Origin of the sequence: Leptolyngbya sp. Heron Island J, assembly GCF_000482245.1 — a bacterium.
Classification (GTDB): Bacteria; Cyanobacteriota; Cyanobacteriia; order Phormidesmidales; family Phormidesmidaceae; genus Leptothoe.
Genome location: NZ_AWNH01000097.1, coordinates 1 through 54,236, shown reverse-complemented (window position 1 = coordinate 54,236; position 54,236 = coordinate 1). Strand labels below are relative to the sequence as shown.

The 54,236-nt window shown below is 50.8% G+C and carries 32 protein-coding genes; 11 read left to right on the top strand and 21 right to left on the bottom strand.

Annotated elements, in window-relative coordinates; all coding sequences use genetic code 11:
* Together N836_RS77720 and N836_RS65160 are read left to right on the top strand one after the other, a co-directional pair.
* The coding region (locus tag N836_RS77720; RefSeq protein WP_235071012.1) for a hypothetical protein at positions 1 to 219 on the top strand (219 nt) is incomplete at its 5' end.
* Positions 201 to 1,178, top strand: a complete 978-nt coding sequence (locus tag N836_RS65160) for an IS110 family transposase (RefSeq protein ID WP_023070498.1) — start codon at positions 201 to 203, stop codon at positions 1,176 to 1,178. The genes N836_RS77720 and N836_RS65160, both read left to right, overlap by 19 nt.
* Before the next feature lie 287 nt (positions 1,179 to 1,465).
* Here the strand turns inward: N836_RS65160 and glgX are convergent, their stop codons facing one another.
* From glgX to pflB, 4 genes are all read right to left on the bottom strand, one after another.
* Positions 1,466 to 3,529 carry a glycogen debranching protein GlgX gene (gene glgX, locus N836_RS65155; protein WP_023075570.1) on the bottom strand — a complete coding sequence of 688 codons (2,064 nt, stop codon included), beginning with the start codon at positions 3,527 to 3,529 and terminating at the stop codon, positions 1,466 to 1,468.
* A 7-nt stretch (positions 3,530 to 3,536) separates the two neighbouring features.
* Positions 3,537 to 6,266 (bottom strand): bifunctional acetaldehyde-CoA/alcohol dehydrogenase, encoded by a 2,730-nt coding sequence (adhE, locus tag N836_RS65150; protein ID WP_023075569.1) that lies wholly within the window; start codon positions 6,264 to 6,266, stop codon positions 3,537 to 3,539.
* Positions 6,267 to 6,378: 112 nt separating this feature from the next.
* A complete protein-coding gene (gene pflA, locus N836_RS65145; protein WP_023075568.1) occupies positions 6,379 to 7,146 on the bottom strand; it encodes a pyruvate formate-lyase-activating protein in 768 nt (255 codons plus the stop codon).
* 204 nt (positions 7,147 to 7,350) lie between these two features.
* Positions 7,351 to 9,657, bottom strand: coding sequence for a formate C-acetyltransferase (pflB, locus tag N836_RS65140; RefSeq protein ID WP_023075567.1), 2,307 nt, complete (start codon positions 9,655 to 9,657; stop codon positions 7,351 to 7,353).
* 984 nt (positions 9,658 to 10,641) lie between these two features.
* On the opposite strand from pflB, the gene N836_RS65135 reads away from it, so the two are divergent.
* On the top strand, positions 10,642 to 13,434 hold the full coding sequence (locus N836_RS65135) for a bifunctional acetate--CoA ligase family protein/GNAT family N-acetyltransferase (protein ID WP_235071165.1): 2,793 nt from the start codon (positions 10,642 to 10,644) through the stop codon (positions 13,432 to 13,434).
* Positions 13,435 to 13,702: 268 nt separating this feature from the next.
* Here the strand turns inward: N836_RS65135 and hpf (N836_RS65130) are convergent, their stop codons facing one another.
* The 4 genes from hpf (N836_RS65130) to N836_RS65115 form a co-directional block, all read right to left on the bottom strand.
* Complete coding sequence (gene hpf, locus N836_RS65130; protein ID WP_023075564.1) at positions 13,703 to 14,332, bottom strand: ribosome hibernation-promoting factor, HPF/YfiA family; 630 nt, start codon at positions 14,330 to 14,332, stop codon at positions 13,703 to 13,705.
* A gap of 295 nt (positions 14,333 to 14,627) precedes the next feature.
* The gene (locus N836_RS65125; RefSeq protein ID WP_023075563.1) at positions 14,628 to 16,295 is read right to left on the bottom strand and encodes an ArnT family glycosyltransferase; all 1,668 of its coding nucleotides are present in this window, start codon (positions 16,293 to 16,295) and stop codon (positions 14,628 to 14,630) included.
* 38 nt (positions 16,296 to 16,333) lie between these two features.
* On the bottom strand, positions 16,334 to 16,978 hold the full coding sequence (locus N836_RS65120) for a YdcF family protein (protein ID WP_161635030.1): 645 nt from the start codon (positions 16,976 to 16,978) through the stop codon (positions 16,334 to 16,336).
* A gap of 266 nt (positions 16,979 to 17,244) precedes the next feature.
* On the bottom strand, positions 17,245 to 18,126 hold the full coding sequence (locus tag N836_RS65115) for an alpha/beta fold hydrolase (protein WP_023075561.1): 882 nt from the start codon (positions 18,124 to 18,126) through the stop codon (positions 17,245 to 17,247).
* Between the two features lie 349 nt (positions 18,127 to 18,475).
* On the opposite strand from N836_RS65115, the gene N836_RS73805 reads away from it, so the two are divergent.
* The 5 genes from N836_RS73805 (at position 18,476) to egtC (ending at position 33,011) form a co-directional block, all read left to right on the top strand.
* A complete protein-coding gene (locus tag N836_RS73805) occupies positions 18,476 to 29,659 on the top strand; it encodes a hybrid non-ribosomal peptide synthetase/type I polyketide synthase (RefSeq protein WP_023075560.1) in 11,184 nt (3,727 codons plus the stop codon).
* Positions 29,660 to 29,729: 70 nt separating this feature from the next.
* Complete coding sequence (locus tag N836_RS65110) at positions 29,730 to 30,371, top strand: class I SAM-dependent DNA methyltransferase (protein ID WP_023075559.1); 642 nt, start codon at positions 29,730 to 29,732, stop codon at positions 30,369 to 30,371.
* The gene (gene egtB, locus N836_RS65105) at positions 30,365 to 31,636 is read left to right on the top strand and encodes an ergothioneine biosynthesis protein EgtB (protein WP_023075558.1); all 1,272 of its coding nucleotides are present in this window, start codon (positions 30,365 to 30,367) and stop codon (positions 31,634 to 31,636) included. Before N836_RS65110 ends, egtB begins: the two co-directional genes overlap by 7 nt.
* A gap of 71 nt (positions 31,637 to 31,707) precedes the next feature.
* On the top strand, positions 31,708 to 32,205 hold the full coding sequence (locus N836_RS65100) for a DUF427 domain-containing protein (protein WP_031293905.1): 498 nt from the start codon (positions 31,708 to 31,710) through the stop codon (positions 32,203 to 32,205).
* A gap of 2 nt (positions 32,206 to 32,207) precedes the next feature.
* Entirely contained in the window at positions 32,208 to 33,011 is an 804-nt protein-coding gene (gene egtC / locus N836_RS65095; protein WP_023075556.1) for an ergothioneine biosynthesis protein EgtC, read from the top strand.
* 96 nt (positions 33,012 to 33,107) lie between these two features.
* On the opposite strand, the gene hpf (N836_RS65090) is transcribed toward egtC, so the two are convergent.
* Complete coding sequence (hpf, locus tag N836_RS65090) at positions 33,108 to 33,686, bottom strand: ribosome hibernation-promoting factor, HPF/YfiA family (protein WP_023075555.1); 579 nt, start codon at positions 33,684 to 33,686, stop codon at positions 33,108 to 33,110.
* Positions 33,687 to 34,112: 426 nt separating this feature from the next.
* Between hpf (N836_RS65090) and N836_RS65085 the strand changes: the two genes are divergently transcribed.
* Both N836_RS65085 and N836_RS65080 read left to right on the top strand, forming a co-directional pair.
* On the top strand, positions 34,113 to 34,442 hold the full coding sequence (locus N836_RS65085) for a hypothetical protein (protein WP_023075554.1): 330 nt from the start codon (positions 34,113 to 34,115) through the stop codon (positions 34,440 to 34,442).
* Between the two features lie 103 nt (positions 34,443 to 34,545).
* Positions 34,546 to 35,778: a PQQ-dependent sugar dehydrogenase gene (locus N836_RS65080; RefSeq protein WP_023075553.1), complete on the top strand. Its 1,233-nt coding sequence runs from the start codon at positions 34,546 to 34,548 to the stop codon at positions 35,776 to 35,778.
* 125 nt (positions 35,779 to 35,903) lie between these two features.
* Here the strand turns inward: N836_RS65080 and N836_RS77225 are convergent, their stop codons facing one another.
* Both N836_RS77225 and N836_RS65070 read right to left on the bottom strand, forming a co-directional pair.
* Positions 35,904 to 36,209: a hypothetical protein gene (locus N836_RS77225; protein ID WP_023075552.1), complete on the bottom strand. Its 306-nt coding sequence runs from the start codon at positions 36,207 to 36,209 to the stop codon at positions 35,904 to 35,906.
* A gap of 123 nt (positions 36,210 to 36,332) precedes the next feature.
* Positions 36,333 to 39,515, bottom strand: coding sequence for an efflux RND transporter permease subunit (locus tag N836_RS65070; RefSeq protein ID WP_023075551.1), 3,183 nt, complete (start codon positions 39,513 to 39,515; stop codon positions 36,333 to 36,335).
* A gap of 342 nt (positions 39,516 to 39,857) precedes the next feature.
* Here N836_RS65070 and N836_RS65065 point away from each other — a divergent pair, with 342 nt between their 5' ends.
* Positions 39,858 to 40,790, top strand: coding sequence for a LysR family transcriptional regulator (locus N836_RS65065; RefSeq protein WP_023075550.1), 933 nt, complete (start codon positions 39,858 to 39,860; stop codon positions 40,788 to 40,790).
* A 46-nt stretch (positions 40,791 to 40,836) separates the two neighbouring features.
* Here the strand turns inward: N836_RS65065 and N836_RS65060 are convergent, their stop codons facing one another.
* The 10 genes from N836_RS65060 to N836_RS65015 form a co-directional block, all read right to left on the bottom strand.
* Positions 40,837 to 41,520 carry a response regulator transcription factor gene (locus N836_RS65060; RefSeq protein ID WP_023075549.1) on the bottom strand — a complete coding sequence of 228 codons (684 nt, stop codon included), beginning with the start codon at positions 41,518 to 41,520 and terminating at the stop codon, positions 40,837 to 40,839.
* Complete coding sequence (locus tag N836_RS65055) at positions 41,477 to 42,949, bottom strand: sensor histidine kinase (RefSeq protein WP_023075548.1); 1,473 nt, start codon at positions 42,947 to 42,949, stop codon at positions 41,477 to 41,479. The genes N836_RS65060 and N836_RS65055 overlap by 44 nt, the downstream gene beginning before the upstream one ends.
* On the bottom strand, positions 42,946 to 43,374 hold the full coding sequence (locus tag N836_RS65050; protein ID WP_023075547.1) for a DoxX family protein: 429 nt from the start codon (positions 43,372 to 43,374) through the stop codon (positions 42,946 to 42,948). Before N836_RS65050 ends, N836_RS65055 begins: the two co-directional genes overlap by 4 nt.
* 160 nt (positions 43,375 to 43,534) lie before the next feature.
* Positions 43,535 to 44,839, bottom strand: coding sequence for an NAD(P)/FAD-dependent oxidoreductase (locus N836_RS65045; protein WP_023075546.1), 1,305 nt, complete (start codon positions 44,837 to 44,839; stop codon positions 43,535 to 43,537).
* A 295-nt stretch (positions 44,840 to 45,134) separates the two neighbouring features.
* Complete coding sequence (locus N836_RS65040) at positions 45,135 to 45,752, bottom strand: LysE family translocator (RefSeq protein WP_023075545.1); 618 nt, start codon at positions 45,750 to 45,752, stop codon at positions 45,135 to 45,137.
* Between the two features lie 174 nt (positions 45,753 to 45,926).
* Positions 45,927 to 46,796, bottom strand: coding sequence for an O-methyltransferase (locus N836_RS65035; RefSeq protein WP_023075544.1), 870 nt, complete (start codon positions 46,794 to 46,796; stop codon positions 45,927 to 45,929).
* Between the two features lie 443 nt (positions 46,797 to 47,239).
* Complete coding sequence (locus N836_RS65030; protein WP_023075543.1) at positions 47,240 to 48,700, bottom strand: TolC family protein; 1,461 nt, start codon at positions 48,698 to 48,700, stop codon at positions 47,240 to 47,242.
* A 101-nt stretch (positions 48,701 to 48,801) separates the two neighbouring features.
* Positions 48,802 to 52,068: an efflux RND transporter permease subunit gene (locus tag N836_RS65025; RefSeq protein ID WP_235071164.1), complete on the bottom strand. Its 3,267-nt coding sequence runs from the start codon at positions 52,066 to 52,068 to the stop codon at positions 48,802 to 48,804.
* Between the two features lie 3 nt (positions 52,069 to 52,071).
* Complete coding sequence (locus tag N836_RS65020; protein ID WP_063624705.1) at positions 52,072 to 53,424, bottom strand: efflux RND transporter periplasmic adaptor subunit; 1,353 nt, start codon at positions 53,422 to 53,424, stop codon at positions 52,072 to 52,074.
* Between the two features lie 236 nt (positions 53,425 to 53,660).
* Positions 53,661 to 54,236: transposase (locus N836_RS65015; protein ID WP_023073173.1), on the bottom strand; the 576-nt coding region annotated here is incomplete at its 5' end.

Here is a 54,236-nt window from a genome sequence, read left to right as displayed (position 1 = left end):
AATCCAAACTGGGGGGTCCCTAGAGCTAACCAAGCTCGGTCGGAGAACAGCGGATTGCGCCTGATGAGCTACCTGCCCCATCCAACGACTAGCCTCGACAGTATCAAAGGTGTTGCCATCGGTGCAACGCAACCTGAATTAACAAGGACAGAGTCGATAGTGGATGGAGTTGACGATTGTCCGATAGGAGCCTCTATCTCATGTCTCTTCCGTGCTTAGGAATCGATGTTGGCAAGCATAAACTGTATGCGGCCTTACTGCTGAGAGCTGATAAGAAGCCGAAACGAAAGACTGTGAGTAATGATGCCTCAGGGCACCAAGCGTTAGTAAACTGGCTGGCATACCATCAAGTGGAGCGTGTTCACGCCTGCGTGGAAGCGACCAGTACCTATGCTCATCCGGTGGCTCGCACTCTCCACGAGCAGGGGCATGTGGTCACCATCGCTAATCCTAAACAAATCAAAGCCTATGGCGAGAGCCTATTGGTGCGGACAAAAACGGACCGGGTGGATGCGAGCCTTATTGCGCAGTTCTGCTTCGAACGCAAGCCGCGAGCATGGACACCACCGGCTCCTGAGGTGGACGCATTGCAAGCGCTTGTTCGTCGTTTGGATGTGCTTGAGAAGATCATGAGTCAAGAACGAAATCGATTGGAAACCACCCCTGAGGAGCTGGTGGAGGCTATCAAGCGACATCTGGAATTTCTTAAGGGCGAGTACAAATTGCTGTTGGAAGAAATTAAACACCACATTGACCGTCACGACCATCTAAAAAAACAACGCGATCTGATTACCTCGATTCCCGGAATTGGCGACAAAACAGCGGCGATTATTCTGGCTGAGGTTGGCGATATCCGGTTCTTCAAAAGTGCTCGACAACTGGCGGCTCATGCTGGTTTAACGCCCAAAAACCATGATTCTGGTAGCTCTATCCACAAGAAACCTAGACTCTCAAAAATGGGTAATGCGCGATTGCGAAAAGCCTTATATATGCCAGCGTTAGCGTCCATTAATCACAATCTTGTGATTGCTCAGTTTCGGGACCGTTTACTGGCAGCCGGAAAGCTCAAAATGCAGGTGGTCGGTGCAATTATGCATAAATTGATTCGATGGGTCTTTGGGGTATTACACTCGGGGCACCCTTTTGATGCCAACAAAGCACTCGCTGCTCAGGCTTGACATTCACAAGAGCACACAGTATCTCCGAGTTCACGCTTGGTCTGAACTCATGTCGAAGCCCACCACCAAGAAAGGCTTATTTTCTTAAAGAAGAAAAGTCTAATAACAGGGGCTGTAGAGACATTCAAAACTTGTTCAGGCCCCCAGACTTGGGGATTTGGGGGCCTGAACAACCTGAAATCACTTGGACAGCCGACCTTACGACTCCGCTCAGTCCTCTAATACTCGCCTTGAGGACTATGGATTTTATTGATGTCTCGGTCCTTATCTTCATGCATACGCCTAACTTACTTGCAGGCTATCAACACCACTGATGACCGTTCATCTACTTTATACACCGACGAGTCCACTTTTGTCGCCTTTTCCACACAACAAAAATCATCCGGAGACTCCAACGCCGTATCAACCACCCGTCGCCAGTGACCCTTACCACCCAACGATGGCAGCTCAAACACCAAGGGTTGATAAAACGCATTCAGCATCACATGCAAACTCTCGTTAAACTTACCGTAGCGCAGCGTAAACGCCAGACTATGGGAATCATAGCTCCAGTCCGGCAGGCCCAATCGAGTCCCATGCCAGGTAATCGCCGGTTCCGTAATCGCCTGGGATGTCGCGACTAGATGATGATCGTGGCGAAAAACCTGCAGATTTTGAATAAACTCAATGAGACCCTGCACAAAGTGCAGAAAATCAGCCTGGGTAGTCACATTATCCCAATTAAACCAGCTGATCGGATTATTTTGGCAGTAAGCATTATTGTTGCCTAGCTGCGATCGCAACGTCTCATCCCCCATCAACAACATCGGTGTTCCTTGAGACATCGCCCACAGCACCAACAGATTTTTCGCCTGTTTTAGCCGCAGCTTTTGCACCGCCAGATCGTCCGTAGGGCCTTCTATACCACAATCCCAGCTCCAATTATCATTCGCCCCATCACGATTCTCTTCACCGTTCGCCAGATTGTGCTTATAGTTGTAGCTCACCATGTCATATAGGGTAAAACCATCATGACAGGTAACAAAATGAACGCTGTAGTTAGGACTTTTCCGATTGAGAGCATAGAGATCGGGACTACCCACAATCCGATCGGCTAATGCCCGGATCACTCCGCTATCTCCTTTTACAAACCGGCGAATATCATCGCGATAGGGACCATTCCATTCAGCAAAGCGCTCCCCAGCAAAATGACCCACCTGATATAAACCTGCTGCATCCCAGGCCTCAGCAATGATTTTGGTACTGGCCAACGCCGGATCGGTGTTAATCATCCACAAGAGGGGAGGATTCACCAACGGTTCTCCCGTCACCCCGCGAGAAAGCACCGAGGCTAAATCAAATCGAAAGCCATCGATATGCATCTCAGTCACCCAATAGCGGAGACAGTCGAGAATCAGGTAACCGCTAATGGCACTAGTTTTTAGCGTGTTACCACAGCCGCTATAGTCTTTGTAATAGCCTTTACAGGCTTGATCAAGGATATAGTAATCTTCGTTACCAAACCCCTTGAGCGATAATGTTGGCCCCTGATGATTGCCCTCAGCAGTATGGTTAAACACCACATCGAGAATTACTTCGATGCCAGCTCGGTGAAAGGCTTTTACCATGTCTCGAAACTCATTGACAGGCCCTAACTTGTCCTGACGAGAACTATAACCACGGTGGGGAGCAAAAAAAGCAACTGGGCTATAGCCCCAATAGTTAGTCAGTCCCGCTGGCGCATCGGTGGCATCAAACTCTTGCACCGGCATGAGCTCCACAGCCGTAATGCCCAAAGATTTAAGGTAGGGAATCTTCTCAATCAGTCCCGCATAGGTGCCCCGTTTCTCGACTGGTAGCCCTGATGATGCATGTTGGGTGAACCCACCCACATGCAGTTCATAGATAATAGTTTCAGCATAGGGGGTACGAGGATGCAGATCGCCTTCCCACTCATACTTGAGCGGGTCCACCACCACTGCCCTCAATGCCTGGGCACAGTTGTCGGAGTCGTCAGTGGCGGCCTGGCGAGAGTAATTTTGCCAACCGACCACTGAACGAGCATAGGGATCAAGCAGCACCTTATTAGGGTTAAATCTTGTCCCCTGGGATGGATTGCACGGTCCCGTCACCCGATACCCATAGACTTGTCCCGCTGACACACCAGCAATAAATACATGCCAGTAGTGGAAGGTCTGATTGATATCGGGTGACAGACGAATAGTCGTCTCAGGTTTGGGACTCTCAGGTGATTCAAACAGCAAGAGGTCTACTGCTGTGGCACCCCGAGCGTAAACACAGAAGTTTACACCGCCATCCCGCACCATTGCTCCTAGGGGAAAACAATCACCGGGTTGAATCACCAAATTCATTACTAAATCATCTAACCTCCTGTAGAGATTTAGCAGCTGGCTGCTCCTGAGGAGAATCCATAGGGGCTATGGACAACACGGTCCGACCCCGATAAGCGTCAATGAACAGCGATTTCAGATCCCGAATAAGCGGATAGCGGGGATTGGCCCCAGTACACTGATCATCAAAGGCCTGTTCTGACATCAGGTCTAAATTGGCAAAGAAGGTTTGTTCATCAGCCTCTAGCACATCACGCAGGTTGTCAGGAATATCCAGCTGCTGTTTGAGATTCTCGATGGTCTCAATCAAACGATCTACTTTGTCATCATCGCTATCGCCTGCTAGACCCAGGGTATCGGCAATAGTGGCATAACGAGCCTTGGCCTGGGGATACTCATACTGCGGGAAAATCGCCTGCTTAAAGGGAGCATCGGTGGCGTTATAGCGAATCACATGGGAAATCATCAGAGCATTGGCTAACCCATGGGGCACATGGAAGGTGGACCCTAGCTTATGGGCTAGGGAATGACAGATGCCCAAAAACGCATTGGCAAAGGCCAGACCGGCAATCGTTGCGGCATAGTGGACTTTCTCACGGGCTTCTGGATCATCGGCTCCATTGTGATAGGCCCTGGGTAAGTATTTCACCAATAGGGAAATCGCTTCGAGGGCTAACCCATCGGTAAACTCAGTGGCTAATACTGACACATAGGCTTCCAGGGCATGGGTGAGGGCATCCACGCCACCATAGGCCGTCAGCCTCTTGGGGGTATGGCGCACCAGTTCTGGGTCGATGATGGCCATGGTCGGGGTGAGGGCATAGTCCGCCAGGGGATACTTGATACCGACGCGATCATCGGTAACAACCGCAAAGGGAGTGACTTCAGACCCGGTACCCGAGGTGGTGGGAATCGCCACCAAAATGGCTTTGTTACCCAGGTCGGGCAGCTCATACACCCGCTTACGGATATCCATAAACCGCATGGCGAGACCGTCGAATTCGACTTCGGGGTGTTCATACATCAGCCACATGACCTTGGCGGCATCCATGGGAGAACCACCGCCGAGGGCGATGATCACGTCTGGCTGAAAATGTTTAATTACCGCTAACCCTCTTTGCACCGTAGAGAGACTGGGATCGGGCTCAACTTCGGAGAACACATGGTACTCAATATTGAGGGTATCGAGGGTCTGGGTGATCTCTTTGGTAAAGCCCATCTCGAATAGGGGCCGGTCGGTGACAATAAAGGCTCGTTTCTTGTTGGCTAAATCTCCTAGGGCAACAGGAATACATCCGGCTTTGAAATAGATTTTGGGTGGTACTCGGAACCACAGCATGTTCTCACGGCGCTCGGTGACTGTTTTGATATTGAGCAGATGCTGAACGCCAACATTTTCTGAAATGGAGTTGCCACCCCAGGTCCCACAGCCCAGGGTCAATGAGGGATCTAGCTTAAAGTTATAGAGATCGCCGATGGCACCTTGAGAAGATGGGGTGTTGATCAAGACCCGTGATGTGGCTAGTTCAAACTCAAAGTGGGTGATGCGATCGCTATTATCCGGATTGGTATACAGTACCGACGTATGACCACGTCCAGCAAAGTTGACCAATCGTTTTGCCTGGTCTACTGCATAGGTAAAATCATCCGCCCGGTAGAGGGCTAAGATCGGAGAGAGTTTCTCATAGGAGAACGGCTCTTCTGGACCAATATCATCCACCTCAGCAATTAATAATTTGGTGCCTTCCGGTACGCCGAGATTAGCGAGTTCTGCTAAACGCTCCGTGGACTGACCGACAATTGCTGGATTCAGGCGGCCCTCCTTGAGAATCAGCTGGGCCATCCGCTGCCGTTCTTCGGCATTGAGGAAATAGGCTCCTCGCTTTGTAAACTCTTGCTTGACAGCGTCATAAACATCACTCATAACGACGGCAGATTGTTCTGACGCACAAATCATGCCGTTATCAAACGTCTTACTCAGCAAAATGGAGCTAACCGCCATCTGAATGTCGGCTGTCTCATCAATCACCGCCGGAGTGTTGCCAGCCCCCACACCCAGGGAAGGATGACCAGAGGAATAGGCCGCCTTAACCATGCCGGGGCCGCCAGTGGCCAGAATCAGCTTAATTTCAGGATGCTGCATCAGCGCCTGGGACAGCTCCAGGGTCGGGGTATCAATCCAGCCAATCAGATCGGCAGGTGCTCCAGCCTGCACAGCCGCATCATGAATCACTTTGGCAGCGGCAATGGAACAGGCTTTAGCTCGTGGGTGGGGAGAGAAAATGATGGCGTTGCGGGTTTTGAGACACAGCAACGCCTTAAATAGGGTGGTGGAGGTGGGGTTGGTGGTGGGCACAATGCCAGCAATCAACCCAATCGGCTCAGCAATTTTTTGGATGCCATAGTGGGGATCGGAAAAGATGACATCACAGGTCTTTTCGTGTTTGTACTTGTTGTAAATATATTCAGAAGCAAAGTGATTTTTAATCACCTTATCTTCCAAAACGCCCATGCCGGTTTCTATGACAGCGTGCTTAGCTAGGGGAATACGGGCATTGTTGGCCGCAATAGCAGCTTGCTTAAAAATTTTATCTACCTGCGCCTGACTCAGGTGCGCATAGAACTCTTGGGCAGCTTTAACGCGACTAACGAGAGCTTCTAACGCTTCAATAGTATCTACCTGTGTCATTGTTGACCCATTAGTTGACCCATTATTAGAGGCGGGAACATTGTTAGCAGAAACAGAGGTTATATCCATGGTGAATCCATCCTTATACTGAATGCTCAGGGCCGTAACTCGAATTAAGGTATCTGTTTAATCCACTACACACGTGCATAGAAGACCTAAATACAAAACTGTTGAGTGGAGGTTAACTTTCGACCCGTAAGCCGTATCTGAGAAAAATATCTTTAACTTGCTGAACTTGATCCGCCGTGGGGGGCAACACATCTTTGAGTTTATAGTCAAACCCTAGTTGTTCCCATTTATAGGCCCCCATTTGATGAAATGGTAGAATCTCTACCCGCTTAACGTTTGTCAATTTTGAAACAAACTGGGCTAATCCTTCAACATTGTTAACAGAATTGGTGAGGCCGGGTACGAGAACAAAGCGAATCCACGCGGGTATTTGCATCTCGTTCAGATAGCGGGCCAGACGTAACGTGGGTTCAAGAGAAACCTGGGTCACCTGATGATAAATATCAGGATCAAAGGATTTGATATCTAGCAATACCAGATCTGTGTATTGCAGCACGCGCTGGGCGGCTGATATCTCAGAAAACCCAGAAGTGTCTAGCGTAGTATGTAATCCTTGCTGTTGACAGGCTTTAAAGAATTCCGTAACAAATTCTGGTTGTAGTAACGGCTCGCCGCCGGTGACGGTGACGCCGCCCCCAGAGCTATCTATATAGGCACGATAGCGTAAGATATCGGTTAACAACTCTGATACAGTCACGACTTTGCCACCCGTAATCTCGCGGCAGTCGGGGTTGTGACAGTAGAGGCAGCGTAGGGGACATCCCTGGGTAAACACCACATATCGAATGCCAGGTCCATCGACGGTGCCACAGGTCTCAACGGAGTGAATCCGACCTGTTTGAGTTGAGCAACTAGTTCGCCGCTGCAGCTGATTCACCATAACCGGGATATCCTTGAATAATTGCAAACGACTGTCGGAATTACTAAACGTTGTGCAGACTTCCAATCCTGGGGAAGAGTAGGCGCACAGTCTTTAGAAGTAGTGATTTTGAGAACCTCAGAATCGGATGGTTAATTGGAATTGTCGGCTCTTGAGGATGATTGGGGCCTGAGCTCATCTCTAAAACCCCAATCATCAATCCCTCTAAAATCGGCTGTGGAAGGTGCGATTGACCACATCCATCTGCTGTTCTCGGGTGAGCTTGATAAAGTTCACGGCATAGCCCGAGACTCGAATCGTTAGTTGAGGGTACTTTTCGGGATGATCCATGGCATCCAGCAGGGTCTCACGGTTCAAGACATTGATATTAATATGCTGTCCCGTATTGTGGAAATACCCATCCAGGAGACCTACCAGATTGTTCACCTGGTCTATCTCCGACTTGCCTAACGCCTCAGGTACGATTGAGAAGGTGTAGGAAATGCCGTCTTGGGCATGGGCATAGGGTAGCTGGGCAACAGATTCGCAAGCTGCGATCGCACCTTTGGTATCTCGACCGTGCATGGGATTGGCACCGGGAGCAAAGGGCTCTCCGGCTTTGCGGCCATCCGGTGTGCTGCCAGTCTTTTTACCATAGACCACATTGGAGGTAATGGTCAGAATGGACTGGGTGGGCACCGCATTGCGATAGGTTTTGTTCTGACGGATGTGCTCCATAAACTGTTGAATCAGCTGTGATGCGATTGCATCAACCCGTTCATCATTGTTACCAAAGGCCGGATAGTCACCCTGAACCTCATAATCCACCGCCAATCCTGACGAGTCACGCACCACTTTCACCTGAGTATATTTAATTGCCGAGAGTGCGTCCGCCACCACCGACAGCCCGGCTATGCCACAGGCCATGGTGCGATAGACATCACGATCGTGTAATGCCATCTCTAGACGCTCATAGCAGTACTTGTCGTGCATGTAGTGAATCACATTAAGCGTGTTCACATAGAGCTTCGCCAACCAGGCCATAGTCTGGTCAAACTTGGCCACGACCTCGTCATAGTCCAAGATCTCAGATGCGATCGCGGCAGAGACCGGGGCAATCTGTTCCCCAGATTTCTCATCGCGCCCACCATTAATCGCATAGAGCAATGCCTTAGCCAGATTTACCCGCGCTCCAAAAAACTGCATTTGCTTACCGATGGGCATAGCAGAAACACAGCAGGCGATCCCATAGTCATCGCCATACTCTGGACGCATCAGATCATCGTTCTCATATTGAATGGAACTCGTATCTTTAGACACCTTGGCACAGAATTGTTTGAATGGGGTCGGCAGTCCTTCTGCCCATAACACCGTTAAATTAGGCTCCGGCGCAGCCCCCAGGTTATACAACGTCTGCAAGAAGCGGAAACTGGTTTGAGTCACCAGAGAACGCCCATCTAAACCCATGCCGCCAATGGACTCTGTCACCCACACCGGGTCGCCGGAGAACAGCTGGTTATACTCCGGTGTACGCAGAAAACGTACCATGCGCAGTTTCATGACAAACTGATCGATCAGCTCTTGAGCCTCAGCTTCCGACAGGCGACCTTGCTCAAAGTCACGCTGAATATAAATATCCAGGAAGGTAGATACTCGTCCCAAGGACATAGCGGCACCATTTTGTTCTTTAATCGCCCCTAAATAGCCAAAATAGGTCCACTGAACAGCTTCTTGAGCATTGATCGCAGGCTGGCTAATGTCGCAGCCGTAGGCTGCAGCCATATGCTGCAGCTCCTTGAGTGCCCGAATCTGTTCTGAGATCTCCTCGCGCTGCTGAATCACAGCCTCATCCAACGTATCTAGCTCAAGGGACTTCAGCTGCTGGCGCTTATCAGTGATCAGACGTTCACAGCCATACAGAGCAACTCGACGATAGTCACCAATAATGCGACCGCGACCGTAGGCATCGGGTAACCCGGTAATGATCCCAGCATGTCTTGCCCGACGCATCTCCTCGGTGTAGGCATCAAAGACACCATCGTTATGGGTCTTGCGATATTTTGTGAAAATCTCTAGGGTCTCAGGTGCAAGCTCATAGTCGTAGGCTTCCAGGGATTTCTTGACCACGCGAATCCCCCCTAAGGGCATGATCGCCCGCTTGAGGGGTTTATCAGTTTGCAACCCCACAATCTGCTCCAGTTCTTGAGCAATGTAACCCGGTGCATGGGCTGTTATCCCGGTTGGCAGTTGAGTATCCGTGTCTAAAATCCCACGTTCTCGTTCGCTTACCATCAGCTCTTTCACTTGCTCCCAGAGCTGTTGAGTTCGAACCGTAACTCCTGCTAGAAAATCACCCCGACCCCCATAGGGCTGGTAGTTATTCTGAATAAAATCCCGGACATTAATCTCCTGCATCCATGAACCAGCTGCAAACTGCTGCCATGCTGGCAGGGTTGCAAACTCTGCAGAATGTCTATTTTGTTCAGTCTTTACTGCTGTAGCCGTTGGTTTTATTGCACTAACTGCACTCATAAGTCTCATCCTCTTCAAGAAAATCGGTGGTCATTGGTTCAGAAGCTTGGTGTACAAACAACCCTATAGAATCTGAAAAAAAACAAAATTTTTCGAGTCTAAAAAGGATACTTAAGTAGCTAGGACATAGGGGACATAAATCAGCTCGATTCTCTTATAGAACATAAAAAAAGTGAACGCGTTTAACCTTTTTAGAATTGGTTCCAAAACCTTAGATTTTAAGGGTTTTATTTGATCTTTCCTTTTGATCTCCCCTAAAGAATTCAGGAGAAAGGGCGTTGCTATATCGGAGCGCCCATTTAGACTAGCGAACTTAACCCAAAATACACCACACTTCTAAAATACACAGGGCTTGTCTAAGCATTTTTGCTTAACCCATCTACCATGTTAGACAGAATTATGTTAGAACGCAGTTTTGATCAAGGCCTGTGATGTTTCTAAAAGAATATTGTGACTTTTCGATACCATTGTTTATAAACAACACACAGGTTTTCAAATTTCAAAAACCATGTAGCCCCGGCTACATGGTTTTTGAAAAGATCTTAAGGTTATGGCCGTTTTCTATTAAAAACACGACTAAATATATCGCTCAATACAACCATTTCAAATTCTGCGAGATATGATTTTTGCTGAGGACATAAATACGTTGAAAATAAGAGTTTAACAGGGCAGATTCCGGGTACACCCCCTTAAGATGGGTATATTAATCAGCTCAGTTTTGTAAGAAGCTACTCATGTAAAGAAACCTTTGTTAAGGTACCAAGATATTTCTATTCTTTACAGGGGAAAATGGAATGTTAGCTGTTATCAGCCTAGTGTTGAGTCATAGTTCATCTATCTGCTTTAGCCATGACTGTCTGACTAGCTATCGCTTTGATGCAGATGATACAGTCGTTTTTCAAACAGCTCGTGCGGTGAGCACGTTATTCCAACACAATTTGCAAAACTACAGAAAACTCTAAACGCATGGGAGGTATTACTACTATGCCTAAGATGAGTGAAATGACCGTTCAGTCTGCCAAAAACGTCGCCGCCCCAGATGCTGAAGATTTATCTCTCTCCCTGGATAGCCTGAATACTCTGGAGCCCGCTCACGATATTCTGCGCTACGGCTATCAGCCTCTCTCTCCATTTTTTGCCCCCAAAAGCGTTGCCGTTATTGGTGCTACCGAGCGCCCCGGCAGTGTTGGTCGCACAGTTCTCTGGAATCTGATTAGTAACTCTTTTGGGGGCACTGTTTTCCCAGTACATCCCACCCGCACTCATGTGCTAGGGATCAAAGCCTATTCAAGCATTACTAACATATCTGAACCGGTGGATCTGGCAGTCATTGCCATACCCGCCCAGAAGGTGCCAGAGGTGATTGAACAGTGTGGTGCCGCTGGTGTCAAAGCCGTGATCATTCTCTCCGCCGGATTTCGGGAAATTGGCGCACCTGGATTGGCCTTAGAAGCGGCTGTACTGCAGGCAGCTCGACAAAATCATATCCGGGTGTTGGGACCTAACTGTTTGGGATTGATGTGTCCTAACAGTGGTCTTAATGCCACGTTTGCCGGTGCGATGGCCCGCCCTGGTAACGTTGGGTTTATTAGTCAGAGTGGCGCACTGTGTACCTCAATTTTAGACTGGAGTCTCCGGGAAAATGTTGGGTTTAGTGCGTTTATCTCGATCGGGTCAATGCTGGATATTAATTGGGGCGACCTGATTTACTATCTGGGGGATGATCCGAACACCCACAGTATTGTTATTTACATGGAAGCCATTGGCGATGCTAGATCGTTTCTCTCGGCAGCACGGGAGGTGGCACTCAGTAAACCTATCATTGTGATTAAAGCGGGTCGGACGCAAGTGGCCGCTCAGGCTGCCGCCTCCCATACGGGGGCTCTAGCTGGCAGTGATGAGGCCCTGGATGCCGCATTCAAACGCTGTGGTGTCCTTCGGGTGAACACCATTGATGAATTGTTTAATTTGGCAGAAGTTTTAGGCAAACAGCCACGTCCTCGTGGTAAGCGTTTGACGATTCTCACCAATGCGGGTGGTCCTGGTGTTTTAGCGACCGATGCCCTGATTCGCAGTGGCGGTGAGTTAGCGCCCTTGTCTCCTAAGACAGTGGAAACCTTAGATACTATCCTGCCTCCCCACTGGAGTCGTCAAAATCCCATCGATATTCTAGGTGACGCTACTCCAGAGCGTTATGGAGCGGTCCTGGATGTCTTAGCTGAGGATGAAAACAGTGATGGTTTATTGGTGATCCTGAGTCCTCAAGCAATGACTCAACCCCTGGCAACGGCAGAACAGTTGCAAACTCGGGCCTCACGTTGGACCAATAAGCCACTGCTTGCCAGCTGGATGGGAACAGAAACCGTCAGACCGGGTGAAGATCAGCTCAACCAAAATCGTATTTTTACACTGCCGTTTCCTGATACCGCCGCACAAATTTTTTCGTTGATGGCGCGGCACAACGATAATTTGCGATCGCTGTATGAAACCCCAAGTTTAACAATAACAACAGGATCAAAAACACAGAGCGTTCAAAGTGTGTTGAGCGGTGCTCGTCAGGACAATCGCTCATTACTCAGCGAATGGGAATCGAAGCAGCTGTTACAGGCCTACGGCATTCCTACGGTTCAAACTGAATTGGCCACCTCAGCCGATGCCGCTGTTGCCATTGCCGATCAGATCGGGTATCCGGTGGTGTTAAAGCTGCACTCCCACACAATTACCCACAAAACCGATGTCGGTGGAGTCAAACTGAATCTTGGCGACAGCAGTGCAGTTCATAGGGCCTATGAGGAGATTGCCACCATTGGTCAACCCGGAGACTTTCTGGGGGTGACGGTGCAGCCGATGGTATCGCGTCATGGCTATGAATTAATCATTGGCAGCCACGTAGATGAACAGTTTGGCCCCGTTTTGTTATTTGGTAGCGGTGGTCAGCTGGTGGAGGTCTATCGCGATCGCGCCCTGGGCCTACCGCCATTAAATACAACATTGGCGCGACGGCTAATGGAACAAACCCAGGTTTATCAAGCACTGCAGGGAGTGCGAGGTCAGGCCCGGGTTGATCTAGATGCCCTAGAAGCATTGCTAGTTCGGTTTAGCCAGCTTGTGGTGGAATATCCAGAAATTAAAGAAATCGAAATTAATCCACTGCTGGTTTCTGCCGAACAGCTCTTAGCCCTGGACGCACGGGTTGTTCTCCATAGTTCAGCCATGATAGAGCAGGGCTTGCCTAAGCCTGCCATTCGTCCCTACCCCGGTCAATACGTTAAATCATGGGCTTTGCGTAACGGATTAGATGTCACAATCCGTCCCATTCGTCCCGAAGACGAACCCCTCATGGTCGATTTCCACCAAACCCTCTCAGAGGAAAGCATTTACTTTCGCTATTTCCACCTGATGAAACTGCAGTCCAGGGTGGCCCATGAGCGTCTAACCCGCATCTGTTTTATTGATTATGATCGAGAGATGGCACTGGTAGCAGAACATGTAGATGCCCAAACCAACAAACGCTCGATTTTAGGTGTTGCCCGTCTGAGCCGTTTGCACGGCCTTAATGCCGCCGAATTTGGTATGTTGATTAGCGATCGCCACCAGGGACAAGGTTTAGGCTCAGAGTTCTTGACCTCTCTACTAAATATCTGCAACGCAGAGAGGATTGCCCGCATCTCGGCCACAATTCTCCCAGAGAATCGTGGCATGCAACATCTCTGCAAAAAAAATGGATTTGAGATTGTACGCAACTTTGACGAAGTTGAAGTTTACTACGATTTCTAGGGATTGACCTGGAGTGGCAAGCTGCATCCTTGCCGCTCTGGTACCCGATGGCAAAAAATTAGCCGCTATTTCATCCACCCATCCACCCATCCACATTTGACAGTGAGCAAACTGACGCCACAGAGCACTAGTTCACTACCCTAGCCCTACAACTTTGAGGAAGAGAAAAGAAGACTCAAAGCCCCCAATAGCCTGGAGCTATTGGGGGCTAAAAATAGGCCATCCCATAGGGGTAAACACAGTAGCCCTTAATCCACCGTCCGCTTTCCTAAGCTTTAGCCGGAATAGCCGGAATATATTTTAAGCGCTGGCCCACTGGCATCGCCCTCTGGTGGGGCTGAATCAGACCATACCCCCCATGACCACGTTCATAAATCACATTAATCTCTCCAGTGCTTTCATTTTGAAACATGTAGAAATCATGATCAATTAGCTGTAATTGTTCCAATGCCGCTTCCACCGACATGGACGACATGGCAAAAAACTTATTCCTGACCACTTTGGGCGGTAGTACAGGATGATGCTCATTAATAATCGCTGTGGGGTTAATGGCAGCATCCAGAGTTTCCTGGCCTGTAGTGTCCGGTTCAACATTAACCCGTTGTTGTTTTTCCTTATATTTTTTTAGCTGACGAGTGATTTTATCAGACACCAGATCAATGCTGCTGTAGAGATCCTCGTGTTTTTCCACCGCCCGAATGACGACACCTTTTGCATAGGTTGTGACTTCAGCTGTTTGTCTATCTTGATTGCGGGTACAGCGATGAACGGATAATTTAACGTCAATCTCGGTAACTAAATTCTCAAAATGATTGACAGCTTTACCAATTTTTTGACAGGTATAGTCATAAATAGCTTCGGTGATTTCAACGTTTTTGCCCTGGATCACTACTTTCATTGGAAAAGTCTCCTGCTGTGAGTGGCTAACGTTTCTTATTTAAGTCAGTCATTTAAAGTGTTATTAAATATCAGCCCTTTGAATTGGCTGACTCTTTTATCCTCTTAACTTACTCTTAAAATAACAAGACTGTTTCTTAGTAGTACCTTAGAGAAGTTAAGTAAAAAAACAAGCTTACCTGAAGTAAAAAAATGCTCTTCCTGGGATTAAAGGCTAGCCTTAAAGAATTCTGTAGAGTTCTCATGAAGTCAGGCAATCGCTTGGGTAGGCCATTTTGATCACCTGAATGCAGATTCTAAGGGGTAAAGACTAAGCGGGCGAGCTGGTAAGTTTCTGCAGTTTGGAGAATCTCTCCTGACTGGCTGACGCTAATGGCCGTTGCTATCTCGTTGGGATGGCCGACAACTAAGGCCATCCCTGTGGCCTGCAGCTTTTCTGAGTCAGGATTGTATATGTAAACTATGGGTCGCTGGGTATAAAATGCCAGGCTGGGTTTCATAAACCCGACCATGGCCAAGGTTTCCCCTGGCTGTTGTTCGGTTTTCATGGTCTCGGCTAACTGTCGCAGGGGTAGCTGACGCTGACTGTCCGCCAGTGCTGCCATGGGTAAAATTGAGACTAGGGTAAAGGCGAGAAAGGCGATGAAGCTGATGATCCATACCCAGCGCACCCGGCGGGTTAGCAGCAGCCCCAGCCCTGCCAGCGTGGCGATGCCCCAAACAATGGCACCCTGGAACATGACTTGAGAGTCTCGCACTAGCGCTGGGAAATCGGGCATGACTGGATCACCGCCAAGCCAGTTAGGGGTGAGGTAGGATGCTACCGATAAGATGGCAAAAAATAGAATGCTAAGTGCAGCGCTAATCCCCATGCCTCGCTGACGGGGACCAGCCCACATCAGACCCACCATAATCGCGGCGGCTGGCATCAGCGGTAGCACATAGCTGGGTAACTTGGTGACCGCAGCGGTAAAAAAGCAAAAAATGACCAGAAACCATGTTAGGGCAAAGACCCCCAACTGCCTTTCTCGGGGCTGACGTCGCCAGTAGCCGATGGCCCAGGGGCGCAATCGCACCATGGCAAAGGGTAACCCAGGGGACCAGGGTAAAAACCCTACCGCAACTACTGCAAAGTAAAAGTACCAGGGGGCGGCATGGCCGTTGACCACGTCGGTAAAGCGCTCGTAGTTGTGATAGCCAAAAAAGCTGTCGATATAGGTCTGGCCATGGATGGCAATGATGGCAACAAACCAGGGCACCATCAGCAGCAATGCCAGCAGACTACCCTGTAGTAATTTGATTTCTTTGAGCAGGGTGCGGACCTGGCCCATGTAGACAGCGAACACGGTGACGATGAGTCCAGGAATGACGATGCCCACCGGGCCTTTATCTAAAACCGCCAGGGCCATGAATATGTAGAAGCCGTAGTACCAGCGGGGGCTATGGGCATAGCCCCAAAAAAAGCAAAGCAGCGCGGCTCCGATGCAGCCCGACAGCACCATGTCGGATACCCCTGTGCGGGCCCAAACTATGGTTTGAGGATGGAGCGTCATTGCGATCGCACCGACGCTAGCGGCCAGGGTAAAGGCTGTTTTTTTATCTGCCGACGGGCCGTGGGGATAGCCAAAGCGCTGCAGTGTGTAAAAGCTAAAGCCGGTGAGCCCGGCAGCCGCCAGGGCAGATGGCAGCCTCACCCCCCATTCACCGACGCCAAAAATGTGAAAACACAGGGCCATGCCCCAGTACACCAGGGGCGGTTTATCAAAGCGGGTTTCGCCATTAAAGTAGGGGGTAATCCAATCGCCAGTGGCATACATCTGGCGGGCGGCTTCGGCAAACAGGGGTTCGGTTTCATCCACCAGACCGATGCTGCCTAAACGCCAAAAGAAGGCGACAAAAACGGCTAAAGTGACTGTGATGATAGCGACCCAACGGGTAGATGACTGTGATGAAACTGACCCCATTGCGATCGCACCTCCAGCAAATTAGCTTTCGCCCTAGTTTACTGTGCAACGGTCGTCTCGACCGAAGCCAGGGGCCGGGACCAATAGCGGCCCATCAGGCCATAGCTCACCAGGCCCATGGACTCTCGCAGCACCAGCAGCCGTCGATAGCTCAGAGCGGTGGTGTCTGGCAGCGGGCTGGGATAGGGTAGCACCTTAAAGCCCAGACTCCGAAAAACCAGCTGCGATCGCAATAGGTGGGTAGGATCGCTAATCAAAATAATCGACTGCACCCCGTTGGGCATCAGTTGCTGAGCCGTATACTGAGCATTTTGTTCAGTGGTGCGCGAACAGCTCTCCCCCGAAATTTTGCCAGATTCTACGCCGTACTGTTCCAGCAAATGGGCCATTAAGGGCGCATCGCTATATCCACTCACAAAGACTCGGGGGGCTCGGTCCCTGGCTATCAGCTCAACCGCCTTCAGCACCCGACTGGATTGCAAAAACCTGCCCCGTCCCAGGATGACGATGGCATCAGCGGTTTGTCCCTGATAGGTCGGTAGAAACTGGGTTAGTAGGGGTTCCCCAATCACCAACGGCGAAACGCTGATTAAAAATGCCAGTGGAAACCCCCACAGCCAAAGTCGCTTAATAGAGCGCCCCCGTCCCAGCAGAATAAACCCCCGCATGACCAGCCCACTCAAGATGAGGAAGCTCAGTAACAACAGGCCCCCAAGCACCAAACTTTCTAAGGGAAACCTCGCTACCCAGTAAAATACGGAGCTTGTAAATTGGACCCAGCGACTCACACTGAGATGATGTGAACAAACATCTAGGATGCTTCCAAGGTACATGCGTAATTCTGAAGGATATGAGACAAACCAAGTATTCCAATATGAATACTATAAAGGTTAATTTTTAGGTTGATTTTTCCGGTGTTATCCAGGTCGACACCGTTGAACTTATATGGTCAACCTACAAAAAAGGACATAATTGCCTGGGCAGTGTTCCTTGGTTTCTCCAGATGGGGCACATGGCCACAGTTTTCTATCCACACCAGTTGATTCTTGGGTATGGTTTGCTGAAACCGCTGGGCATCCTTGGTACCCAGGATTTTGTCCTGTTCACCCCACACAATCAGGGTGGGGGGCTCAATTTTTTGAATGTAGTTGCCCAAGAAGTTATAGCCACCGCTTTTGGTAAAAGCAATCAGGGCTTCTTTCCAGCGGGGCATCTGTAAATGTAACGCGGCACAAAGTTCAGCATCTGGGGTGACCAGGGTGCGATCGCAATAGGCCTGTTGGCTAATGCGCCGTCTCACCCCTGGATTTTTGAGAAACGACGTGGCCCAACTATCTAGGGGCGGCACCATCAGCTTACCCATGGCCGGTCCCGCTGCAAAGCCAGCACCGTCCAGCAGCACCAGTTTCTCGACCGCTTCTGGAAAATCAAGGGTAAAGTCAATAGCGGCGGCACCGCCCATGGATGCACCAGCTAAAATCATGGGTTGACCAATCTGCTGTTGCCAGAAACTATACAGATGCTGCTTAATCGCCGCCGGGGTAATCGGCGCAGCCGTCGTCCGGTCAGTAAAGCCAAACCCCAGCATATCCACCGCCCAGACCTGGGCCTGGGAAGACAGCTGGGGTACCAGACGCCGAAACTCAAAAATCGAGCTGTCAAATCCGTGAATTAAAAGAATGGGTTTACCCACGCCAACGGATACATAGCTGGTCGCTATGGGCATCTGGGTTAACGGAGTAGAAATAGGAGCAAACTGGATGTGGCGGGCTAAGGCCACCGATGTATCTTCGGTTAGATGCTGAACATCAGCGGGTAAAGTTGTCGCCATCAAGGAAAGTCGAAAAAAAGGACAGGCGTTTGGGCAACGCACTATTCTATTATCCATGGCAATGGGAAGGTTTGCCCCTGGATGCTGCCAGCGTTGAAGGTGAGGTCTAGACTTTACAAAAATGGGAGCGTTTTAGAGCAACATCTTTTGCAATCTCTTCTGAGTCAAAATCGTTTCCCACTCAAGACGAAGTGGGATAAAAGGGATAAAAGCAGGTAAAAGGGATTTTAAACCCACAATAATCTTTAAGGTTTGTAGTCTCCTGGATTGTTCTGTCTGTATTTTTTCACACAGACAACACTACTCTGTACTAAAGTACCAGGTAGCCAGGTTATCGAGGTTCAAGCGAGTGGATAGTTTTCCCATCCTGAATTCATTGGCAAATCCAGTCCAATCTCATCCACCTAATTCCCCCCAAAAGACATATACCTTAACGTTATCAACAGCGCTAACCCAGAACCTTGATGCTCTAGCACGTTCCTCCGGAGTATCCACAGATGCTGTCCTCCTGGGTGCGTTTCAGGTCTTGCTTTACCGTCTATCATCTCAGGATAACTTTCAGATTGTATCTACAAAACTCTGCATACAAAACGAAAGAGATACCGATCAACAAGACAGCATTGAGCCAAAAACTTTAGGTTTAAATAATCTATTTCTCTGGTCTATCGATTTCTCCGGCGATCCTTCGTTTAAAGTTGTCATGGACCAGCCCTGGCCATGCTTCCCCTGGCCGCAAAACTCACTGACAGTGGTGGACCCGACCAACCTGGCAGACTCTCCTGCCCTCTTTGTTGGGCTCCAGGCAGATGCAACCGCTATTGCTATGGAGAAATTCGACTGGATCTTAACGGTGACAGAGCGTGCTGAAGCAATCGATAGAAAAATAGCGATTTCTGCCCGCTACAATCCAGTGCGGTTCTCTCCATCAACAATTGGTCGGTGGATGGGCCATTTACAAACGCTGTTGACAGGGATTGTGGATACACCGCAACAACCAATTTCTAGGTTGCCTCTACTTACCGACTTCGAGCAGCAGCAGTTACTGATCGACTGGAATGACTCGTCAGCGCAAACGCCCGAGGTGCAGACGATTAATCAATGGTTTGAGCAACAGGTGAAGCGGACACCGGCTGCGATCGCACTAATAGTGGATGGGGCTGGTATCACCTACAGCCAGCTCAATCATCGAGCGAATCAGCTGGCCCATTATCTCCAAAAGCGCCATGGTGTCGGCCCAGATACCCTGGTTGGGTTATGTGTTGAGCGATCGCTGGAGATGGTGGTTGGCATTCTCGGCATTCTTAAAGCCGGTGGTGCCTACGTCCCCCTCGATCCTGGCTATCCCAATCAGCGGCTGGCCTTTATGTTAAAAGACTCCCAGGTCGCTATTTTATTAACCCAGCAGCCATTGTTGGCTCAACTCCCTGAGACCCGTGCGTCAATTCTGTGTTTAGATACCGCCTGGTCAGACATTGCCAAAGAACAGGAGAGTGATCTGGGGCCTACAGCCGCTGCCCACCATCTTGCCTACGTTATTTATACCTCCGGCTCCACCGGCAATCCCAAAGGGGTACTGGTGGCTCATCAAAATTTGGTGCATTCTACCGCAGCCCGACTGAGCTATTACCCAGGCGCGGTAGACCGTTATTTATTGCTGTCCTCCTTTGCCTTTGACAGTTCTGTTGCCGGGATTTTTTGGACCTTATGTACAGGGGGAACGCTGGTCATGCCAGCGCCAACGGTACAAACCAATCCCCACAGACTGACTCAGCTGATTCAACAAGAGCGCATCTCTCATCTGCTGTGTTTACCGTCTCTCTATGCTCTGTGTTTAGACTGTTTGACGACAAAAGCCTGGGATTCGCTACGGGTTGTGATCGTAGCAGGCGAAGCCTGTCCACCGGCCCTGATCGAGCAGCACCACCAGCATCTCAAGCAGGCGACGCTTTATAACGAATATGGCCCGACGGAGGCCACGGTTTGGGCCACGGTCCATCGCTGCGAGCCCCAATCAGCGGCCATGGCGGTGCCCATTGGTCGACCGATTGATCATACTCAAATTTATCTGTTAGACCAGCACTATCAGCCAGTGCCTATTGGTGTTGCCGGAGATTTGTATATTGGTGGTCCTGGTGTTACCCGTGGCTATTGGAGGCAACCCGCCTTAACCCAGGAAAAGTTTATTGCAAATCCGTTTCCAGCAGCTAAACAGATCTTTGGCGACTATCGGCTGTATAAGACGGGGGATTTGGCTCGCTATCGCTGCGATCTCAGCATCGAATTTTTAGGGCGCACCGATGACCAGGTCAAAATTCGCGGGTTTCGCATTGAGCTAGGAGAGATCGAAACGGCGCTGAGCCAGCATCCCAGGGTTAAACAAACAGCGGTTGTGACCAGGGAAGAGAGTCCTGGAGACAACCGCATTGTGGCCTATGTTGTCGGTCAAGATCAGACTAGTGCCACCGCCCAGGCAGAACAAGTGGCCCAGTGGCAGCAGGTGGACAATGTTATCTACCGACAAACCACCCCCGACAGTGAACACGCTCCTGACTTTGACCCCACCTTTAATATTATTGGCTGGAACGATAGCTATACCGGCCAGCCCATTCCAGCTGAGCAAATGCGCACATGGGTGGACACCACCGTTGCCCGCATCCAGGCCGGTCGTCCCCAACGAGTCTTAGAAATTGGCTGCGGTACGGGTATGCTGTTGTTTCGCGTTGCCCCCAGCTGTGACTACTATTTAGGCACCGACATTTCCCAGGAAGCCCTGAATTATGTTGAGCGACAGCTCAAGGCCTCAGACGATGATTGGTCTCAGGTGGAGTTACGCCAGCGAGCCGCTGACAACTTTGAGGGGATTACCCCTAATTCCTTTGACGCAGTGGTGATTAATTCGGTTATTCAGCTGTTCCCCAGCATTGAGTACCTGGTGGAGGTGCTGGAAAAAGCAATTACGGCGGTTAAACCGGGCGGGTTTATTTTTGCTGGAGATATTCGTAGCTTACCCCTGTTAGAGGCGTTTTATGCCTCAATTCAACTCAGCCGAGCCGCTGACAATCTGACCCTGACCCAGCTCCACCAGCGGTTACAAAAACAGGTAAACAATGAAGAAGAACTGCTAATTGATCCGGCTTTTTTCCATGCCCTATCAGATCGGTTTACCCGCATCAGTCAGGTTGTTGTGCAACTCAAACGGGGGCAGGCTCACAATGAGCTGACCAAGTTTCGCTACGATGTCACCCTCAGCGTGGATAGTCCGCCGGTCTCCTCTCCAGACATGATCTGGCTTGATGGACAAGGCGGTCTCACCGTCGCCGCTGTGCGTCATCGGCTGCTGGCGGAGACTCCCCCTGCTGTGGTGATTCAACAGGTGAAAAATGGGCGTTTGCACCCGGAGTTCCAGCTGTTAGAGCAGCTAGACGCCGATGGTCAGTCAGAGATTACCCTGCAGGAGCTGCACTCTCAACCCCAGGAACACCAGGGAATTGAGCCGGAGGTCTGGTGGCAGCTGGGGCAGGAGCTGTCCTATGGCGTGTCGGTCACCTGGTCGGCCTCAGGCGGTCCGGACTGTTATGATGTTGTGCTGCAGCAGGATACCCCCCGCTCAACTGGCGGATTCCTTGAGCATCAGCTGGAGCCCCTCCAGTGGTATCAAGGGCTCCAAAAAGAGGCCTGGCTCTCCCAAAAGCAACAAGCATCAGACTGGAGTGGCTATGCTAATAATCCCCTTAAAGGCAAGCTTGCCCGTGAGTTAACGCCTGCCCTGCGCCACTATTTACAGGCACGGCTACCGGATTATATGGTGCCCGCCACCTTTGTTGTGCTTGATAGTCTGCCCTTAAACGCCAATGGCAAAATTGACCGGCGGGCATTACCGGCTCCTGAACGTTCTCGACCGGAACTGGCAACAGAATTTGTCTCACCCCAAACTAAAACTGAACAACAGATTGCCCAGGTATGGCAAGACTTGTTGCAGCTGGATGAAGTGGGGATTAGCGACAATTTCTTTGAGCTGGGGGGCAATTCTTTATTGATGATTCAAGCCCACCAACGACTGAGGGATATTTTTGGTTCAGATCTCTCCATTGTCACCCTGTTTCAATACCCTAATATTCAGCGGTTGGCCCAGCATCTTACAGACACACCGGATACTCACGCCAGGACACCGAAACGAGCGGTGCGATCGCACGATGACATTGCCATCATCGGCATGGCTGGACAGTTTCCAGGGGCAGCTGATGTGGACACATTTTGGCAAAACCTGTGTGATGGTGTGGAGTCGATTGCTACCCTTGCCGACCACGAACTAGAACCGGCAGACCCCGCCTGGGTCAAACAGCCTGGCTATGTTAAAGCGGGTGCAGTCTTAGCCGACGTGGACCAATTTGATGCCCATTTCTTTGGTTACAGTCCCCGAGAGGCGGAACAATTGGACCCTCAACAGCGGGTGTTTTTAGAATGTGCGGTCGCGGCCCTGGAAGACGCAGGATATGACCCCGAGACCTACTCCGGTAGGATTGGTGTTTATGCAGGTGGCGGCATCAACACTTACTTTCTCAACAATGTCTGTCCTAGTTTGGGATATCAGGCCAATCGGTCATTTCTAGAAACCGTTGGCGATGTGCAAATGACCATTGGTCAATCGCCTGATTTTTTACCTACCCGCGTCTCCTACAAACTCAATCTCACAGGCCCCAGTGTCAATATTCAAACCGCCTGTTCTACCGCCCTGGTGGCCGTACACACCGCCCTACAAAGTTTGCAAAATGGAGAATGCACCATGGCCCTGGCCGGTGGTGTCGCCATTCGCTTACCCCAAAAAACAGGCTATGTGTATGAAGCAGGGGCCGTATTCTCTCCTGACGGGCACTGCCGGGCCTTTGATGCCCAGGCCCAGGGTACGGTGTTTGGCAATGGCGCGGGCATTGTTGTGCTCAAACGGCTGAGGGATGCTGTGGCCGAGGGCGATAACATCTATGCGGTGATTAAAGGTTCGGCCATTAACAACGATGGTTCTTTAAAGGTAAGCTATGCCGCGCCGTCTGTGGAGGGTCAGGCAGCGGTGATTGCTGAAGCCCAGGCCATGGCTGCGGTCGACGCTAGCACAGTGGGCTATATCGAAGCCCACGGCACCGGCACCGCCCTGGGGGATCCGATTGAAATTGCCGCCCTGACCCAGGCATTTCGCGAAACAACAACCGATACGGGATTTTGCGCCATTGGCTCCGTCAAAACCAATGTGGGGCATTTGGCCAATGCCGCCGGGGTCGCCGGGTTGATTAAAACAGCCCTGGCCTTAAAGCATCAATTAATTCCCGCCAGCCTGCATTTTCAAACCCCCAACCCTAAAATTGATTTTGACAACAGTCCATTTTTTGTTAATACACAGCTGCAACCATGGGTCACCAACGGTCATCCGCGTCGGGCTGGGGTCAGTTCCTTTGGCATGGGCGGCACCAATGTGCATGTGGTTTTAGAAGAAGCGCCGCAGGCAGCCAACAGACCCAGCCAGTCTGAGCAACAACTAGCCCAGACACGAGAGCGTCCGGCCCACATCTTGACGCTATCAGCCAAGACCCCACAGGCATTGCATGAGCTGAGAGAGAACTATCTTCACTATTTAGGCGCTCACCCTAAGGGAGAGTTAGCCAATATTTGTTTTACAGCCAATGGCGGGCGTCAGCACTTTAACCATCGTTTGGCACTGGTGGTGAATTCGCGCTCAGAGCTGCAACACCAGTTAACGACCTTACCCGCTGAGAGCCAGGCCGAACTATCGGCGGGCAACCCACCCACCCTGGCCTTTTTGTTTACGGGACAAGGGTCTCAGTATGTCCAGATGGGACGACAGCTCTATGAGACTCAACCGACGTTTCGCCAGGCGCTGGAAGCGTGTGATCAGATTTTGCGATCGCACCTGGACGTTCCCTTGTTAGAGCTGTTATATGCCACGGACAAGGAGACAGCGGCCCGGCTGCACCAAACCGCTTACACCCAACCGGCCCTGTTTGCGATCGAATATGCCCTGGTCCAGCTGTGGCAGTCCTGGGGCATTCAGCCCACTGTGGTTATGGGCCACAGCGTGGGAGAGTATGTGGCCGCCTGTGTGGCCGGAGTGTTTAGCCTGGCCGATGGCTTAGGACTGATTGCCCACCGGGGTCGCTTGATGCAGGCGCTGCCCCAGGTGGGGGCGATGATGTCTCTGATGACCAGCCCAGACCAGGTGCAGGCAGCGATTCGGGCTGATCAGAATACGGGCCACGGGACAGTTGGCGAGAGCGGGCAGGGAGTGGTTGCGATCGCAGCCATTAATGGTCCTGAGAGTGTCGTCATTTCCGGCGACCGGGCAGCCGTCCAGGCCATTGGCAACAAGTTTGAAGCGATGGGAGTGAAAACCAAGCTCCTGCAAGTCTCCCATGCCTTTCACTCCCCCTTGATGCAGCCGATGCTGGCCGAGTTTGAGCACATCGCCCGCCAGGTCACCTTCTCCCCACCCCAGATCACCATGATCAGCAACGTCACCGGAGCGCTAATCACCGATGACATTGCCACCCCCGAGTACTGGGTCCGTCACATCCATCAGCCCGTACAGTTTGTTGACAGTATGCAGCGCCTGGCCCAGCAACAACCCACGGCTATCCTGGAAATCGGACCCAAGCCAATTTTATTAACCATGGGACGCCAGTGTTGGCCAGAGTCTTCAAGTCTGTGGCTACCGAGTTTACGGACGGCTCAATCCACTGCTGTGGCGGCTGCGCCCACGGATTGGCAGGTGATGCTCAATAGCCTGAGCCAGCTCTATTTGCAGGGGGTTGCCATCGACTGGCTCGGCTTTGACCGAGACTATCCCCGCCGTCGTGAACATCTGCCCACCTATCCGTTTCAGCGACAGCGCTACTGGTTAGAGCCACAGCGCCCGGCCACCCCCATTTCCGATGCAGCCAGTCATCCCCTGCTGGGACAAAAAATCCCCCTAGCCGGTTCCCATGAGCGGCGGTTTCAGGCTGTTCTCACCCCCCGCGATCCTCGGCTAGCTTACCTGACCGACCACCGCATTTTTGATAATCCAGTTCTACCCCTAACAGCTTATGTGGAGATAGCGCTGGCTGCTGGGGCTCAGCTTTTCCCAACGGTGGCAGACCACTTAACTAACAAAAACTCTGACCAAACAACCCCACCGATTACCCTGCAGGAGATGCTGATTGAGCGACCGCTGGTGCTGTCTGACCAGACTCCCAGCACCGTTCAGCTGGTGGTCACTCCCGATGGTGAGAATCGCTACAGATTCCAGATTTTTAGCGCCGTGCCCGCTGAGGACAACCAGGAACTCACCTGGATACGCCATGTTTCTGGACTGATGGGGCAACAACCCAGTGCCACCCCCATCACCTTTAACCTGAAGGCCTGGCAAGGTCCGCAAACAACCTGTCTGTCTGCTGAGCGGTTTTACCAGGAGCGGCGATCGCAGCAAATAGACTTTGGCCCCACATTTCAAGGAGTAGAACAACTCTGGATCGATGACCATGCCGTTCTCGGCCAGATTCGCATCCCCGATCAGATCTGGTCAGCAATGGGGACCTACACCCTCCATCCGGCGGTTTTAGATGCCAGTCTCCACATTTTAGGCGCGATTTTACCCCCAGGCACCCACCTACCCGTCATTTTGGACCATCTACAGGTGTATCGTCGCCCTAGCCGCTATTGGTGGAGCTATGGCACCCTAGACGCCCATCAGGGTAGCTCAGAAACTCTCAGCGCCCAGGTCCATCTGTTTGACCATCGGGGGAATTTAGTGGCGCGAGTGTCGGGGTTGGCGTTGCGTACAGCCCAGCGGCCCAACCCCGCTCATACTGATCATTTCAAGCATGCTCTTAAGGAGCATCTCTATGAGGTGGTGTGGGAGCCAGCGGCAGCCCGAGCCCAAACACTGGATCACCCTGGGCATTGGCTAATTTTTGCCCATAGTCACGGCATCGGCGACACGCTGGCCCAGCAACTTCGCCAACGGGGCCATGGGTGCACGCTGGTGCTGCCGGGAACCTGCTATCAGCAAACCCAGGATGACCACTATCAGCTTGATCCGGCAGCACCTGAACAGTTTCAACAGCTGTTGGCCGATCTGTTGACTAAGCAACCCTGGCACGGTGTGGTCCATCTGTGGAGTTTGGCTAGGGATCAGCAGCCCACGGATGGAGTCGAACCCGCGCGATCGCAACTGCTTAACACTGGCAGCGCTTTACATTTAGTACAGGCTCTCACACACACCCAGATCTCACCACAGCTGTGGTTAGTCACCCAGGGCGCACAACCCATTGATACAGCCCCATTGCAGGTGCAACAGTCACCACTGTGGGGCTTGGGTCAGGCCATTGCCCTGGAATATCCTGAGCTGCAGTGTATGCGGCTAGACTTAGACCCAACGGAGGCAGCCGCTCTCTCCGCCGAGCGGTTGTTAAACGAACTGTTATCGGCAAGAACACCAACCACCCCGCCGCCAGCCCCGGACAATCAAATTGGCTATCGACAGGGCAATCGCTACGGGGCTCGCCTGAAACCAGTGACGCTGCCAAGCACCCCATCTCCCCAACCACTGCGGGTCACCCTCAACAGCTATGGTCCCTTAGACAATCTCCAGCTGGCCCCCCTCACCCGGCGACCACCCCAGCCCCATGAAGTAGAGATTCAGGTGCGTGCCGCTGGTTTAAACTTCCGAGACGTGCTCAATGCTCTGGGCATGCTACAGGACTATTATGAACAGGAATTAGGGATTGATCAGCCTGCAAAGGTTCCCTTTGGCTTTGAATGTGCCGGGGAAGTGGTTGCCGTTGGTGAACAGGTCACCCAATTCCAGGTTGGCGATCCGGTAATGGCCCTGGCCACAGGCAGTTTAGCCAGTTTTGTCACCGTGGCCGCCACCCAGGTGGCTCCCAAACCTGAGGGCTTTTCCTTTGCAGAAGCTGCTACCATTCCAGCCGCCTTTTTGACCGCTCACTATGCTCTGCACGAACTAGCCCAGATCCAGCCAGGGGAGCGGATTTTAATCCACTCTGCTGCCGGGGGGGTGGGGCAAGCGGCGGTCCAACTAGCCCAGGGAATCGGGGCTGAGATTTTTGGCACCGCCAGTCCCGGTAAATGGGAATTTCTCAAGGCTAGTGGCGTCCACCATGTGATGAACTCTCGCACCCTGGACTTTGCTCAAGATATTCTGCAACAGACCCAAGGACAGGGTGTCGACATTGTCCTCAACAGCTTGAATAAAGACTTTATTGACAAAAGTTTTGAGGCCCTGGCCACCCACGGTCGTTTTCTGGAACTTGGCAAGCTGGATATTTGGCAGCCTCAAACCGTTCAACAGCGGCGACCCGATGCTACCTATTTTCCCTTTGATTTAGGAGAGGAGTATGGACAAAATCCGGATTTACTCCCCGATTTATTTGCCAAACTAGCTCTGGGCTTTGCTGACGGCAGCCTGCAACCATTACCGCTGAAAGCATTTCCCCTGGACAAGGTGGTGGACGCATTTCGCTATATGGCGGGAGCCCAGCATTGCGGCAAAGTTGTGCTGACAATGCCAGCCATCGAGGCAGTCCAGGCCACAGGCAGCTATCTGGTGACCGGTGGACTGGGTGGACTCGGGCTAAAAGCCGCTCAGTGGCTGATTGACCAGGGAGCCCAACAGATTGTGTTGGCCAGTCGTCGGGGCCTCTCGTCATCGGCACTGGCGGACAAGATTGAGCTGCTAGAACAGCAGGGGGCCAACATTACCGTTGTGCAAGCCGATGTTGCCCAACAGGATGATGTTGGCCGTCTGTTAGCCAGCTGCCCTGCTCCGCTGCGGGGGATTGTCCATAGCGCTGGCGTCTTGGCTGACGGTGTGTTGCAACAGCAGTCCTGGCAGCAGTTTGAAACAGTGATGGCTCCTAAAGTCTCTGGGGCCTGGAATTTACATTGTTTGACCCAGGAAATGCCCCTGGACTTTTTTATCTGTTTCTCTTCAGCGGCGGCGATCACAGGTACCCTGGGTCAAGGCAACTATATTGCAGCGAATGCCTTTTTAGATACCCTGGCCCACCATCGTCAACGGTTGGGACTACCGGCTCTAGCCGTCAACTGGGGAGCCTGGGCCGATGTAGGGATGGCGGCTAATCTATCTCGCCCCCAGCAACAGCGTCTGGCCGCCCAGGGGATTGACTTGATTCCGGTGACCGATGGATTTGCTCTGTTGAGTCAGTTAACTCTGCAGACCAAGCCTCAGATTGCGGTGATGCCGATGACAGACTGGTCTAAGTGGTTGGACAGCCTGCAGACGGTTCCCCAGTTTTACGAGGCATTGGTGTCAAGGCAGACCGCTGCGCGATCGCAATCGTCATTCATATCAGCAGCAGCCAACCCACCTGTATTTACCCAAAAAGAACAGCTGATTGCCCATGTACAACAGCTGGTGGCCAGAACCCTGGGCTTTAAAGACCCCACCCAAATTAGCCTGAGGGAGCGGCTGTTTGACTGGGGGCTGGATTCACTAATGGCCATTGAACTGCGGGGACATCTACAACAGAGTTTGGCCTGTACCCTGGGTTCAACCTTGTTGTTTGACTATCCCACGATTGAAAAACTGGTGGATTATTTAGCCGCTGATGTCCTGGGCCTCACAGCAACACCCCCAGCCCTTGCACAACGGGATCAGTATTCATCCGTTGTGGCCATGCAGACCCAGGGAACTCAATCCCCCTTCTTCTGTTTGCCCGGTGTGCTGGGGAATGTGTTTGAACTAGAACCGTTGGCCCGTCACTTGGGCCGCGATCGACCGTTTTACGGATTGCGATCGCTCGGATTAGACGAAGACATTAGGCCCCATAACACCATGGCCGAGATTGCGGCTGCCCACATCAACGCGATCCAGCAAATCCAGCCCCAGGGCCCCTATTTCTTAGGTGGCCATTCCTTTGGTGGCAAGGTTGCCTTTGAAATGGCCACCCAGCTGCACCAGCAAGGGGAGACCGTGGCACTACTGGCCATCATGGATATTCAGGTACCCATAGCGGACCATGAAAAAGATGCCGTTGATTGGGAGGACAGCCACTATCTGCAAAGCTTAATCACAATGTTTGAGCGCTCTCTCAACGGCCACCTCGATCTGCCAGACTATCTGCCCAAACTCCCTGTAGATACACAGCTCACCCATCTGTGCACCAGCCTCAAACAACTGGGTAAACCCTTTAGCCAGACCGAATTAACTCGACTCTTGCAGGTTTACAAAGCCAATATGCAGGCCATGACCCAATATATTCCCCAGGCAGTGTATCCCCATAGAATTACACTGCTGCGGGCTCAGCAGGTGCACACCGAGGATACATTTCTGCCCAGTCCGGCCATGACCCAAAACGACCCCACCTGGGGCTGGCAGCGCTGTTGCCAACAGCCATTAGATTATCAAGTGGTACCCGGCGATCACTTTACGATGATGATAGAACCATACGTTGACGACTTGGCCCAGCAGCTCGGTCAGCGTCTGAAGCAATGGGGGAGCTGATGTTATCACCCATAAGCAAACGGCTCTGTTCTTCGTTCTTCGTTCTTCGCCACAAACTTGCATCTAAATTATGGAAACACCGGTTAATAAACGAGTTGAGTGGGTCTATAGCGCCAAGACAAATCGCGAACTTTGCGATCGCTACGACCAATGGGCCAAAGACTACGAGCAAGACCTGACGGAAACCTTTGGTCGGCCTCAGCGTGAGCCGATTGTTGATCTCACCCTGAAATATGTGTCTAAAGACGCCCATATTCTCGATGCTGGTGCCGGTACCGGCACCCTCGGTCAGTGGCTGTATGGAGAAGGCTATCGCCACCTAGTCGCCGTCGATTTGTCGCCAGGCATGCTGGCAGAAGCCCAAAAGAAACAGGTCTATCAGCAGCTATATCCCATGGTGTTAGGTGACCCCCTGGACTTTAAAACCGCCACCTTTGATGCTGTCACCGCCTGTGGTGTCTTTACCTATGGCCATGCCCCCAGCCGTGCCTTTGACGAATTAATTCGGGTGACTAAACCCGGCGGCTATCTGATTTTTACCCTGCGCCCTGATTTTTATGAACACAGCGACTTTAAACCCAAAATGGCTGACCTGGTTAACCAATCCCGATGGACCCTGACCGAACAGGGAGCTCCCTATCTGGCCGAAGCCAAAGGGGAAACCAACCTATATTTACAAACCTGGGTCTTTCAAAAAAACACATCATGGTAGTCACCCATCCCAATTCTTTAGCCGCTTTACCCTTAGCCACGGCATATCAAACGGTTCGCCAGCTGAGTGAACAGATTTGTCAGCCGCTGGAAATTGAAGACTATGTGGTGCAAAGTATGCCAGGGGCCAGTCCCTTAAAATGGCATCTGGCCCATACTGCCTGGTTTTTTGAAACCTTTGTCCTCATTCCCCACCTCAAAGGCTACAGCGTTTTTAACCCCCAATACGACTATCTATTAAACTCCTACTACGAATCCATGGGAGAGCGGGTACTAGCCTCCCAGCGAGGTACCCTATCCCGCCCCACCGTGGCCGAAGTGTATCGCTATCGCGCCTATGTTGATGAGGCCATGGTGGCCTTGATCAACCATAGTCAAGGTGAACCGACCGTGGCATCCCTGGTCACCTTGGGGATTCACCACGAACAACAACACCAGGAATTTCTGTTTACCAACATCAAACATATTTTTGGCAACAATCCCCTGCGCCCCATCTATCGTAGTGATTTAGTCCCATCCAACCCCACCGCTACGGCTCCATCCCTGGATTGGACAGATTATTCAGCCAATTTATATAGCATTGGTTATGACGGTGATGGCTTTGCGTTTGATAATGAACAACCGCGTCACCAAACCTATCTCCACGATTATCGTCTGGCCAATCGATTGGTCACCAATGGTGAATATTTAGAGTTTATCCAGGCTGGCGGCTACCAGAACCCTGAATACTGGCTCTCAGAAGGATGGGCCGCTGCTCGTAGCCAAAATTGGCAGGCACCGCTGTATTGGGAACAGATCGATGGCGACTGGTGGGTGATGACCCTGGGCGGCATGGGGCGTTTACATCTCCACGAGCCTGTCTGCCACGTCAGCTGTTATGAAGCCGATGCCTATGCCCGCTGGGCCGGTCAACGTTTACCGACGGAAGCCGAGTGGGAAATTGCCGCTACCGATATGCCAGTGACCGGCAATTTGCTGGAAACAGATCGACTCCAGCCCGCTCCCGCCAGCGACCGGCAACTGTTTGGGGATGTCTGGGAATGGACCACCAGTACCCACCAGCCCTATCCTGGCTATCGACTAGAGGCTGGGATTGTGGGTGAATATAACGGCAAGCTCATGTGTAACCGCCTGGTGTTGCGGGGGGGCTCCTGTGTAACTCCCACAAATCATATTCGCCCCACCTATCGCAACTTTTATCCCCCCGATACCCGCTGGCAGTTTACCGGCATTCGTTTAGCCGACATGGGAGCAAGCTTTGGATAACAACGGATTAGCACCTTTAGCCAACTTTCTCCGTAACGGTTTAAGCTGAACAAGTACAGTATTCGCCAACTATGATGAGACCCACCCCCATTCCCCCTGGCCCTGGTCAAGAGTCTGTCTGGGACTATCCCCGCCCTCCCCGGATTGAAGCTGTGACCAAACACATTCGGATTATTTTTAACAACGAGTTGATTGTTGATACTCGCCGTTCTAAACGTGGTTTAGAAACCAGCCATCCGCCTTCTTACTACATTCCTCAGGAGGATATCAAAATGGAATATTTGATTCCAAGCGATCATGCCACCTTCTGTGAATGGCGGGGAGCGGCCAAGTATTATCATTTGCAGGTTGGCGATCGCAAAGTTGAAAATGTGGCCTGGTACTATACCGACATCTTGCCAGCCTACGAAGAACTCCTGGGCCATGTCAGCTTTTATCCAAGGCCCATGGATGCCTGCTATGTTGACGACGAAAAAGTAGAACCCCAACCCGGAAATTTTTATGCCGGCTGGATCACCAGGGACATTGTCGGTCCCTTTAAAGGTGTTCCTGGTAGCTGGGGTTGGTAACTATGTGTAGATTGCTTGCCTATTTAGGCCCCGCTATTCAGCCAGAAACCCTGATCTATAAACCCGAACATTCCCTAGAAATCCAAAGCTACCGCCCCAAAGAAACCATTACCACCTCAGTTAATGCCGATGGTGTGGGCCTGGGCTGGTATCAGCCGCAAAAGAGACAAGAGCCGTTTATCTACAAAAATGTTTTACCGATCTGGGCTGATATCAATCTTCCCCACCTGGGTCATTACATTGATACGGATACTTTTCTTGCCTATATCCGCAGCGCCACCCCTGGGCAAGCCTCAAATCTGAGTAACTGTCAGCCCTTTAGCCATCAACAGCTACTGTTTACCCACAATGGCTTTATTGAAAACTTTCGAGATACCTTATATCAGCCGATTCGCCAACATCTAACCGATCCGGTTTATCGCACAATTGAAGGCACAACAGATTCTGAACACATTTTTGCCCTGCTAGTCCATGAGATCACCGTCCACCATTACTCTTTGGAGCAGGGGTTAGCGGCTAGCTTAAAGACTCTGAGCCAACTAGCCGCCGCCGACAATGTCACATTTAGCGCCAACGTTGTTGTCAGCGACGGCCATCAGCTGGTTGCCTCTCGGTTTGCTAACGGTATCGCGGCCCCATCGCTTTACTGGCTGTCAGAGAGCCCGACGTTACCAAATTCCACCATTATTGCCTCTGAACCTTTATTTCCTGGCAATTGGCAGCTATTTCCCGATAACACAATCCTCCAGGTCAAGCACGATGCCCAACCCCAAATCAGATCACTTTTATCTGAGGTGGTCAATTAGTACTCTGTGGCATCAGTGTGCACACTATAAGTGTGCACACGATCCAATGTGGATGGGTGGATGAAATAGCTGCCCAATTGCTGCTGCCAGTGGGCGCTAGCTATCTTGAGAACGTGGCTGAATCACACCGTATCCGCCATGGTTACGCTCGTAGATAACATTGATCTCTCCGGTTTGCGCATTGCGGAACATATAAAAATCATGATCCACTAGCTGGAGATTATCTAAAGCTTCTTCGACCGACAGGGGCGACATCAGGAAAAACTTGTTACGCACTACCTTGGGAGGCAGTTCTGGCGAGCGTTCTGACGTTAATTCACTGACGACAATAGACGGATCAATCTCGGTATTTACCGATTCTTTAGGCTGAGCCCGACGCTGTTTTTTAGTTTTATATTTCTCTAACTGACGGGCAAGCTTATCCGTTACCAAGTCAATACTGGCATAAAGATTTTCATGTTTCTCAGCGGCTCGAATCACCGTGCCACTGGCATGGATGGTCACTTCAGCACTTTGTTGAGATGACTTTTTGGCTTGATAGGGCGCTGAGAGTTTAACGTCGATCTTAGTCGTAATATCTTGATGCCGGGCTAATGCTTTACCAATTTTTTGGCGCACATAGTCATCAATCGCATCTGTGACTTGAAGATCTTTGCCTTGAATAACCCATCGCATATAGGATTGACCTCCTGACAGTTACAATCACGTGACCCACTAGTTCAAAAGCGGCTACGAGTTTCTCTACACCAAGTGCCTCTATTATTAGGATATTAGAAGCCTCTCACCGTTACCGCTGTTTTTCTCTCCGAACAGAACTAATGTGTACCTACATAATAAGCTGTTTAGACAGCTTTTCAGCGATTCAGGCCATTAATATTTCTTGAAAAGATCATTAAGTCATCAAAATTTACGAACTGAGTCCCCAGTATCCTCATAATTTCCTCATAAGTTTTTTGTAGTCTTTGACCGCTGTTCCATAGAGGGTTCCAGGCGGATACTATAGCTGATGGCAATGTGCCTGTGTCTGCACCCCGTATCTTCTAGTCGCCAAGGGAGAGGGACAATTGTTGGGGACGATTGTTCTCTAGTTATTGACTCTGTGTGTGGGCAAAACTTTCTCATTATTTTGAGCTAGGTCATTTTTTGTGGGCCTACCCCGTTTCTAAAGTCCCTGACAGTCCTAGGTTACAGTGGTGGGGCGTCGTTGTTGTCAAGGCTTTGATTGGATTGTTAATGGTATGGCGACTGGCTAATTTTAGAACAATTAGTCCTGGAATGTGGTTAAATATCCCCCTGATTGTTGTTGTTTTGTTGGGTGTGCGTTACTTGGGTATGAATCTCATGGCCCGTCATCAAAAGCTGGCGGTTCGTTTGATTCAGATCGAACACCTGCCCCTGGCATGCAACCCTGGCTTGCTGTCCTTGGGTTGATCGCCTGAGTACCGGCTGCTTTACCCTAACTGTGGGATTGATTACTCCACAAGCTGCTGATGTTTGTCTATCGTTGAGATAACGTCAAATAGGAGAGAGCCCGATGCTCCGATATAACCTAACGGCCCTCGTTGGAGCCGTGATTGCTGGGTCTGTTTTGCTGGGCTGTGCCACGTCTGACCCTGGGCAGACAGCGACTACGGCTGATGCCGCTCCGGTGACTGCTGCCCCTGATGGCACCGACAGCCCTGAACCTGAGAGTCAGACCATGGCCCAGGTCGAGACTCTACAGCAAACTATTCTGGCGGAGTCTTTAGAACACCCTTGGGGCATGGCCTGGTTGCCCGATGGCAACTTGATCATTACAGAGCGCCCCGGACGAGTCCGTTTGCTCCGGGCGGGGTCGGTGGAACCCATATCGATATCGGGGGTGCCATCGTTGTTTGCCACTGGTCAAGGAGGATTGCTGGATGTCTCGGTTCATCCCCAGTTTGCCGATAATCAGTGGGTTTACTTTACCTACGCCCATGGTTCTGCTGGAGCCAATCAAACCCGCGTGGCTCGCGCCCGGCTTGATGGTAATGGGCTCTCTGAGTGGACGGTTATTTTTGAAGTGAATCGAGAAAAACAGGGTAGCCAACATTTTGGCTCTCGGATTACCTGGCTGCCTGATAATACGATGCTGGTTTCCATTGGTGATGGCGGTAATCCGCCGATTCGATTAGAGGGTGAACTGATTCGGCATCAGGCTCAAAAGCTGGACAGTCACCTGGGCAAAGTGGTCCGGTTAAATGATGATGGGTCGGTGCCTGGCGATAATCCCTTTGTGGATACACCGGGGGCTGACCCGGCGGTGTGGAGCTATGGCCATCGCAATATTCAGGGGTTGATGGTGGACCCGGTGACCGGTCAGGTGTGGGCCACGGAGCATGGGTCGCGGGGGGGAGATGAGCTAAATCGGGTAAACCCTGGTGACAACTATGGTTGGCCCCTCGTTACCCACAGCCGTGAATATACCGGGGGCGAAATTTCATCGGAGCAATCGCGACCGGGCATGGTCGATCCGCTGGTGGTGTGGACCCCGGCGATCGCACCCTCAGGGCTGCTGGTGTACCAGGGCGATCGCTTTCCCCAGTGGCAGGGTGACCTGTTTGCGGGCGGGCTAGTTTCTCAAGATGTGCGCCATATTGAATTGAGCGATGCCGGCACTGTTGTGAATGAAACCCCGATTCCCATTGGCCAGCGCGTGCGGGACGTACGCCAGGGACCAGACGGGCTGATATATATCCTCACCGATGAACCCAATGGACGGCTGATTCGGCTGGAACCGGGCTAATCACCAGCCAGACTAACAACTAATGCCACGACTAATGCGAGAAATTAGAAGGCCAAGCCGGTCATCAAGGACCGCTGGCCCCAATCATGATTTGACCTGCTTGTGACTGCAAGGGAAACGTATGATCAACTTTCCTCCCAGCTATTGCTGTCAGGGTAGAAATCATGGGAACTGCGCCATTTTACTTGCCAACAGCGGGTTAAGAACCAAACGGGATCTTCTTCCAGGGGGATACGATCGCAAAAATCATGATAGCGCGTCACAAATTCTGGATAGTTCACCTGCCAACATTGTTCTAGAAAAACATGGTGAAAACAACGATCGAGATAGGCAGTTTTGTAGTGCAACCAATACTGATGTGGGTTTAAGATAGCTGGACACGCTTTGTCCCAGAGGGGTTGGTTGAGATATTGCCAGAGTGGAAAGTACATGGATAACCTCTTTTTCTATTGATCCTCAACTAGAGGAATGCTGAAGCGAGGGACTAGTCCCCGATGGCGGCAATTGGGCAGCTATTTCATCCACCCATCCACCCATCCACCCATCCACATTGGCTAGTGGGCAGCCTGACGCCACAGAGTACTAGCTGTCACCGGATGGGATTTAGGTTTTGAGGAATTTCGTTTAAGCAACAGATAGGCCGCTGGCGTAAAGTACAGCGCCAGCATCGGTGAACCGCCAATGCCGCCAGCAATTGCGATCGCAAGTGGGCTCCAAAACGGATCGCCATCCATCAGTAAGGGAACAAAACCAACCATGGTGGTAATGGTGGTGGTTAAAACGTGGCGGGTTGCTTTAACCACCACATCCTGCACAGCTTGCGGCTGCCCCTGACGGGCCTGGGCATTGTCATTCAATGCCGAGAGAACAATAATGGCTCCGTTGATAGCAATACCCACCAGGCCCATGGTGCCGACAATGGCCATAAAACCTAGCAGGGAGCCAAAGACTTTAAGGGAGAAGAGTGCCATGCCAATGGAACCCACCGCCACGGCAGCAACAATGCCCGCTTGTCGGAACGACCCTAGGGATAGAACCAGGGCTGTTAGCATCACCAGCCCCAACAGCGGTACATACAGCAAGAGGCTGCCAACGGCAGTATTGCGCTCTTCATATTCACCCCCAAATTCATATCGATAGCCGGGGGGGAGTTCAAAGTTCTCGGCCTGAAGTCGTTCTTGTAAGGCCGTCAGCACTGTGTTAGGCAAAACTCCGGTGGCGATAAAGGCCTGCACTGTATTGACCCGTTGTTCTTCACGGCGGGCAATGTTGGCCAACTCAGGCACCAGTTCAAAGCTTCCCAGTGCAGAGGTAGGCCGAAAGTTGCGATCTTGACCCTGTTCTGGCCGCAGGTCTAGGGACGCCAGCTGCTCCAGACTGGCCCGGTCTGTATCGGTCAAACGGACGCGCACCGGCAGGTTTTCAGTGGATTCTAAAATGGCTCCGCCGATTACCCCTTCAGAATAGGCCGCCAGTTGTTGTGCGATCGCAGTATTGGTTAACCCCGCCTGCTGCACTTGTTCATTATCCACATATAAACCCAGCTTAGGTTGTCCCTCTGTTAAGTCATCCCGCACATGGAGCACATCGGGGATAGTGGTCAAGATGGTGCGTACCTCCATGCCTAAGCGACGTAATTCATCCAGGTTGGGACCATAGAGACGCATTTCTACCGGCGCATCAAACGGGGGACCTTGCTGGAATTTTTGGACAAGTACCCGAGCTGTAGGCAACTGCTCATCTAGTTCATTCTGTAAGTCTCGCACTAATTCTGAAACCCCTCGCTCGGAGGTGAGTTGCACCATGGCCTGGGCGTAGTGGGCCTGGTTTTGACGGTTGCCCGTGAGATTGTAGTAAAACCTGGGGGCACTCTCTCCTACAAACCAGTGGACAGCCTCCACGGTGTCATGGTCTAGAATTAGCTGCCGTGCCTGGAGCATTTGCTCTCGTGTTTGACCGATGGATGTTTGCGATGAAAACTCCACTTCAATATGGAATTGATCCCGATTCAAAAGGGGAAAAAACTGATTTTCTAAAGTCCCCGCTACCGTAAAGCCGATCAGGGGGACAGCCATGGTGATAGCGATGATTAGTAACGGTCGAGCGGTGGTCCGCCCAATTGACCAGCGGTATAGCTGCCCCAGACGCGGTGACGTCCAGCCGTCGGCCCACCAAGCTCCAGGTCGTAGCAAAACCATGACCATTTTGGCGTGCAGGCCCCGATTGTTGCTCTGGCTAAACTGTTCATACTGATTGCTGCTGCGACCTAACATGCGACCGGCTAGGGCTGCGATTACTGTTAACGAAATTACCAATGATGACACCAGGGACAGAATGACACTGAGGGCAATGGAGCCAACAAACTCTCCAGCTCCTCCTGGCAACAGATAGATGGGTAAAAAGGTCATCACCGTGGTTAACGTAGACGCCAACAGCGGTACCTGGAGATATTTCACCGTATTGGTGACAGCCTGTAGAGGCGCTTCCCCGTGGTGCATTTCCACCTGAATTTCATCAACCACCACTACAGCGTTGTCGATCAGTAACCCGAGGGCAATAATCAGACCCGTGATCGACATTTGGTGAATGGGGATACCAAACACGGTCATCCAGCCAAATACAGCAAAAATAGTTAGAGGTAACGCCATACCCACGACTAAAGCGGAGCGCCAGCCCATACCTACCAGGGTTACCACTACCACCAGCACCGCTCCAAATACCAGGTTCGACAGCAACGTGCTAATACGATTGGCCACATAGTCACTCTGGTCAAAGATCAGAGCGAGACTGATGCCTTCAGGGATGCGATCGCGAAAGTTATCCAGTTCGCCATGAATATTAGCGGCCCACTGGTCGATACGCAGTCCCGATTGCATCATTACACCTACCACGATGGCAGGCTTGCCACTTACGATCGCCTGATCGCTAAGGGGATAACGAACACCGCGACTCACCTTGGCAATATCATTCAGGCGCGTAAACTGGCTATTCCCAGCCTGAATAGGAATTTGGCGAATCTGTTCCAGGGTTTCTAGCTCGCTTTCAACCTCAATGGCCACAGTCTGCTCAGGGCTGCGTAGCTGACCTGCACTCGCTTTAGCATCACTGAGGCTGATCTGGTTAGCAAGCTGTTGCGGCGATAGTCCCACACTGACCAGCCCTGGTGCATTGACTTCCACCAAGATCTCTTCGTCGGGGCTGCCAAAAAACTCGACTTCTTCTGTGCCCTCAACACCTCGCATGATCACCGCTAGCTCTTCTGCATAGCGACGCAGCACAGCATAATTCGGCTCACCGGGCAGATCCCAGGTGAGAGATGTGATCACAGTGTAGGCTTTGATGATGGCTTCATCTAGCTCTGGTTCAGATACTCCAGCCGGAAACTGGGCAACAGCATCATCCATCTCATTGCGGACCTTAGACCAAATGGGCTGGGCATTATCGATAGAATCCACCAGCTCTACAGCAACAGTTGAGAAGCCTACGCGAGAGTCGGACGAGATCACATCAATTTCTTCAATCTCAGAAAGTTCTTCTTCTAGTACGGTGGTCACCAATGCTTCGACCCGTTCTGCACTGGCACCGGGAAAGGCGGTGGTGATGACTGCCGTACGAGAAACCAGCTCCGGGTCCTCCTGACGAGGTAGCGACTGATAAGATGACAGCCCCCAGCCCAGGATCAGGATAATCGTCAAAATCAATAAACGGACGTTTTTATAAAATGGGCGAACCATCATGGTAAACCTCGAATACTCAGCGTTTGCTAGATCCCACGGGCGTAATACGTGGGGTAATCGCTGGATCTAGCGGTAGAACAACAACTTGTGGGAGGCCAACTGTGCCTGGCCCGATCAATCTGCTAGGAGGTTATTTGAGAGAGCGTTTGAGCTGACCCCATAGATCCCAGGGAGTCGTTATATTCAAGTCTTTAAAAGAGTTTTTAAACATCATCATTTCTCCAGATAGGTGATGATTAATCCATGGCAAAGTGGATGGCCATAAACCCAGGTTAGTATTGAGATATTGCTATTGAAAACCGACCAAACTGGAACGGATCGTTCCAAAAGTGAAACAAAGCTATGGATGACTTTGACCTCAATGATCTAAGAGCGTTTGGCCTCATTGCCAATGCCGGCGGATTAAGTCCAGCTGCCCGTAAATTTGGCCAAGCCAAGGCCACACTCTCAAGGTCTCTCTCTCGGCTAGAGACTGCCGCTGGGGTGCCGCTTTTTGATCGCGTGAATAGAGGACTTCGCCTGACACCGTTAGGCACCCGATTATTACCCACAGCAGAGGCGGCGATAGCGCTCATGCTGGAGGCAGACGAAGCCCTGCGGGTTACCAAAGAGAAACCGCAAGGCCCACTGAAAATTGCCGCCAGTGCGCTCATGGGGCAAAAGCTGCTTGCCCCCGTCATTGCGAGACTGGCCCAAACCTATCCTGATGTAAAAACAACTTTGCAGGTGACTAGCCAGGGGCCTGATCCAGTCGTAGAGGATCTCGATGTTGTCCTGCGTATTGGTCGACCCACCGCACCGTATCTAGTCTCTAGCCGCATTGTGAAGACTGCCCTCGCGCTCTATACATTTCGAACACGGGCATCGGAAATTGACCTGAATGATGCGTTGGCAGTGGAGGGGCTTGGCCGTATCACCATTAACGTTGCGGGAGTGCCCCAGGAGTGGATTTTAAGCAACAACGAACACCGGAAGATTTTCATGAAGAGTGAACCCCTGGTAGCCGTTGGTGACCCTACGGTGGCCCTGAGCATCCTCAGTTCTGGTTCCGGGGTCGCCTGTCTCCCACAAATTTACGCTGAACCCCTGGCCCATGCCGGTATACTTGCAAGAGCTTTACCTGCCTTCAGCGGTCCAGATATCGAAATCTATGCCGCACTACCCCCAAAACGTAGCAATGTTCCCGCTGTGCGTGCTTTTCTCGACATGTTGATTAGCCACGTAGCCGAGATCGAGAAAGTCTCTGATAGTTCTGTTCCTACTCTCCAGCAGTAGTGGTATAGAAGCTGCTGCATATGGGCTTGATGCCATGTTTGCCTGGCTAAGGGCTGTTACGACTTTGCAGCCGATAGCCCATGCCTCGAACCGTCTCGATGTAATCTCTGCCCAGCTTTTTGCGCAGGTGTCGGATATACACCTCAATAATGTTGGAGCCTGGGTCATAGTCATAGCCCCAGACCCGATTTAAAAGTTGTTCTTTACTCATCACCTGCATCGGGTGTCTGAGTAACACTTCGGCCAGCACAAACTCTCGGGCCGACAGCTCAACCACCCGATCGCCCACCCGAGCCTGTCGCGTCAGTAAATCCAGAGACAAATCTCCAACCCTGAGCAATGTTTCTGATGTCAGCTGCTGATTACCGCTGCGATCGCGTAGCTGCACCCGAATGCGGGCCAGCAGTTCTTCAAACCGAAAGGGCTTGGTGATGTAATCATTGGCCCCACCTTCCAGGGCCATAACTGTGTCATCTACACCATCACGGGCGGTGAGCACAATGATCGGCAACAGTTCACCCTGACCGCGAAGCTCTCGTAAAATGGCTAGCCCATCTTTACCTGGCAGACCCAGATCCAAAATTAACAGATCAAAGTCACTGCTATGGGCAAATTCAGCCACCCGCTCCCCCTTTTCCACCACCAGGACCGTAAACCCATGGGCTTTCAGACCCGCCTTGAGAAAATCAATAATGTGTGGGTTGTCTTCGGCAATGAGAATGCGATTCATGGGCTTCCGACTGAGTGGTTAACGGTTCTAACGGCATAATTAGGGTAAAGGTCGCCCCCTCACCTGGACGACTGGAGAGGTCTACGTGGCCACCGTGGGCCTGTGCGATCGCATTAACAATGGACAGTCCTAACCCTGCTCCTTCAAACTGAGTATTATTATTGGTAGCCCGAGTAAACCGTTCAAATATTTTGGCCTGGTCGGCTGAGGCAATGCCTTCGCCCGTATCCCTGACCCAGAACTGCAGCCTATCGTCAGTAACCGCAGACCCCAAAGCAATCATATCCCCCGGTTGTGTATGCCGGACCGCATTCTGCACCAGATTCATCACCGCCTGAGAAAAGCGCTGTCGGTCTATGGTCACCGGGTAAAGGCCCTTGGCTTCCAGTCGCCAGTCTCGGTCGGGAGTAAATGACCGTGCTTTGAGATAAAGCTCCTCCGTCAGCCAGTCCAAATCTTCGGGTTTGAGAATCAAGAAGTCAGGACATTCCGCCTTAGTTAACAGCAGCAGATCATTCACCAAACGGTTCATCTGCTGTAACTCATTAGTAATCAGCGCCATGGTTTCAGCCTGTTTTTCCGGGCGATACACCAGGGTTTCCAGCTGGCCCTGAATCACTGTAATCGGTGTACGCAGCTCGTGACTCACGTCTTTAAGAAACTCCTGCTGACCATCAAAAGCCGCCTGCAGTCGGTCCAACATTTGATTAAACGTCACCGTCACTGCCGTAATTTCATCAGTCCCCTGGATCGGAATCCGCTGGGTCATATCAGACTCAGTAATCTGGCGCGCCGTTTGATTCATCAGCCGCAGCGGTCTTAAAATTCGACCCGCCGTAATCCAGGCAACCACAAAAAAGAGCCCCAATACGCCCGCCGATACCTTCAAGACCAGCCGAATCGCGCCAGTACCGGACTGGTATGCAATGGTTTTATCCTCAATCGCCACAAAAACACCCTCCACCGTATTCCCGACCACCAGCGGTTCTGCAATGTAGAAGATGGTATAGTCCGCATCTTCCACCCAATGCCGTTGGGAGGTTGTCAGTGTAGCCCACTGGGCCATCAGGTCAGGATTAGTCTGCAGCCAGGCAGGCAGTGGACGACTTGCCTGATAAAACTGACCATCAACAAACGTGATAATTGACTCGTTATCAACGGGGACATAATTCGCCAGCACCTGGTCGAATAAGGCCATGGTTTCTGTACTCGTCAGCTGACGGTCAGTGAAGGGGGTTGCCGTCCGTTGGAAACGCTCAACCTCTTCTGCTAAAGCAGTTTCTGCTTGATCAGACAAGCGATTGCAGTATATGTGACGAGTCACCCAAACGGCTATGCCTGTAGTAGATACAGCCAGCAAAAAGTACCAAACCAGGAGACGGGTGCGAAGATTACGAAAATGCATAAACCAGTCCGGGATTCGTTTCATCGTAACGAGTCCTCAGAATAAGCAGTAGTCGCCGGAGAGGAGGCTAAACGGTTATCTAGACTAACAGGCCCAGCCCCATAGGCGACAATCATTAGCAGTCCACCTATAATAGCTAGATTTTTTAGAAACTGAATCATCTGGCTCGGGTCAACCATCGGATTGTGAAATACCAGGGTTGCCGGTATCAAAAATGCTATTAGCAGCCATGCACCGATACGGGCTTTATATCCAAGAACCAGGGCAGCACCACCCAACAGCTGAAAGGCAATGGTGCAAATTGCCACGAGCCCGGCTAGCGGTAAACCAGCACCGGCAATTTGTTCTACAATGCCGCTAAAGTTAGAGAGTTTGCCAATACCAAGATTGAGAAAGATAATTGCGATCGCGCTACGAGCAATCAATGGCGTATATTTTTGCACAGTCATGGGAAGAGTCTCCTAAAGTCAAAAGTAGTATCAAAAACAAGTGATCAATGACGAACAGAGGAACAAATCTAGTGTGTCAATATCCCCGTTGGGGCACACCGCCGTGCACCTTTTATGGGGTATACAAATTCTCTAATCTAAAAAACTGTTCGACAACAATTTAAGATTCCACAGTCAAAGGACGATTTGTTGTCAACACAGGTCGTTTTACAGCAGGCTGAGGCGACAAGATCAAACGAATAGCCCGATCGCCACGTCCATAGCCGTGCAGCCAGTTGAGCAACACCATCAGACGATTACGGAACCCTGGCAAATAAACTAAATGTACGCTGAGCCACATCAGCCAGGGCAGAAAACCTGTCAGCAAAATCGGACCAATCTTGCCAACACCACCATAGCCACCAATAATCGCCAGCCGCCCTTTGTTGAGATAGCTAAATGGTTTAGGCGATTTTCCCAACAGCTGTCGACGAATATTGTGGGCCACAGCCACACCCTGCTGCAGCGCCTCCGGTGCCACACCAGTCAGCGGTATGCCATTACTTTCCCCAGCGGCCACATCCCCAATGGCATACACATTGGCATAGTCTGTCAGCTGTAGCGTAGAACGCACCTTGAGCTTTTGCTTGCGGGCTGTTTGGGGGGCAACAACCGCCTCTGGCATAGCCGCCTCCAGACCTGCGGCCCAGATTACGGTACCAGCCGCGAGGCTACACCCGTCTGACAATTCCACAGTGCTGTCAGTCACTTGGCCCACCCGCACATTAAAATACAGCGTAACGCCCAGCTTACTTAATTTGCGCGCCGTATAGCGCCCCAGGCGAGCGGGCAAATTGGTCAGAAGATTATCCCCCGACTGCACTAATACAATTTGCATATCCTGCCAGTTAAGCCCAGGATAGTCACACCGGAGAGATTTTTTCAGCTCCACCAGCGTTCCTGCCATCTCTACGCCGGTAGGACCACCGCCCACAATAACAAAAGTGAGCAGCTGCCTGCGACGCATGGGGTCTGGCTCTCTAACAGCCTGCTCAAATCGGTGCAGAATATGGTTACGTAGCGTCACTGCCTGGTCTAATGTTCTGAGCGGGAACCCATAGTCAGCAGCACCGGGTACACCCATAAACTGAGTCTGACTGCCCGTGGACAGGACCAGGTAATCATAGGAAACAACAGCGTTATCCGTTTCCACCAGCTGATGGTCAAAATCAACTCGTTGCACCTCTGCCAGCATAAACTGGGTCCGATTAGCATGACGTAGCACCGTCCGCAGGGGATAGGCAATACTCTCAGGTTCAATCTGGGCGGCAGCTACCTGATAGAGCAGCGGCACAAAGGTGTTGTAGTTGTTGCGGTCAATTAGCAGAACCTCAGCTCCACTTTTAGCCAGAGACTGAGCTGTTTGCATACCGCCAAAGCCAGCGCCAACGACCACAACTCTAGGATGACTTGGGGGAGATTGCATGGGTCTATCAAAGGTGAGTGGTTGATAGTTCTAAGCATCGCAGCCTAGCTGAATCATTGCCTGAATCTAAGCTGAAAAAAAATTCAGGTTTTGAAAATGGCCTCAAAGTATTGTGCCTAAACGCTTATTAAAGTATGCGCTAAGACTAGGCTGAACCAATACAAAATGACACACCTTGAGGTCAACGCCCAACGGTGAAAGCCAGCGTCGGCAGTTATTTTCAGCATATAACTTCAAAATTCGACCGTCCGCTGCGATGTTAGCTAGCTAACAATTTAAAAATAGGAGTGCAGCATCAACTTCTGATAATTAAATAAGTACCGGAGCCAATCATCAAACTTCCAGAAGCGACCTTGGCCTGTTTTGCGATTGAGAATCTACGAGCGATTGTCGCTACTTTTTTAGCGAGAACTGCATAGGTCAGCTTCACTCCTCCCACAGTCACAATAATGACTCCAAGTACCCAGGCTATCTCGCCATAGCCCAGGTTGGAAAGCTCTAAAAAAGTTGGAAAAAGACTGGCATAGAAAAAGATAGCTTTTACATCTCCCAACGTTACCAATAAACCGGTCAGGAAGCTGGCTATCAGACCACCAGTTGAGGAGGAGCGCTTTAATTGGATGGTCTGATTTCGGCTCCTGATTAGGTTGATACCAAACCAAATCAGGTAGACTCCTGCTGCGTATCTAATCAACAGAAAAAGTGCGCCCATAAGTTCTGAGAGAACTGTCAAACCCAGAATCGCTAACAAGGCAAAGATGAGATCGCCTAAAACAATGCCAACTGAAACTGCTGCGCCATGCCATAAACCTGATGTAGCAGAACGAGTCACGACTAGAGCTACGCTGGTGCTGGGAATCGCAGCCAGAGTAATCATGATCATAAAAAGAGCTAGGGTGTCCAGGATATTCATTAGATGTTCTAGTTTAAGCTGGTGACTTGCAATAAATCCTCTGATTCAAAGTAAACTGTTTCTCAGCTATCAGTTATCGGTGCGATCGCTAACGAGCAGCATCACCGGCGCGAGCAGTAACCTAAAACACAAAGTAGGTAGGTGACTGTCGAGTATGCGTGTGTTGTATGTTTTCTATAACGGCATTCTAAACTTATCTTTCCTTGCAGACCCATCTCCAATTAATACAATCCCAACTGCCCCAAGATCTATGGATGCGACCACTCTCTTATCATCTTCAATTTCGTTCCATGCCTTTCTCATACCGGGCGACCAGGAAATGTCATCAATGACTACAATAGCTTCATCGGAAAGATAAGGCATTGCTGTATTAAAGTTTTCGATTACTGCGTCATGGTCATGATGGCCATCGTTAAAGAAGAAATCCACAGGCTTCGATGACTCCAAGACAATCTTGAGCGTTTCATGGAATGGGCCAACTAAGACTGATGTATTGTTTAGGTTTAAAGCCCCAAGGGTTTCTTTTGCAATATTGGCTATTTCTGGAGAACCTTCGAGAGTAGTTAGGTTGCCCCTTCCATTAATATTGAGTGCAAATCCTTGGTATGCTGCAGATATGCCAACACATGAACCAAGTTCAATACAGGATAATGGCTGCAATTTTCGGATTAATTTAAAAAGAATTGTCGCCCAAAATTCTGATTTACTTGCCTTGCATATATCTCCCACTAATGCCTTTGCTAGAACTCCCTTTTTCATTTCTTCTTTTGTTCTATGAGAATTAGGTTTTCCTGCACCATAATCAATTACAGAAACTTCCTTATGAGAATTAAGGAGAAAGGAACGTCGCCGTTCGATTAAGGTACATGCTTCCTGTTCTTCACTATCTTTGATTTTAAACAAAACTTCGTACAATGTGTCGCCAACTGCTTTTACCTTTACAGATTCGTGTAATTTAAGCTCGGACAATTGAATCTTCGCTTTTTGTCGTCTAAATAGCAATATGGGTAATTTTAATCCCTTCTTTAAGATTCGCTTAATCACTTATTTTCCTCATTTCCGGGTTCATGACGTACAACTACTATTAAATCGACTTTTTCAATCTATCCACCCTAATAGGCGTACTATATTGCGAGCTTTCAGTATAGTCACCCAAATGAGAGAGAAGGCATCTTTAACTTATATCCTAACCATTAGGAATTGCACACGTTTCGCAAATAGTGGTCCGTTCAGGTCAGCAATAATGAGGATATCTGCAGCATTACGATTCTCGCTATACCCATGGCGGACAATATCAAAACCTAATTGCCACCTTGTTGCTAGCTGGGGCTGTGCCCAACTATGCTACCTATGCCGGAGTAGAGCCATTGTTGAAGCACTCACACCCATGGGACCAAAGAACTGTGGGGGCGTGGCATTACGGTCAACTCAGTCGCCCCTGGTCCAGTAGATACTCCTTTCTTCCATCCCACCCTCTCGATTTCAAATTAATTAGTGACAGCCCTTTGCAAAGACGCGAACGCACGATTATAGCCCAGGGCTGCACTTACCCAGTTCCCTTCTGCTTCGGTTAATTCAGACTGGGCCGTCAGTACATCTAGCTGTGTTCCCACACCAGCATCAAGGCGTAAATTAGCCAGTTCAAGCGCCGTAGTCGCCTGCACAATCGTAGTTCTTGCCGTTCTCACATTCTCTTCATTTGAGCGCAATGTAAAATAGGCATCCTCTACTTCAAAGCGGACTCGATCCAATTGTTCAGAAAACTGTTGTTCTGCAATATCAGCATTGGCCTCCTGCTGACGGGCACGGGCGCGGGCAGCTCCCCCATCCACCAGCACCATGTTGAACTGGGCTCCAAACCGATAGGTATCCGATGAATCATCCAACAAGTCATCCCAGCGATATTCAGCAAATAGACCAACCTGGGGGCCATTGGCCGCCCGCGCCGCCCGCGCCTGCTGGGTGCTAATCTCTCGCTGAGCCAGTTGTTGCTCTAATTCTACACGCGCTTGAAACCCTAGCAGAATACTCTCCTCCAAGGTTAACTGCCAACGGGCATAGGACTCTTCCCAATTTTCAGGGGCGATCACAGGGGTGGCACTGATAGTTACAGTAGAGGGCAAATTGAGCAGACGCGCCAAGTTCCGTCGAGCGATCCGCTGAGCGGCCTGAGACTGAATTAAAGCCTGTTGAGCATTGGCCAACTGAACATCGGCACGTAATACATCAAATTGAGTGCCCACACCTGCCTGGCGACGAAGCTCATTGTCTCGCTGATTACGCTGGGCTTCCTCAACAAATGCACGGTTAATGCGAATCTGTTCACCACTTTCTTGTAAGTCGTAGTATATGGTAGCCGTCTCAAGCCGCAGTTCCTGGCGACGACGGGTCACTTCTAGCTCGCTCAAACGGACCTGTTCTTTGGCGGCTCGCACCGTTGCAATCCGTTGTCCTGATGTGAAGATGTCATAGTTAACGCGCACCAGTGCATCGAGACTGGTATCAATGTCGTCATCATCATTCAAAAAATCGTTGGCCTCCTGGGCGGTGAAATCCGCCGAGGTTGTGATAACTGGTGAAAAAGCAGCCCGAGCTTCTGCCAATGCAGCCTGTGCTTGTTCTAGCTCAAGCAGGGCTACCTGCAAATCTTGGTTGTTCACATAGGTCAGCTCAATGGCGGCTTCAAGCGAAAGGGTTTGCTCGTCGTCTGCTAGGACTTCAACCTCAGAAGCAGGCACATTAAGCGGATTGGGATCTGCCAGCAGTTCCTGGGGAGGGAGTGGGCTTTCATTCAATAAACTTTCTCCTGTGGATAGTTGCTCAGGGACACTATCCACAGGAGGCTCTGCTGGTGTATCGCCATCTATAGTATTTGCCAGGGCTGGGGGAACAATCGTCAGGAGTCCTCCAAATACGATGTGGGTCAAAAATAAATGGCTGATGTTCATAGGGGCTACGTCAATCTACAATGAATAATTCGTGTCGGAATTAAAATGATTAAAGGTGATTGGGTAAAACACACAGGGGGTGATGTCCTGCTGAGGGCGACTTAAACACTGGAGCCTGTTGTTGGAGTATCCACGAATGTCAAAGACCCATTGTCAGGATCATCATCAGTGCTGGCAGGCGATACCAACTGATCGCGAAGACTTTTGACAACAATGTAGAGAATGGGCACCACAAACAGACTTAAAAAGGTGGCCACAAACATACCGCCAAATACGGCGGTTCCCAGAGATTGACGACTGCCCGCCCCGGCCCCCGTGGCAATCACCAAGGGAAAAATGCTGCTTAAGGTGGAAATAGCCGTCATCAAAATCGGACGCATCCTTGATTGGGCCGCTTCAACAGCCGCTTTGACAATCGAGTGTCCTTCATCTCGTAGCTGGTTGGCAAATTCCACGATGAGAATGGAGTTTTTACTGGCCAAACCAATCAGCATCACCAGACCAATCTGGCAGTACACATCGTTAGGAAATCCTCGTAGGGACTGGGCTAACAGGGCACCCAACACTGCTAGCGGTACTGCAAACAGGATAATCACCGGGTCTAAATAGCTGTTGTACTGAGCCGCCAGCACTAGAAAAACAAAGATAATGCCTAGACCAAAAATAATTGGGGCCTGATTTCCAGATTCAATTTCTTCCAGGGCGTTGCCGGTCCATTCATAGCCAAGGCTGGCGGGTAATACCTGGCCTGAGAGTTGTTCCATGGTTGCGATCGCGTCTCCAGAACTCACTCCTGGAGATGCCTGACCATTAATCTCAATAGAACGGAACAGATTGTAGTGGTTAATAGTTTGGGCACCAGAGGTCTGGGTGAGCGTTACCAAATTCCCCATGGGCACCATCAACCCCTGTTCAGAGCGCACATAAAGCTGATTAATATCGGCGGGATCTGAACGATAGGCCTGATCCGCCTGGACATAGACCCGATAGGTCCGTCCTTGTAGGGTAAAGTCATTGACATAACGGGAGCCTAGATAAGTTTGCAGCGTGCTAAAGATTTCATCAATTTCCACACCCAGAGATTTGGCCTTTTTGCGATTGACATCAATCACGATTTGGGGATTACTAGCCCCATAGGTACTAAATACTCCCTGTAGATTCTCGTTGGCATTGGCAGCCCCCAACAGACCAAACATGTTTTGCACAAAATCATCAATGGTTAAGGTGCCACGTCGATCTTGCAGTTGAAGCTGAAACCCACCAAAGTTGCTCAATCCCTGAATAGGAGGCGCATTGACCGGAAACACACGGGCTTCAGTAATCTGCGACAGCGGTGCAAACAGCTGATTGATTAAACTAAAGGCTGACACTCCCTGGGGTCTCTCTTCCCAAGGCACGAGAGAGGTAAAGACAACGCCACTGTTGGCCGTATTCCCACTAAAGCCAAACCCGCCGACAGTAAAGTTAGCTCGCACTCCTTCCTGCTGGGCAATAATATCTTCTACCCGCCGCATCACCCGGTCTGTTTCATTTAGCGAGGCCCCATCTGGCCCTTGGATAATCGTAATAAAGTAACCCTGATCTTCTTCAGGGAGAAACGCTGAGGGAACACGGTTATAAACCCAACCCGTCAGTACCAAGGAGACAACAAACGCTCCTAGAACAAAGAATTTAAGGCGATTTAGCAGCTGTAGGCTTGCCCCATAACGATTGCGAAGATAGTCTAGAAACCGATTAAAGGGACTAAAAATACGTCCGAGCCAGCCATTACCGCCAGGGTTACGACGCAGCAGCAAGCCTGACAACGTAGGCGTCAGCGTCAGGGCATTGAAGGTAGAAATCACAATGGCAAAGGCAATCGTTAGCGCAAACTGTCGGTAGAGTGCTCCGGTTGTCCCTGGAAAGAAGGCAACAGGTACAAACACCGCCATCAGCACCAGGGATGTGGCAATTACGGCCCCCGTCAGCTCACGCATCGCTTCAACAGCAGCGCGTTTAGGGGATAGATTGTGATTTTGTATTTTAGAGGCAATGTCTTCGACCACCACAATGGCGTCGTCGACCACCATACCGGTGGCTAAGGTCAATCCAAATAGGGTCAGGCTATTAATGGAGAAACCAAACACCTTGACAATGGCAAATGTACCAATCAGCGATACCGGGATGGTGATTGCTGGAATGATGGTCGTACGCCAATCTTGTAAAAATATGTAGATCACCAACACCACCAGAACTATGGCCTCAATTAGAGTCCGGATCACTCGCACCAGAGACTGCTCGACAAATTCAGTGGTATCAAATCCAATGGCGTAGTTCATCCCAGTGGGAAATTCTTGAGCCAGGTCTGCCATCACCTGTTTAACCCCCTGGGCGGTTTCTAGGGCGTTACTACCTGGCAGTGGCAAAACTCCCAGACCGACTGCATCACTGCCGTTGTAGCGCAAAAAGCTGCTGTAGTTTTCAGCCCCAAGCTCGGCGCGACCCACATCTTTAAGCTGAATCAGTTCTCCATTCTCACCAGTTTGAATAACAAGCTCTTCAAATTCTTCAGCAGTGGCCAGACGGCTGTTGACTCGCAGGTCAATCTGAAATGTCTGTTCTTCCCGAATAGGGGGCTGACCGATCTGACCAGCTCCAGCCTGAACATTTTGCTCTTCTAGGGCGTCGACCACATCCTGTGCGGTGAGATTACGACTCGCCAGCCGCTGTGGGTCTAACCATAGCCGCATCGCATAGGTGCGCTCACCAAAAAACTGCACCTCCCCCACCCCAGGCACTCGTCGCAGGGCGTTGGCGATATACAGATCGGCGTAGTTGCTCAGAAAAATATTGTCAAAGGAGCCATCCGCTGAATAAAGCGCTAGGGCCATCAAAAAGCTATTGTTTTGTTTGGCAACGGTCACTCCTGTCTGACGCACCTCTTCGGGTAGCTGAGGCTCAGCCAGGGACACCCGGTTTTGTACATCAACAGCGGCGATATCTTTATTGCGGCTAGAATCAAAGGTAACTGTAATGTTGCTGACACCGTTGTTACTGCTGTTGGATGACATATAGCGCATCCCTTCCACACCGTTGATTTCTTGTTCTAGAACGGTAGTAACAGCCTTTTCTACGGTCTCTGCATCCGCGCCAATATAAGTTGAGGTGACATTTACTTGGGTGGGGCTAATGTCGGGGAACTGGGCGATGGGCAAAGTGGGAATGCTGATGGCACCCACCAGAAGAATAATGACCGCACAAACACTGGCAAAGACAGGTTGTCTAATAAAGAAATTAACCATGAAGTGATATCTATAGGGTGTGAGTTTAAGCGCCGTGAGAGCAGGAGATTCGGTTGCGATCGCACCAAAGTTAACCGAGTACTCCAACAGCTATTCAGCCAGAACAACAATCGGTGTACCATCCTGCAGATTTAACAACCCCGTGGTGACAATCACCTCTCCGTTATCCAGACCCTCAACCACTTGAAAAGAGTTGTCTTGCATCGCCCCCAAGGTAACGGGGCGCAGCTGGGCCATTTGCTGAGGAGCAGCCTCTCCTGCAGGTTCAGCTGGGGGTGTCGCAGCAGCCTGCTCAGTTTCTGATGGAGCCTCTGCCACCACATAGACAAATGTCTGGCCACCTAAGCGCGTGATCGCTGTAGCGGGCACCAGCAGCCCAGAACGCTGAGCTAAAATCACTCGCACATCTACTCGCTGATCATCTTGCAAACGACCTGAACTATTCACAACTTCTGCCTTGGCCAATACGGTCTGGGTATCCACGTCACTGCGAGGGGCAACAAAATCAATCGTTGCTGTCACGGGTGAGCCACCGACGCCAAAGTTGGGAATCTCAACTGGCATCCCAAGCTGAATCTCGCTAGCCTGTTCGGTGGGAATGGCTATTTCTAAATCCAGGGTCTCATTTTGGGTAATGCTGGTTAGGGAGCTGTTAATCTCCACATAGTCTCCCAGCTTGACCGGAATGTCCCCCACAATGCCGCTGATGGGAGCTGTAATAGTCCTGTCGAGCAAATCTTCACGGATGGCATTGGCCTGGGCCTGGGCCTGATCCAACAAAAATTCGGTTTCAGCCACATTGGCACGGGCCGCCACAATTTGTTTTTGGGCCGCCTCTAGTGAGGCAATGGCGACGTTGCGATCTCGTTCCACTTCATCTAGCTGTTGTTGAGCCAACGCTCCTGCCGTTACCAGTCGCTGAGTCCGCTCTAGCTGCAGGGTTTGCAAGTCCAGCTCAGCCTCAAGTCGCGGCTGTTCTGCCACTAATGAATCCAATCGTGCCTGGGCCGTATCCCTGGAAGAACGAGCGGCGCTAATCCCCGCCAAGGCGGCACTCACCTCAGCCTGGGAACGGTCGGCAGTAAGTTCCATAATTGGATCGCCTGCAGAGATGCGATCGCCTGCAGCCACATAAACACGGGTAATGCGCCCTGCCACCTCTGGCCGCAACACCACCCTCGTCTGCGCATCCAGAGTGCCAACAAACCCGGCCTGTTCTTGTAGCATAGCCATTTCCAGCTGTTCTACAGTTACAGGCACCGCACCTGGCATCTGCATGGCAGCAGGCTCACGGCTACTCAACCGCCACAGCACAAAGCCCGCGCCAGACAGCAATATCAGACCCATGAGCCAGATAAGCCATTTACCCGAAGATTGGGAAGACGCTACCGAGGAAGACTGCAAGGCCTCTGTCGCAGCCGTTGAACTAGCATGGGAAGTCATAAAAACGATAGAGAAAGTAGCGAAAAAGGCCAACCGCCCACGCTTACCCATAGACACCCATGGGTAAGGAGACAGCATCCAGGCTCAAAAATTAAACGTCTGTTCAATTCCTAGATTTAAACATACGTTTAATTTTTAAGAACGTCAACATTTTTTAACGAGATCTGAGATAGGGTGATGAATAAGCAATTTGGTCAGTGTCATACTATTTCAGGCCTTAAAGGGTGACAACGTAGCTATAAAGTCTGTTCCATAAGGGATAGAGCGAGAAATCCACGTTGAAAATAGAGCCGTTTATGAGGCTTGAGTGCAATTAATCTGAAGGCCCATTCAGACCATATTTCCATGGCAACTATCCACCGATGTCCATACAGACCCAAACTAAAATCACTTTGATGGGGAATCTTAGTTGAGTAGTTTTTGATACATCCAGCATACTCATCTATCCGTAATTCTTGCATCCGTTGACCGTGCATCGTGGCAAGACTATAGGCCAGCACAATCAACACCACCAAGGCTAGAAAACGTCGGTCGTTCACCTTGGTATCTTCCAGGTGATAACCTCCGGTTTTGCAATCTTTGAAAAATTGTTCAATCCCCCACCGACATCGGTAAACCGCTAAAGTTTGTTTGAGAGTTGGGAGATTTGTCAGGATATACCAGGGGGCTTTCGGTCCCGTCTTGCGGTACTTACGTTTCCAATAAACAGCCAGATTAAAGGGACCTAATCCATCTCCTTTGTTCCCTCTAATGCCAACATAAAATTTAGACATCCCAGGCTTAAATCCTTGGTCTTTGAGAACTTGGTATTC

Excerpts from the sequence above, each read along its gene's own strand:
- N836_RS65160 (WP_023070498.1), top strand. The coding sequence starts at position 201 with ATGTCTCTTCCGTGCTTAGGAATCGATGTTGGCAAGCATAAACTGTAT.
- glgX (WP_023075570.1), bottom strand. The coding sequence starts at position 3,529 with ATGAATTTGGTGATTCAACCCGGTGATTGTTTTCCCCTAGGAGCAATG.
- adhE (WP_023075569.1), bottom strand. The coding sequence starts at position 6,266 with ATGGATATAACCTCTGTTTCTGCTAACAATGTTCCCGCCTCTAATAAT.
- pflA (WP_023075568.1), bottom strand. The coding sequence starts at position 7,146 with ATGGTGAATCAGCTGCAGCGGCGAACTAGTTGCTCAACTCAAACAGGT.
- pflB (WP_023075567.1), bottom strand. The coding sequence starts at position 9,657 with ATGAGTGCAGTTAGTGCAATAAAACCAACGGCTACAGCAGTAAAGACT.
- N836_RS65135 (WP_235071165.1), top strand. The coding sequence starts at position 10,642 with ATGCCTAAGATGAGTGAAATGACCGTTCAGTCTGCCAAAAACGTCGCC.
- hpf (WP_023075564.1), bottom strand. The coding sequence starts at position 14,332 with ATGAAAGTAGTGATCCAGGGCAAAAACGTTGAAATCACCGAAGCTATT.
- N836_RS65125 (WP_023075563.1), bottom strand. The coding sequence starts at position 16,295 with ATGGGGTCAGTTTCATCACAGTCATCTACCCGTTGGGTCGCTATCATC.
- N836_RS65115 (WP_023075561.1), bottom strand. The coding sequence starts at position 18,126 with ATGGCGACAACTTTACCCGCTGATGTTCAGCATCTAACCGAAGATACA.
- N836_RS65110 (WP_023075559.1), top strand. The coding sequence starts at position 29,730 with ATGGAAACACCGGTTAATAAACGAGTTGAGTGGGTCTATAGCGCCAAG.
- egtB (WP_023075558.1), top strand. The coding sequence starts at position 30,365 with ATGGTAGTCACCCATCCCAATTCTTTAGCCGCTTTACCCTTAGCCACG.
- N836_RS65100 (WP_031293905.1), top strand. The coding sequence starts at position 31,708 with ATGATGAGACCCACCCCCATTCCCCCTGGCCCTGGTCAAGAGTCTGTC.
- egtC (WP_023075556.1), top strand. The coding sequence starts at position 32,208 with ATGTGTAGATTGCTTGCCTATTTAGGCCCCGCTATTCAGCCAGAAACC.
- hpf (WP_023075555.1), bottom strand. The coding sequence starts at position 33,686 with ATGCGATGGGTTATTCAAGGCAAAGATCTTCAAGTCACAGATGCGATT.
- N836_RS65080 (WP_023075553.1), top strand. The coding sequence starts at position 34,546 with ATGCTCCGATATAACCTAACGGCCCTCGTTGGAGCCGTGATTGCTGGG.
- N836_RS77225 (WP_023075552.1), bottom strand. The coding sequence starts at position 36,209 with ATGTACTTTCCACTCTGGCAATATCTCAACCAACCCCTCTGGGACAAA.
- N836_RS65070 (WP_023075551.1), bottom strand. The coding sequence starts at position 39,515 with ATGATGGTTCGCCCATTTTATAAAAACGTCCGTTTATTGATTTTGACG.
- N836_RS65065 (WP_023075550.1), top strand. The coding sequence starts at position 39,858 with ATGGATGACTTTGACCTCAATGATCTAAGAGCGTTTGGCCTCATTGCC.
- N836_RS65060 (WP_023075549.1), bottom strand. The coding sequence starts at position 41,520 with ATGAATCGCATTCTCATTGCCGAAGACAACCCACACATTATTGATTTT.
- N836_RS65055 (WP_023075548.1), bottom strand. The coding sequence starts at position 42,949 with ATGAAACGAATCCCGGACTGGTTTATGCATTTTCGTAATCTTCGCACC.
- N836_RS65050 (WP_023075547.1), bottom strand. The coding sequence starts at position 43,374 with ATGACTGTGCAAAAATATACGCCATTGATTGCTCGTAGCGCGATCGCA.
- N836_RS65045 (WP_023075546.1), bottom strand. The coding sequence starts at position 44,839 with ATGCAATCTCCCCCAAGTCATCCTAGAGTTGTGGTCGTTGGCGCTGGC.
- N836_RS65040 (WP_023075545.1), bottom strand. The coding sequence starts at position 45,752 with ATGAATATCCTGGACACCCTAGCTCTTTTTATGATCATGATTACTCTG.
- N836_RS65030 (WP_023075543.1), bottom strand. The coding sequence starts at position 48,700 with ATGAACATCAGCCATTTATTTTTGACCCACATCGTATTTGGAGGACTC.
- N836_RS65020 (WP_063624705.1), bottom strand. The coding sequence starts at position 53,424 with ATGACTTCCCATGCTAGTTCAACGGCTGCGACAGAGGCCTTGCAGTCT.